The organism is Enterococcus devriesei (assembly GCF_001885905.1).
Lineage (GTDB): Bacteria > Bacillota > Bacilli > Lactobacillales > Enterococcaceae > Enterococcus_A > Enterococcus_A devriesei.
Window position 1 is genome coordinate 403,700 of the sequence record NZ_JXKM01000001.1, and the last position, 57,671, is coordinate 461,370.

The following is a 57,671-nucleotide window of genomic DNA, read 5'->3' on the forward strand; positions in this document are numbered from 1 at the left end:
CATGAGTCGTGGCTTTGCTTGGTTAGATACCGGCACCCATGAATCATTATTAGAAGCATCGACCTTTATCTCGACAATCGAAAAACGTCAAAACTTGAAAGTCGCTTGTTTAGAAGAAATTTCTTATCGGATGGGCTATATTACTAAAGAACAATTAGTTGAATTGGCGCAACCGTTGAAGAAAAATCAATACGGACAATACTTATTACGTTTAGCAGAAGAGGATTAGAATGGGAAAAATTAAAGTAACAGAAACCAAGCTTAAAGATGTAAAAATTATCGAACCCGCTGTATTTGGTGATCATCGTGGCTTCTTCACGGAAAGCTTTTCAGTAGAAGATTTTAAAGCAGCCGGCATTGATTTTGATTTTATTCAGGACAATCATTCACTTTCGACGCAACCAGGTGTACTTCGGGGCTTACATTTTCAAAAAGGCCAATCAGCCCAAACAAAATTGATTAGAGTAGTCACAGGCGCCGTACTTGATGTGATCGTGGATATTCGAAAAGGCAGCCCAACTTATGGTGAGTGGGAAGGCTATATCTTGTCAGAACACAATCATCGTCAATTACTTGTTCCTCGTGGTTATGCTCATGGTTTTGTGACCTTGACACCGGATGTGAACTTCATGTATAAATGCGACAATTATTATGACGCGGCAGCCGATGGAGGCATCTCATTTGCCGATCCAGATTTAGCGATTGATTGGCCGATTGACATTGAAAAAGCCATTACTTCAGAAAAAGACGCGAAACAACCAACCTTGAAAGAATTTGAAGCTGAAAATCCTTTCGTATATGGTGAGATTTAAGGAGAGAATTAGATGAAAAATATTATCGTAACTGGCGGGGCAGGCTTTATCGGGTCAAACTTCGTTCATTATGTTGTCAATAATCATCCAGAGATCCATGTGACAGTCTTAGACAAATTAACTTACGCTGGCAACAAAGAAAATCTTGCTGGATTACCTGAAGATCGAGTGGAATTAGTCGTCGGAGATATCGCTGATCCAGAGTTAGTCGAGCGTTTAGTCCAAAAGACGGATGCAGTTGTACACTACGCAGCAGAATCTCATAATGATAATTCATTGAAAGATCCATTCCCATTTGTGCAAACTAATATTATTGGAACCTATACATTGATTGAAGCGTGTCGTAAAAACAACGTCCGCTACCACCATGTATCGACCGATGAAGTTTATGGTGATCTTCCGCTACGAGAAGATTTGCCTGGACATGGCGAAGGTGAGGGTGAAAAATTCACAGCCGAAACACCTTATAACCCTTCAAGTCCCTATTCATCAACAAAGGCTGGTTCAGATTTGTTAGTCAAGGCGTGGGTCCGTTCATTCGGCTTACAAGCAACGATCTCAAACTGCTCCAACAATTACGGACCATATCAACATATCGAAAAATTTATTCCTCGCCAAATCACGAATATTCTAAGTGGTATTCGACCAAAACTTTATGGCGATGGCAAAAATGTACGTGACTGGATCCATACGAATGATCATTCTTCTGCCGTTTGGGCAATTTTGACTAAAGGCAGAATCGGCGAAACCTATTTAATCGGAGCCGATGGCGAAGAAGACAATAAGACCGTAATGGAGATCATCTTAGAAGAGATGGGCCAACCAAAAGACGCATACGATCACGTGAAGGATCGTGCCGGACACGATCTGCGTTACGCTATCGATTCAACCAAGCTTCGTGAAGAACTAGGCTGGACCCCAGAGTTCACCAACTTTCGCGCAGGTATGAAAGATACGATCAAATGGTATAGCGAACACGAAGATTGGTGGCGTGCAGAAAAAGAAGCAGTTGAAACCAATTACGCCAAAAACGGCCAATAATCCAAACTAAATCAGGCAGGTCTAACCTGCCTTTTTTGCCAGTTTTTCTTCGCGCTTTAGCGGGATTAGAAAAATGGTATGCGAAATGAGAATCAATCGAACTTTTTCGCCTTTTGAAAAAGTTCATTCTTATAAAGGAATGAGCTGTCAGTTTTGCTTCGCGCTTTAGCAGGATTAGAAAAATGGTATGCGAAATGAGAATCAATTGAACTTTTTCGCTTTTTGAAAAAGTTCATTCTTAAAAGGAATAAGCTGCCAGTTTTGCTTCATATCTACCGTCACTAGAAAAATAATACGCGAACTGAAGCTGAAAATAGGTTCATTTATTAGCGCAAGGATACAAACTTTATATAGAAGTAAGGAGTAGATTTAGATGATCTTAATTACAGGTGGTCACGGACAATTAGGTACAGAGCTGCGTCATTTGCTGGATGAAAAGAAAATCGAGTATGTTTCAACCGATGCGGATGAGTTAGATATTACCGACAAAGAAGGTACATATAAATTCATCACCGATATGAAGCCAGAAATCATTTATCATTGTGCAGCCTACACCGCCGTTGACAAAGCGGAGGATGAAGGCAAAGCGTTAGATGAAAAAATCAATGTCGATGGCACACGAAATGTGGCTGAAGCAGCCAAAGCAGCAGGTTCAACATTGATTTATATCAGTACGGACTATGTCTTTGACGGGACAAAAAAAGAGGGTATGTATCAGGTCGATGACGCTACCAACCCGCTAAGTGAGTATGGCCGGACCAAGCTTTTAGGCGAAAAAGCCGTACAAGAAATTATGGAGGATTATTATATCATCCGTACTTCCTGGGTCTTTGGTATTTATGGGCATAACTTCATTTATACCATGCAAAATTTGGCGAAGACGCACGATCGTTTAACCGTTGTGAATGATCAATTTGGTCGTCCAACTTGGACACGGACATTGGCAGAATTCATGACGTATGTGATCGAAGAAAAAGCACCATTCGGCGTTTATCATTTGTCCAATGAAAATAGTTGTTCTTGGTATGAGTTTGCCAAAGAAATTTTGAAAGATACAGATGTAGAGGTAGCGCCAGTAACTTCGGCAGAATATCCGCAAAAAGCTACTCGTCCTCAATATTCAATCATGGACTTAGAAAAAGCCAAAGCGCTAGGCTTTGAAATCCCAACCTGGCAAGAAGCTTTAGCAAGCTTTCTTGAACTAGAAGCGAAACAATAAGAAAGCTCGAGGTGAGAAGTATGTTTAAAATGGTCGTGGTACTTTACAATATAACATTCTCTGAATCGTCAACGATTATAAGCTTGAATAAACTTCTTGCCTCAGAAGCTTTTCCTGAGATACGAGAAGTTTTAATTTTTGACAATAGTCAAAAAGCAAGTGAGCCACAAGGTTTAGACCAACGCTTCGCGTATTATCACAGCAAAGAAAATGTTGGCTTGGCCAGAGCGTATAATCGAGCGCTGGAAGAAAGTAAGGAAGAGATAGCTTGGCTGGTTACCTTAGACCAAGATACCACGCTGACTGGTGACTATTTAAACGAACTAATCTCTTGCTCCGCCAAAGTTTCCGACTCGACCGTAGCGATTGCACCGATCATAAAAGATCAGGACCAGCAGATTTCACCGGTTCGCAGTGATACTCTGCGGCCGTTACATAGTGCATTACCTCAAGGCAACCAAACATATTCCAGTGATATTATGGTGATTAATTCAGCAACTGCTTTGCGTACCGGCTTCTTAAAAAAAATCGGCGGCTACAATTTAGAATTCTCACTGGACTATTTGGATCATTGGCTAAGCTGGCGGATTTTTGCAGAAGGAAAAGAGGTAAGGGTTTTAAAAGTAGAACTTCAGCATCAGCTATCAGTGCTTAATTATGCAGAACACATGAATTTTTTTCGCTATCAGACAATCTTGCAAGCAGAAAAATGTTATTATTCTTTATATGCAACAAATTTATTTTTCAAATATCGTCAGCAATTATTCCTTCGCGGGGCGAAACAATTAGTGACTGGAAAATTTAGATATGCACAACGCACATTTATTTTTTTATTTTTGGGAGGAAAAGATGGAAAGCAGAGCACAAAAGAGAACGGCTGATGATTACCAAAAAAATGAAAAAAAGAATCCGCTCCTTTATATTTTGGATGTAATAATAAAATTACGATTCGTACTTGCTGTTATTGCACTATTTCTAATAATCTTTTTTCGTTTGAATGGTAGCTCTATTACAAATTGGAATGGACAGCTACACGACCAAGATCATGGAAAAAAGAATACTGTACTGTTAGGAAAGAGTCGAATTATCAGAAGTGATGAATGGATGGTTCAAACACCATTTTATGGGTCGCAGACAGAAAAAGGGTTTCCTGTTCATAATGATTCCTTTTCTCCTAATGGTCAGAACATGATCATTGCTTATAATGCTCCAGTGAAAGACTTGACTGTTATCGGTAAACCATTTAATTGGGGATTTCTTTTTTTGAATAGGGATCAAGGATTTTCCTGGTATTGGGGATTTAAGCTCATCAGTATGATTTTACTTGCCTTTGAATTAATCATGATTTTAACGAAGAAAAATAAATATCTTGCTTTTGTTGGCGCTATTGCCATTTCTTTTTCATCAGGCGTTCAGTGGTGGTTTATGCAACATTTGGGAGATTTAGTTTTTTATTCATTAGGATTGATGGTCTTCTTCTATCAGTATTTTAAACATCAGGATTCAGTTCTGCTGAAATTTTTGAATGCTTTATCGTGTGCAATATTGGGTATCGGTTTCATCCTAGTTTTGTATCCAGCGCATCAAGTAACTTTTGGCTATTTACTATTGTTCTTCTGGCTCGCGACATTGATTCATTTCAAGGGTAGATCCCGTATGAATCGGTCCGACATTTTAATTATCGGCAGTGCAGTCGTCCTAGTAATAGTTTGTTTAGGCCATTTCTATTTAATATCTAAAGATGATTTGGCGACTACTTTAGGGACGCTATATCCAGGAAAACGGGTCAGTACGGGTGGTCATTTCGAGTTTGAGCAATTATTTTATTACTTCACGAACTGGAAACTTCCCTTTAAAGATAGTGATAGTTTGTTGAATATGAACGAATTAAGCTCATTTTACAATATTTTTCCGTTGGTCTTAGTGCTAAGTCCCTTCCTGTTAGGCAAGCAATCGAATAAGCGTGAGTGGCTTAAAGAAAATGCTATAGGTGTTAGCTTAATGCTGTTTTGTTTGATGATGTTGGCTTGGTTATTTATTGGTCTGCCGGTTCCCTTAGCCAAAATATCATTACTATCTTACGTTCCTAATTATCGTGCTGTACAGGTATTTAGTTACGCTGCAATGCTTCTTTCCTTTTGGTTCATTGGTCTTGTTTGGAGAAGTAGAAATCTTATTCCAATAGTAATCAAGATTACAGTTCCTGCGTTACTTTCAATTTTCTATTATATAATCATCAGAAATACTGAGTTAGTCAAATACCTAAGCAATACTGAAATTTTCTTGTCAGTTGCCGGTTTGCTACTTTTAATGTTACTAGCTCTGTTCAGGCAGAAGCTACTATTTAGTTTAGGTCTACTTGTATTGATTGGTTATACAGGTTTTACGGTCAATCCAATTAATCAAGGGACAAGTGCCTTATATGGTAAGGCTTTAGCGACTGAAATTAGAAAAATAGAAAAAAAAGATCCCAATCAACTTTGGGTATCTGAAGATAGTTTGTATAACTTTACTCCCGCGCTAGGTGTGAAAAGTTTCAATACAGTAATGTTTACTCCCGACATCAAAACTTGGAAAGAAATTTTTCCAGATGGGAAGGAAGAGGAAATTTATAATCGATACGCTCATGTAAAAGCCAAAGTAACGGGAGAACCTACGAGTCTTAAATTAGTGACTGCAGATAGCTTTGTAGCAAGTCTCAATCCTAAAATGTTGGAAAAACTTGGCGTGAAATATATTATTAGCCGAAGAGACCTATCAGTTTATAATATTGATAATATTTCCTTTACAATCGTAAGTGATCGATCTCCTGACAATTACAGTATATTCCAAGTACATTATAATTATTATGTAGATCCTAAATCGATCCCTCCAATCGATAATTCTCAAACGTACACTCAGGAGGGCTTTGATAGTAACCAAAATTATATTCCAAATTATGATGGATATAATCAACCAACTTATTAATTCTAAAGAGATTTGTAAGAAGCAAGGAGAAGCCAAGAGTTTTTGGTGCTTTCTTGCTTTTTTATTTTAGTTTATGTAAAATTGGAATGTTGATTTACGTATTGCAGAATAACATAATAGAAGGGTTTATATAATTATGAGAAGTTTACTATCTTTTACAAGAGAAATAATTCAAAATCGAAAATTAGTTTTTCAGTTTTCAATTAACGATTTTAAAGCACGTTATGCTGGCTCCTTTTTCGGAGTACTTTGGGCGTTTGTTAACCCACTTGTTACCGTGTTAACGTATTGGTTTGTTTTTGGCTTTGGATTGAAAGCAGGCTTGACGGATGGAAAATATCCATTTATTGTCTTTCTAATTACAGGGATGGTTCCTTGGTTTTTCTTTTCAGATACGATTATGACTTCAACCAATGTTTTTAGGGAATACTCTTATTTAGTCAAGAAGGTGGTATTTAATATTCGCATTTTACCAACTACTAAGGTATTAGCGAACTTATATACACACTTATTTTTTATTTTGATTACATTAATTGTATCAGCAGCTAATGGATTTTTTCCAACTGCTCACACGTTGCAACTATTTTATTATATTTTCTGTCTGTGTGCATTTCTTACTGGGCTGACTTGGATTACTTCTTCAGTGCAACCATTCTTTCCAGACGTCATGCAAATAATTAATATCTTTTTACAAACAGTTATGTGGACGCTGCCGATATTGTGGAGTCCCAGCGCTTTTTCACCTAGAATTGTTTCGGTGTTAAAATTGAATCCTTTATTTTATGTAGTTCAAGGATACCGCGAATCATTTCTAAGTGAGGGCTGGTTTTTTGAACATTGGAAAATGAGTATCTACTTTTGGGTATTTACTTTAGGAATGCTTTTAGTTGGAGCGATGATATTTAAACGTTTGAGACCACATTTCTCAGATGTACTATAAGGAGCAAACGATTATGTCAGATTATGCAATTCAGATGAGTCACATTACAAAGACGTATAATATGTATTCAAAGCCTTCTGATCGTTTCAAAGAAGCTTTGAGTCCTAAAAAAAAGAGTTATCATGATGTTTTTTATGCTTTGAATGATGTGAATATGGATATAAAAAAAGGTGAGATGATCGGTTTTATTGGGGAAAACGGTTCGGGAAAATCTACCATGTTGAAAATTATTACCGGAGTATTAACACCAACTAGTGGTGAAATGAATATCGAAGGCAAAATTTCGGCGTTATTAGAGTTAGGCTCAGGTTTTAATCCGGAATATTCGGGCTATGAAAACATTTTTTTAAATGGAATGGTTTTAGGGTTTACTAGAGAAGAGATTGGTGAGATGGTGGATGACATCATTGATTTTGCTGATATTGGAGACCATATCTATCAACCAGTTAAGACCTATTCAAGTGGGATGTTTGTCCGTTTGGCTTTTGCAGTAGCGATAAATGTTGATCCTGATATTTTGATTGTTGATGAGGCTTTAGCTGTAGGGGACCTTGAATTTCAATTGAAGTGTATGGAAAAATTTACCGAGATCAAAAATTCGGGTAAAACGATCCTATTTGTATCTCATGATATTAATTCGGTTCGACGCTTCTGTGATCGTGTTTATTGGTTAAAAAATGGTGCCGTTGTAGAAGAGGGAGACACAATGAGCGTCTCCACGAATTATGAAAACTTTTTAAAGAAAAAGTCTATTAAAACCGTTGACCGTGAAAAATCACGAGAAAAAGAACAATCCATTCCTGATATCGTTGAAGTGGATTCGGCGGTCTTATTAAATGAAAGTTTGGAAAAATTAGATATAGTAGAACAAGATCAAAAAGTAATAGTAAAGATCGATTATACTGTTATGGATGATTCGATTAAAAATCCTGTTTTAGGGGTAGCAATTCGAACGGTTGATAATCATTATGTCTGTGGCTTGAATACGTTACTTGATAATGTGGAAATTCCCTTTAAAAAAGGCAAAAATACTTTTTACATCGAATACGGGAAGATGTCTCTGTTGACTGGTGAATATTATTTTGATGTAGCTTTTTTTGAAGAGCACGCAACCGTACCATTGGTTTATAAAACGAAATATATCAACATGTTTATCAGTGGTCGATATAGTGGTGAAGGTATCGTAATCTTAGATCATGAATGGAAAGGGAAATTATGAAATACGATTTTGAAATGGACATAGACGAATCGACGAGTGTCGGTAAAATTGCTGCTCATATTAAAGAAGGAACGCATATTTTAGAATTTGGTCCTGGTAATGGTCGGATGACTAAGCATTTGATGGGAAAGAAAAAATGCGAGGTTTCGATTGTTGAGTTAGATAAAGAACTATATGACTATGTCAGCCAAATTGCTACCGATAGCTTTTATGGCAATATTGAAGAATATGAATGGACGAAACATTTCGAAGGGAAAAAGTTTGATTACATTCTTTTTGCTGATGTTTTGGAACATTTATTAGATCCCCAAAAAACGCTGGAAGTGGTTAAAAAATTTTTAAAAGATGACGGTGAGATTTTGGTCACATTTCCTAATATTGCCCATAACTCGGTTTTGATCAATTTGTTCAATAATAAATTGGAATGGACGAAGTATGGTCTTCTTGATGCAACCCATAAAACATTCTTTACCCAAGCCGGTTTCGAAAAGGTCTTTAATGAGGTGGGGTTGTTTATCCAACGAGAAGACTTTACTTTCAATGAGGTGGGTAATAATGAGCTTTCTGCTCATTACGAAGATCTACCACTAGAATTGCATTATGCCTTTAGAATGCGTCCTTACGGCGAAGTGTATCAATATTTCTTTGCGCTGAAGAAACATCCTGTAGAGAAACCTGAGATCGCTGTTTTGGAAAACCATAACTTTATTAAATCATTGAGAATTGTCTATCAGTTTACGGATCGTGTAGAGGAAGAAGTTAAAAAAATTAATTCTTATACGAATGAGAATAGTGTCTTTTCTTTAGAAATTCCAACAGACGTTGACAAAGTTCTATTTTACCCATTCCCAGAAAATTTGGGTGGTGTAATTTCCTTCTACGCCGAATCTAATGATCAAGAGCTAGAGACATTAACATCCAGTGCTGTTTTTTCTGATGATAATAAGTATTTGTTTACTAACATGGCTCCAGCCTACTTAACCGTTAGTGGAAAAGAGGTTGCCGGAAAAGAAGTATCGATTAACCTTACTTATGACTTCCAGGGACAATACTACTTAGAATTAAATAAACTTATGATGGCTTACCAATCATTCAATTCTGAAAAAGAAAATTTGGTTCAGCGTTACAACCAAGTGCTTACCAATCAAGTTGATTTTAATAAGACACCATTAAAGAAATTTGTACACGAGGTTTCTTTTAGTATAGATGAAGTAAAACACAAGAAGAAATCGCAGACTACGACAATCAAAGGTTGGGCATTTGATAACCAGGATCACCAACCCTTTACATTTGATGTTGCGGCTGATAATAGTCCGCTTGTCAGTAGTAGAGTGATTGACCGTCCAGATGTGGCTGAGCAATTTGATTTAGAGAATGAGCAGCTGGGATTTGAAATTGATATTTATGATCCAAGTAGACGGAAATCATTTGATTTAATTTTGACCTCTGCGACTCAAACAACCTATGGTGTAGTGATTGATGCTGAGAATGCTTCCTATTTGCCAATCAAAAAACAAAGTAAGGCAAGAAAATTTGCCAGCTCGATTAAGCATCGCGGCATTATGGGCACGGCGAATCATATTCTAAAACGCTCGCAGCAACAAAATGCCTACGAAAATTGGATCGCGAAAAATGAGGTATTTAATCAAGCAACGATTGAAGAAGAGATTGCCGGCTTTACTTTTCAACCCAAGATTTCCATCGTTGTGCCAGTGTATAATGTCGAAGAAAGATGGTTAGATGCTTGTATCTCCTCTTTAAAGAATCAATTTTATAGTAATTGGGAACTCTGTCTAGCGGATGACGCCTCCCCCAAAGAATACATCAAACCGTTATTAAAAAAATATGCAACTGAAGATGGTCGGATCAAGCTCGTTTTTCGTGAAAAAAATGGACATATTTCAGAAGCGACAAATTCAGCTTTAGAGATTGCTACGGGTGAATATATTGGTTTTATGGATAATGATGATGAGCTGGCTCCTAATGCCTTGTATGAAATCGTCAAAGCTTTGAACAAAGATCAATCAATCGATTTCTTTTATACCGATGAGGATAAAATGAATCAAGAGGGTAAACGGTATGATGCTTTCTTTAAACCTGATTGGAATCCGGTCTTGCTTATGCAACACAACTACATTACTCATTTTGTGGTGATAAAACGTGAATTACAGCGAAAAGTTGGCGGCTTGAAAACAGAATTTAATGGTAGTCAAGACTATGATTTTGTTTTACGGGCAACCGAAGCTGCTCATAAAATACATCATGTACGTAAAATTTTGTACCATTGGAGAGCCATTGATTCATCAACGGCATTGAATCCGGAGAGTAAAAATTATGCTTATGTTGCAGGTAAGCGAACGTTGGAAGCAGCGTTGGAAAGACGTGGGATGAAAGGATCGGTTAAAATTGCTGAATTTTTCGGTTGCTACCAAGTAAATTATGACTTTGATAATCAACCATTTGTTTCTGTGATCATTCCGGAAGAATCCAAACATGAACAAGAGAACATAAAAAAACTTTTGAGTCGTACCCATTATCAAAATTATGAAGTGCTTCATCATAATAAAAAAATGATTGATAGTAATATGCGCTTGAGATTTGTTGAAGGTGATTTGAATCAAACGATTGCTCAAGCAAAAGGGAAATACCTGATTGTTTTAGATAAAGAGTTGGTTCCTCAAAATGCGAAATGGATTGAAGAGCTGCTGAACTACGGTCAATTATCTTCAGTAGGACTAACTACTGGTAAGATCATTGACATGAATAATAAAATTGAAAATATTGGGATCTCACTTGATTTAGCTAAAAATCAGATTATTTCTCCTGAAGTTGGCGCGCCAGAAAAGAATCTAGGTTACTATTACCGTATTGCATTACCAAGGAATATTCAAGCGATATCAGGAGGATGCGCCTTATTCAGTAAAGCAGATTTTGACGCAGTTGATGGTTTTGATTTGACGCTGCCAACGGAAGTTTCTTGGATTGATTTTTCACTTAAAATTGCCCAATTAAACAAACAAGTAGTTTACACTTCTTATACAAAGGTAAGACGAACGATGAAGTTCGAGCAAGCTGGAATCAATCTAGATCAATTAAAGAAAAAATGGACGGAAGAAGAATTGCTGGATCCTTATGGACAACCGGTTAGTTTATTAGAGAATTAGCGGAGGAACTTTTGATGAGCAGCAATGATATAAAAATCACAGTCGATAGTGTTATCAAAAATGGAAAGACTGGCGCGATTACTATGACTGGCTGGACATTGAACCAGAAATTTAAGCAATCGCCAGAAATTATTGTAGATGATCAATATCAAAATGACGTTTCAATACAAAGACTTTATCGAATGGATGTTAATACATTATTTGAAGTTCCGAATGAAGAAAATTGCGGATTTGAAATTAAAGTAGCTGGGAAAATAAAAGGGACGTTACCGATCAATTTCTTATCAGGACAAGCAAAGAAAACTTATTCCTTAAAAATGAATAAAATGTATAAACTAGAAATTGGTACTGAAACGCCAACGCAACTAAAGGTTGCCAAAGTAAAAAAAGGATTGAACTATCTACGTAAAAATGGTATCAAAAGCACTTTGCAACGCTATCAATTAGAAAAAAGAATTGGTGGTGATGAATATCGTGCCTGGATATTAAAAAACGAGACAGATGATTTTTCAGCTTTCGAAAGCCGCGTCAACGAATTAAAGCAAAAGCCTTTGATTTCTGTGATCATGCCAGTTTATAACGTAGAAGTGCGTTGGCTTTCAGAAGCGATCGACTCATTGTTTAAGCAAGTTTACCCTAATTGGGAATTGTGTATCTGTGATGATGCCTCTACTTCAAGCGAGTTAAAAGAGTTTTTAGCAAAGATCGCTAAGAATGACGAACGGATTAAAGTCGTGTACAGTACAGAAAATGGTCATATTAGTAAAGCAAGTAACGTTGCCTTAGCCTTGGCAACAGGAAACTTTGTTGCATTAATGGACAATGATGATGTACTTTCACCTTTAGCTTTGTTCCGTGTTGCCGAAGCGTTAAATAAGAATCCTGATTTGAAATTGATTTATTCTGATGAAGATAAAATCGATGAAAATGGAAAAAGATTCGAGCCCGCCTTCAAACCTGATTGGGCACCTGACTTGTTAATGGGCACTAATTACATCTCTCATTTAGGTGTTTATGATCGAGATTTAGTAAACGAGCTTTCTGGTTTTAGAGTTGGTTTTGAGGGTGCGCAAGATTATGATTTAGTTTTACGTTTTGTCGAGAAAATTAACGAAAATCAGATTTGTCATATTCCTGAGATTTTGTATCATTGGCGTGCGCTCCCAGGTTCAACTGCGAAGAAACAGGGTGAAAAAGATTATGCTGGAGAGGCTGGATTAATGGCTTTAAGAGATACTTTAGTCAGAAGAAAACTCTCAGGGAAGGTTTCCAAAGGGATCGCCTCAGGTTTTTATGATATTCGTTACGATGTGCTAGAGGAAGAAAAAGTTAGCATTATTATTCCGACTAAAAATGGTTCAGACGTTTTAAAGGCTTGCGTGGACTCAATCATTGAAAAGACCACATACCCAAATTATGAGATCATTATTGCTGACAATGGCTCGGATGAAGAGGCAATCGAAACTTTATACCAAGAGTATCAAGCAAAGCTCGGAGACCGATTTATCGTTCAGCGCATCAATATTCCATTCAACTTTTCGCGGATCAACAATATCGCTGCTGAAAGTGCTAAAGGCAAATATTTGTTATTTTTAAATAATGATACTGAAGTGATCAATCCTGATTGGATGACGATTATGGTGTCTTATGCACAGTTCCAACGTGTTGGCTGTGTGGGTGCTAAATTATATTATCCTGATAATACGATCCAGCATGCGGGAATCGTGATGGGGCTCGGCGGTATCGCCGGACATGGACATCATTATTTTCCCAAAGGCGACTTGGGCTATTTTGGGCGCTTATATTTGGATAATGACTATATGGCTGTAACTGCAGCATGCGTCATGCTTAGAAAAGCTGATTTTGAGGTAGTGGGTGGCTTTGATGAAGAATTTGTAGTAGCCTTTAACGATGTGGATCTATGCTTGAAAGTATATGAACTTGGACGTGTAAATATCTGGGCACATCAGGCTACTTTGTATCATTTTGAGTCAAAGACTCGTGGTTATGAAAATACGGCAGAAAAAATTCAGCGTTTTGAGGGTGAAAAAAAATTACTTCAAAAAAAATGGCCTGAATATATCAAACATGATCCATTTTACAATCCCAACTTGACTCGGGGAACGGGGAATTTTACCGTTCGTGTTGAATAAAAAAGGTGAGGACTAAATTATGATGTACGTAATCAGTGGTTTGATTATTTTGGTCAATTTGATATTTAATCGTAATAAATACATGACGATTATTTCAGGTGTATTTTTATGGATTGGTATGTCTTTCAATAATACTATTGTTGATCGGGCTCAATATCAGAGGATGTATGCAAATCCTCTAAAGTATAACGAAGAGTGGGGATATACACACTTGCAGTTAGCGGCGGGAAAGCTTGGTTTGAGCTTCCAAGTTTTCTTTGCGATTTTAATCGGTGCTTGTTTGGCATTAGTAATATATACGATAATAAGAAATACGAGATATCCAGGAATAGTGATTTCTTTATATTTTATCTTCCCTTATTTAATGGATGCAGCTCAGGTAAGAAGTTTTTTATCTGCTTGTATTATCACGGCGCTTATACCATTATTACTAAAACGGAATGTGAAAAATATTCTACTCTATATAATCGGTATTTTTGTAGCTAGTCTGTTCCACTATTCAGCTTACTTTTTCTTTTTATTACTAATTACTTACTTGCTAAGCTGGAAGGTCATTATGCCGCTATTTATCGCATTTTCGTTGGCTTTGATGGGAAATATTTTTAATCTATTGAAATTTTTAGCTAGTATTCTGCCATTTTTAAGTAATAAGATCGATCGATATTTGAATCCAGAACTTCTCACAGATCATGCTGAATTACGAGCATATGCAATTTATTTGTTGATGCTGTTTGCTTTAACAATCGTGACCGGATTGATTCTGAATCATTATCAAGATAGCCAAGAAAAGGTAGTTTATCGGCGATCAATTAAGCAAGTTACACAATACAATGCTATGTCTGATCTTATGTTAAAGTTAGATAGCATCTTAATGATTGTTTTGCCGCTTATTTCTATCTCAGTTAGTTATGATCGTGTTATTCGAACGGTACTTATTATTCACTATATTTATTTTTCAAAAGTTTTTTCTACTAGCCTTCCTAGATTAGTAAAAGTGTTATATTTTGTTACATTACTGATGTTCGTTCTTTATTATTTTTGGTTCTTCATCTATTCAAGATTTCCAGCGGCAGTTTTCTGGCCTTTTTTCCAAGGAAATTTGATTTTTTAGAGAAGGTCAATTCAATACACGCCTTAAAATATATTTACAGACCTTCAAATGGAGAGGAAATCCCCCATTTGAAGGTCATTTTTGTTTATTGAGAAGCTTTTTCAACATTTTATGATAATATGTTTATAAATAGATTAAAATGTGTTGGGAGGGTAGTTAAATAGTCAAATTTGATTATTTAATGTTCGTTATGAAAAAAGGAAGAATGATTCGAGTTTTTTGTTTATTCGTACTCTTGGGTCTACCATTGTTAGGTTTTAAATATTCCGAAAGTAATACTACAGCTGATAGTGTTTCAACAGAAAGTGTTCAGTCGGTGGAATCTAGTAGTCTATTAAGTTCAAGTGGACTTATTTCCTCTAGTAATGAAAACGGTACAAGCGAATCAGTTGATTCAGCAGCTTCTGTGATGGAAGCTCCTAAAACAACTGTTAGTAGCGAAGAATTTTCTCAAGGTAAGAGGGAACCCAGTATAAAAGCAACTCCTGCTGTAGAAAAATTCTTTATTACAATTTCAAATGAAAATTATGTTTTGTTAGAGGAGATAGACGGCGAACAGATACAAGACAATAATGAGAAATATCAAAAAACATTTGCTGCTCACGAAACTGTAGCTGATGATGGGACGCAGTATTATCAACTTTTTAGCCCAGAAGAAACGATTGGCTATATCGACGCGACTAGTGCAGAAATAGTTGAAAGTCAAGCAGGTAAGCTGTATCCAGCAAAAGAGCAATACGCTAGCATTACTTCAAATGATGCGAAGCTGTTCTCTGAGGATTTCCATGAAATAGGAACAACAAAAGATTTAGTTAATCGTACATTCAAAATTGAAGGATATTATAATCATTATGATGGCAAAATATACTATGTTTTAAAGGATTCATCAGATCGATTGGTTGGAATTATTGAAGCATCTGCAATTGAAACAACAAATGATCCATCTGGGAAGAAACATTCAGTCAATGATTATTATTCCGTCGTAAAAGATGATCAGAAAATTTTTAAGAATATCGAATTAGAGGAACTGGGTACAACCACCTCAATTTTTGAGAAAACATTTAATGTTAAGGAATGGTATTATCATTTCAACGGAAAGAAGTATTATTCACTTTACGATAATACTGGAACATTTACGGGAATTGTGGAAGAAGAGTCGATAAGTAAAGCTGGAAATCAAGGAGGGATATGGCATCAAACAAATCAGTATATAACTATCACTAAAAATGATTGGACAATCTGGAATGGCTTTAATTTTAGCAAAGGAAGTTCAACTAAAAACTTGTATCAACGTACCTATCGAGTAACAGGTTATTATCATCACTTCAATGGTGCGAAATATCTGTCAGTATATGATAGTAAAGGCATTTGGCAAGGTTATTTGAATGAAGGCGGAGCGCAGGTTGTTTCTTCTCCTGGAGGCCTTTGGTACGGAACTAACCAATATGTAACCATTACAAAAAATAATTGGACAATCTGGAGTGATTTCAATTTTAGTAAAGGAAGTTCAACTAAAAATTTATATCAACGTACCTATCGAGTAACGGGGTATTATCATCATTTCAATGGTTCGAAATATTTTTCTGTTTATGATAGTAAAGGTAAATGGCTGGGATACTTGAATAAGGATGGCACTCAGGTAGTAAATAATCAAGGTGGAAANGCGGAGCGCAGGTTGTTTCTTCTCCTGGAGGCCTTTGGTACGGAACTAACCAATATGTAACCATTACAAAAAATAATTGGACAATCTGGAGTGATTTCAATTTTAGTAAAGGAAGTTCAACTAAAAATTTATATCAACGTACCTATCGAGTAACGGGGTATTATCATCATTTCAATGGTTCGAAATATTTTTCTGTTTATGATAGTAAAGGTAAATGGCTGGGATACTTGAATAAGGATGGCACTCAGGTAGTAAATAATCAAGGTGGAAAATGGAACGGAACCAATCAATACATTACAGTTACGAAGAACAATTGGACAATTTGGAAAGATTTCAATTTTAATAAAGGAAGTTCAACAAAGGGAATGTATCAACGCACCTATCGAGTAACCGGTTGGTATCGCCACTATAACGGATCAAAATATTTATCTGTTTATGACAATAAAGGTAAATGGCTGGGGTATTTGAATGAAGGCGCAGCTCAGATAGTAAATAATCAAGGTGGAAAATGGAACGGAACCAATCAATACATTACAGTTACGAAGAACAATTGGACAATTTGGAAAGATTTCAATTTTAATAAAGGAAGTTCAACAAAGGGAATGTATCAACGCACCTATCGAGTAACCGGTTGGTATCGCCACTATAACGGATCAAAATATTTATCTGTTTATGACAATAAAGGTAAATGGCTGGGGTATTTGAATGAAGGCGCAGCTCAGATAGTAAATAATCAAGGTGGAAAATGGAACGGAACCAATCAATACATTACAGTTACGAAGAACAATTGGACAATTTGGAAAGATTTCAATTTTAATAAAGGAAGTTCAACAAAGGGAATGTATCAACGCACCTATCGAGTAACCGGTTGGTATCGCCACTATAACGGATCAAAATATTTATCTGTTTATGACAATAAAGGTAAATGGCTGGGGTATTTGAATGAAGGCGCAGCTCAGATAGTAAATAATCAAGGTGGAAAATGGAACGGAACCAATCAATACATTACAGTTACGAAGAACAATTGGACAATTTGGAAAGATTTCAATTTTAATAAAGGAAGTTCGACAAAGGGGATGTACCAGCGCACCTATCGAGTAACCGGCTGGTATCGTCATTTTAATGGTGCTAAGTATTTGTCACTATATGATAATAATGGTAAATGGCAAGGATACTTGAACGAAGGAGGAGCTGCTAAAGCGAGTGGTGCACAAGGTACAGGCTTTTCAATGAATAAATCAGTACTTGTAATTAAAAATGGTTATTCGATTTGGAGTGGTTTCAATTGGAAAGAAAAAGCTCGTACAAATTCTTTGATTAATAAGACTTATCAAGTCAAATGGTATTACAAGCACATGAATGGTTCAACCTATTATTCACTCTATGAATCAAATGGCAAATGGTTTGGTTATGTTAACAGCGGAGCAGTTAGAGAACGAAGAGGAGTTGCACATTACTTAGGAACTAGTCGCCAGCGTGTCTTGAACGAGCTAAATGCTCATCAAAATGATCGTTTTTATTTGGGAACGCCATTCCGTTTAGCTGGCTTTAGTAATCCCGAAATGTTTTTAGTTCCTAACGGGGTATCGAGCCCTTATGGCCCAGGAATGAATTGTACAGGATTCGTAGCGACTGTGACACGACGTAGCGGTGGGAACTTAAATCGAATCTCGGGGATAACTAGTGGTGTTGGTGGATATGTCAATGCATATAATTGGCGAGATGCTTTGATGCGTAACACAGAATATTATTCTTTCAGTTCAATTGATGCATTGTTAAAAAGCGGCAAAGCACAAAAGGGTGATCTTATTTACCTTGAGGCAATGTTTACAGATCCTTTTTATGATTGTCATATTGGAATTTTCTGGGGCAATCGTTCAAATGAAAATCGATTTTGGCATCAAGTGATTGACGGAAATAAGATATCTCATATTTATTCAGGCACACGCTATTCGAAAGTTTATCTCTTCCCTCAGGATTAAAATAGCTGAGGATTTAATGTTTAAATTTTAGTTTAGGATTAATAGCAATCTCATCTTTAACTTAGAACAAAAAAGTGAGCAAATGGTTGATTTGCCCGCTTTTTTGTTCTTTTCTTTTTTATTACTTTTTTTACGAATGCTACTCTTTTTTAGGGCTGTATGGTAAGATGTGAAGTGGATTATTTTGTGGATTAGGAGTGTTTGTATGAATAAAAGTAGCGAATGGAGTGCTGCCCGTCGAGTGTTTATCATTTTGATGGACGTGATTGTTTATAATTTCTCTATTTACTTTAGTTTTTGGCTGAAATTTGGGGGAACCATTCCAGAAAGAAATTTTCAAACATTTGAAAGCTCAGCCTTACTTATTTCTATTTTCTTTGTACTATTGAACGTGCTTCTAGGAGTGTATGTTTTTTATAATCGAATCACTAGTGATATTGTCTTTGTGACCGTTATTGGTCAATTTTTAATGTCGTTAGGAATTATGATTATTACCTTCGCGGGTCGCTGGTTCGCTTTCCCAAGAATGGTGATTTTGATTTCATTTTTACTGGGTACGTTTTTGCTGATCGTCTATCGAACGATCATCTATAGGCTTTATCTAAAATTGAGTGCGGACAAGAAGGTAACAATCTTAGGCTATGAAAAAGATGTTGCCCCAGCAATTCAAAATTTTAGTTCACAAAAAAATAATAAGCATAAAGTCCAATCAATCATCTTAGATCATTTTCATGAGAACTTAGAAAAAATCATTGATGACGTGGATATTGTTTATCTAGCTTCAGAGATTGATGAAATGGAAAAAATCAGTATTTATCAATTAGTTACGAAGACAGAGAAAAAATTGTTTTTAAATACGACATTTGAAAATTTGGTAACCATCAATCCCAATATTATGAATTTTGAAGATGAAAGTATCATTGAGTCTTCAGGCTTCAAGATTCCTTCTGAGGATGCGATGTTGAAACGATTGTTTGATATTGTCATTTCATTAATCTTATTGGTGATTGCTTCTCCATTTATGTTGATCACGGCGATTTTAGTAAAAGTAACTTCTCCGGGACCAATTATTTATAAGCAAATTCGGATTACACAAGATCAAAAAGAATTTCCAATTTATAAATTCCGTTCAATGAGTGCTACTGCAGAATCAAAATCTGGGCCTGTTCTGGCTACAAGTAACGATGCCCGTGTGACTCCTGTTGGGAAATTTATTCGAGCTGTGCGTTTTGATGAGCTGCCTCAGTTGATCAATGTGTTGAAAGGTGATATGTCGATTATTGGCCCCCGACCAGAGCGCCCCTTCTTTGTTGAGCAGTTCAATGCAGAGAATCCTTATTATTATTTGCGACACAATGTTCGGGCTGGGATCACTGGCTACGCTCAGGTTTACGGCAAGTACGCGTCAGATTATAATAGTAAGCTAAAATTTGATTTGCTTTATATTAAAAAATATTCGTTTATGTTAGATATGAAAATTTTGCTCCAGACAATTAAAATTCTGTTTGATAAGGTTTCATCGCAAGGATTAGAAGAAGAGGAAGTTTCTACATCATTAGAAAAAATGGATTTTCCGAAAGAGAAGATTTATCAGTAATTTGAGGTGAAAATATGTCTACACCAAAGTTCAGTATTATTATTCCGATATACAACGCTGAAATGACCATAGCTAGGACAATCAGTGTTTTAAAAAAAATAGGAAATGAAAATTTTGAAGTCCTATTAGTTAATGATGGCTCTACTGATAGTACTGAAAAAGTTGTGAAGGACACTGTCGGAAGCGATTCTAGGTTTCAATTGTTGAGTAAAAAAAATGAGGGGCCTGGATTAGCAAGAAATTTTGGGATTGAACAAGCCCAAGGAGATTATCTACTTTTTTTTGATGCAGATGATTTCCCCCAAAAGACAATTTTGGATGATTATACAGCAATTATTACTGCAAATCCTCAGCTCGATTTGATTGTCAGCTCATTTACTTTTAAAACGCTTGACCAAGGGAAGCTTGCAGATGAGAAAAACTTTTTGGTTGATGAATATACATATGAGGAGAATGAAGAATTCTTATCGGATATATATGAATTAATGAATAAGCAGCTTATGTATGTAGTCTGGAACAAATGTTATCGCCGCGATATTATTCTCGATAACGTGATCCGTTTTAAAAATTATCGCAGTTGTGAAGATCGGCTATTTAACTTGGATTATTATAAACATTGTTCTAAAGTTGTAATGAATCCTAAAATAGAGTATGTCTATGAATTTGAAGGTGGTCAAGGAATCACCAATCAATATAACAAAGATAAATTCGCGACCTTCAAGGAGTTTTATTTACGGAGTAACATGATTACTAATCATGAGAATAAAGAAGGCATGGCTGCACTTCTGCTCAAGGGAACCACCTCAGTCATTTTCTCTATTTTAGAAACTAAGAAAATCAGTAAAAAGCAGAAAAAAAATGAAATTGCGACTATCCTAAGTGATGCCTCTATTGTTGAGGCTCGAAAGATTGCAACAAATGATACACCTGTAAAAAAGATTACTAAATTACTTTTCAACATGCCTAGACCTATGTTTATGTTAGTCTTAAATTCAGGAGCATTCGTCGAGACGAGAATGCCAGGATTAATGGCACTTTTGAAGAGAAAATATTAACGATTGAGGGATTTTATGTATAGTAAGGATACGCAACTACGTCAAGTACAGGAAACTAGCTTAGGACTGGCAAAGTATTTTTCTGATTTTTGTGATAAAAATGGCTTATTATGCTATTTATGTGGCGGTGGAGCCATTGGATCTATTCGTCATAAAGGCTTTGTTCCCTGGGATGACGATTTAGACTTTTTTATGCCTAGAAACGATTATGAAAAATTAATGGTGCTTTGGAAAACACAAGAGGATGAGGGTAAATATATCTTATTACGTGCTGACAAAGAGTATAATGATCGTAATTCATTCACTACCTTGAGGGATAAAAATACTACTTTTATTAAGACGTATCAGAAAGATTTGGATATTAGCCATGGTATTCAGATTGATATCTTTCCGTTAGATGTTGCACCAACAAAGAATTACCAAAGAAAAATCCAAAAATTTTGGGCATTAGTTTATGCAATATATTGCAGTCAACAGATTCCGCAAAATCACGGTCGTTTTTTTACTGAGTTAGGTAAAGCGTTATTAAATTTAGCTCCCACTAAACGAAATAAATATCATGTTTGGAAATTCGCTGAAAAACACATGATGAAATATAATTCCCAAAACACTGGCTTTGTTACTGAATTATGCGTCGGTCCACGCTATATGGGAAATGTTTATCCCCAAGAGGATTTCCTAGCTGCAGAAAAAGTACCTTTTGAAGATACTATGTTACCAATACCAATTGGTTACGATGATTATCTATCAAATGTTTTCGGTGATTATATGCAGTTGCCGCCAAAGGATCAGCAAGTAGCACATCATGATTCAGTATATATAGATCCAGATAATTCGTATAAAAAGTACAAAGGTATTTATTATTTGACTAACAAGGAGGATAAATAAGTGATTACAGCATTGATTATTGCCGGCGGTGTCGGAAAAAGAATGGGTCAGGATATTCCTAAGCAATTTATTACGATTGAGGGAAAGCCTATTATCATTTATACCTTGGAATCATTTGAGCATCATCCTTTAGTAGATCGAGTCTTAGTAGTTTGTAAATCTGGCTGGGAGGAAACTTTATGGGGTTATATTAGAGAATATGGATTAAAAAAAGTTCAATGGATTATACCTGGTGGATCAAAAGGCCAAGAATCAATCAACAATGGGGTTCAATTCTTAAAAGAATTCTCTGAAGATAGTGATACAATTATTATTCATGATGGCATCCGGCCTTTAGTAGATGAGATAGTTCTCTCCGATGTAATTGTTAAATGTCAAGAACATGGAAATGGTGTAACCTCACTTCCTTATAATGAACAGATTTTTTTGAAAGATACTGAAGAAACAACAAAACAATACATTGATCGCAATACCTTGCGTCGAGTATCCACTCCACAAGCTTATCAATTTGGAAAATTAATTTGGGCATATGATAAGGCAATTAAAGAGGATGTTGGTATGACGGATTCATCTTACACGAATACTATGATGGTAGAATTGGGTGAAACACTGTATTTCGCTGCTGGATCTGATAAAAATATCAAATTAACAACACAAGATGATTTAGAACTCTTCAAAGCATATTTGAAAATGAAGGACTAGGGGTGAAAGTGTGTTACTAGACAATGAAATATATCGGACTGAGTTAGAGAAAATTAATCGTGCAAAAAATGATTGGGGAAAAATTGATAACCATTCATTTTTGATCATTGGAGCGACAGGGATGATTGGTTCTTATATGATTGATTTGTTGATGAAAAGAAATAAGGATCATAATGCTAATATCCATATTTATGCAATGGGTCGTAGCATAGAACGTCTGACTAAAAGATTCCGAATGTATCTATCCGCTGATTTCTTTCATACGGTTGAAGCAGATGTTACTCAACCCATTGTACTTGATGAAGATATTGATTATATTTTTCATGGAGCTAGTAACACTCATCCAAGGGCCTACGCGACTGACCCAATAGGAACTATTATGACTAATTTAATGGGTACTCAACAAGTCTTAGATTTTGCAACGAATAAAAAAGTTAAACGTATTGCTTTTTTATCAACCGTTGAAATATATGGAGAAAACCGTGGAGACGTTGACAAATTCGAAGAAAATTATTGCGGCTATATTGACTGTAATACATTGAGAGCAGGCTATCCTGAAGGAAAACGTGCGAGCGAGAGCCTTTGCCAAGCTTATATTGCTAAACATGATTTAGATATTGTCATTCCTAGAATTTGTCGAACTTTTGGTCCGACAATGCTACTGAATGATACAAAAGCCTCTTCACAATTTATTTTAAATGCAGTAAACAATGACGATATTGTTCTGAAAAGTGAAGGGAATCAGTACTTCTCATATGCATATGTCGGTGATGTGGTCTATGCTTTATTGTATCTCTTAGTTAATGGTAAAAATGGGGAAGCATATAATATTGCCGTACCAGAATTTGACTTACATTTGAAAGATTTAGCGCAAGGTTTAGCAGCCGTAAATCAAAAAGAAGTCATTTTTGAGTTGCCTGATGAAGAAGAAAAAAAAGGTTTCTCAACAGCGAGCCAAGCAATCTTAGCCCCAGAAAAAATGGAGACGCTCGGTTGGCAATCACTGTTTGGATTAGAAGAAGCATTGCAAAATACAGTAAAGTTAATCAGAAATGAGCGAATTTAATGTGTGAGATAAGTATTATAGTGCCAGTATATAATGTAGAGAAATATTTAAATAAATGTGTGGACTCTATTTTGAATCAAACCTTTAAAGACTTTGAAGTGATTTTAGTTGACGATGGTTCACCAGATAATTCTGGAGCTATTTGTGATCAATACGCCCAAAAGGATTCGCGCGTGAAAGTCATTCATAAAAAAAACGGCGGTTTAAGTGACGCGAGAAATGCCGGAATTGAGGCGGCTCAAGGGAAGTATTTGGGTTTTATCGATAGCGATGATTATATTGCTGATGATATGTATGAACTTCTGTATAACAATATTGTTCACGAAGACGCAGACATGTCGATTTGTGGGATATATCATGTTTATGAGGGAAAAGAGCCCGAGGAAAAGCCGGGAAAATATATGGTTCTCAATCGTAACGAAGCCACAGTCTTGATTTTTCATGGGAATCAGATCTCAGATCATGCAGTTAATAAATTGTACAAAAAGCAAATTTTTAGTGAATTACGCTACCCTATCGGGAAGTATCATGAAGATTCTTTTACAATTGTTGGTATATTAGACCAATGCAATATAGTTGTTATCGATACAAAACAGAAATATTATTATTATCATCGGGATGATAGTATAACTAGCCAGACTTTTTCTAAAAAACACCTTGAATACATTACGGCCTGGGAACAAAATGAGAAAAAAGTATCTGGTAGAACCAAAGAAATTGATGAAGCGGCACATCAACGAGTTTGCTTTGCTAATTTTTTAGTATTAGACAAAATTGTTAATGCTAATATGGAGAGATTAGTTCCTGAAACTAAATCTATAGTTCACTATTTGAAAAATAATTATTCTTTTATTATGAAAAATTCTATTTTTACAAGAAATAGAAAAATTTCAATGACGTTATTAATGATTAGTTTGAATCTTTATAAGATTCCTTCTATAATTCAAAATAGGTTAATTAATAAGAAAAACGGGTAGATAGAGGTTTCTATGCAAAAATCACGATTATATTATTCAATGATGAATTCTTCAATATCAACAATTGTATTTTTTTTAAAACTAGTGATGCAGTTTGTTGTACGAACATATTTTATACGAGTCTTAGGAGTTACATATCTAGGGATAAACGGATTGTTTTCTAATGTACTCAGTTTGCTATCGTTAGCTGAACTTGGGGTTGGTACATCAATTGTCTACTCAATGTATAAGCCAATTGCAAATAACGATCAAAATGAAATTCAAGCGCTAATGATATTGTATAAAAAAGCATATCATTATATTGGAGCGGCAGTAGCTGTCATCGGTCTGGCATTAGTGCCCTTTTTGCATTTTTTTTCAAGTGATTTAAGTTCACAAGAAGGTTTTATTTGGTACTATCTATTGTTTTTGGGTAATTCCGTATTAAGTTACTTCTTTACATATAAGAGATCACTTCTAATTGCGAATCAAAGGTCATATTTAGTTAATATTAATGACTTCATATTTCTTTTTATCAGCAACATTTTTCAGATTTTTTTACTACTACATTATGGAAGCTTTACACTTTATCTAATAGTTCAGTTAATATTTACTTTATTAGGAAATTTTTCTATCTCATATAAGGTGGATAAAGACTATTACTTTTTAAAAAAATCAGAGCCTAAAAAATTAGGTAAAGAAAAAGTAAGAGAGATAAAAAAAAATGTAGTTGGAAATATGAGTTCTAAAATTGGTGGGGTAATTGTTATGGGAACAGACAGCATCCTCATTTCAAGTTTTGTAGGACTTGCTGCTGTTGGTTACTATTCTAATTACACTATGATTATCAATAACGTACAGAATTTATGTAAACAAGTTACCAATTCTATAACAGCTAGTATTGGAAATTATATTGTTACGGCAAATAAAAAGCAAGCGCTAGAATTATTTAAACGACATTTATTTGTGAATTATACGATGATTTATTTTTCTACTTTGATTCTTGTTTCAGTTCTTAATCCATTTATTAGATGGTGGATTGGAGAAAAATATATACTCCCTCCTTTGACGGTTAGCCTGATTGTAATTAATTTAGTAATTCAAATGTTTAGAAATACAAATTTTGTATTTATTGACTCATTTGGATTGTATTGGATTCAAAGATGGAAATCTATTTTTGAAGCAGCAATCAATCTAATAGCATCATTAATTCTATTAGCTGTTTTCAACCTTGGAATAAATGGAGTACTGTTAGGAACAATCACTTCATCATTTGGGTATGTAATGTGGATTGAGGCTTACTATATATTCAAATATGGATTAAAAGAAAAATTATCTGTGTATATTGTTCAGATTATAAAATATGTAATTCCATTAGGGATATCTGTAGGAATCGTTTTTTATGCTCAAACACTCTTTCAATTTAGTGGTTTTATAGGTATCATCGCAAAAATATTTTTCGCTTGTGCCATGGGTATGGTTTTATATACTATCACATTTTATAAAACACAAGAATTCGTTTATGTTAGAAATTTATTAATAAGGATTGTAAAGAGGTAATATTTATGAAAATTTGTATTGTTGGACCATCATTTGGTTATGGTGGAGCCAATATTGTTGCTTCAACTATTGGAAAAGAATTATCAAAAGAAAATGAGGTGTTTTACTATTCATATAAATTTAGAGAAAACTATTCTAAATTGCCGGAAGATAAATTGTTTTTTAGTTCTAAAAAGGAAAAGAGAATGCTTAGTAAATTTGGTAAAGGATTAGAATTGGCTTTTAAAAAAGAATTTACACCATCAAAATATAAAAAAAATGAAATAAATGATTTATTTGAAATTATTGAGAAAAATAGTGTTGATGTGGTCATTCTCAACTCCTTTATAGCTGTTACGATTTTTGCGGAAGAATTAAAAAATAAATTTTCTAATATCAAGGTTATAGCATGGATGCATGAAGATCCTGACTATGCTTTCAATGAGTTGGCGAAAAATTATTTGACTTCATTCTCTAAGTCACTCAAAATAGTAGATTCAATTGTATGTCTCTCTGAAAAGGCATATGATATTTACAGGGAAATTAACAATAATACACAAGTTATTTATAATCCTATGGTTCTTGAAAGTGGGAGAATCTCTGATTTGAATGATAAAGTTGTTTCGTTTACTGCTAGACTAAATGTTAAGGTCAAAGGGTTGGATTTTCTTTGTGAAATAGCTAGAGAAATTCCTGATGACTGGAAAATTAGGATTGCTGGCAATGGCCGTCCAGAAGAAGTACAGGAATTTTTAAATTTAATATCTGAAAGAAATGTTTCTGATAAGATTGAATATGTGGGACCTTTGAAAGGGAAAGCACTTGAAGAACACTATTTAAAAAGCTCAATTTTTTTGTCGACATCTAGGACTGAAGCTTTGCCTTTAGTTATAATTGAAGCATTATCATATGGTCTACCTATAATTAGTTTTGATCATTCTGGGGCAAAAGAGTTATTGGATAATGGCGAAATAGGTATTTTAGTGAGTGATTTCGATACTCAATTAATGGTAAAGAAAATAAACTTATTGATCATGAATAAGAGCTTACGAAAAAAATATCAAGATAAGTCCTTATTGAAAGCTAAATTATTTGATATAAATGTTATTATGAGTGAATGGAAGAATGTATTAAACGATTAGAAAGAAGTGTTAATTGTGTCCGAAGGTAAGTTGAATAAGGTAAAACAGATATATGTGATAGTTCTACTAATAAGTCTCCTGCTGCGTTCCATCAATGTTTATAGTTTGATTCCTTCAATTTATGATGGAGCACTGTTTGCTTTTCTTGCAACTATGGGAGCTATTTTTCTCCTGAATGATTTCTTTACAAGTTTAAAAGCTAGAAAATTTACTTATGATAAATTCTTAGTTTTTTTTATCATTGTTCTAGTTATTTCAATAGTAGTAAATCGTCAGTTTGGTGTAGTATCAAATTTAAAATTGATGGTTTGGAACAGTATATACTTTTTTTTAGTATATGAATCTGGTAAAACATTTTATAAAGAAGATAGTTTCTTTATAAAAATTAATTTCTCTTTGATTATTGCATGGTTTGTAGTTTCATTTCTTTCATTAATTATGTTTTTATTAAAGTTTGGTTATGAAAAATATACATCTCCACAAGAAAGAATAAGAATAGGCTTTCTGGAATCACGATTATTTGGATTATTTGGTGATCCTAATTATGGAGCAATTGTTTGTATAGTTGTAAGCATTCTATCAATCTTTTATTTAATAAATGGATGGAATAAAAAAGGGGTATTATTAAAGTTATTCCTAATTATAAATATCGCCATTCAATTTTCGGTGCTTCTTCTATCTGGCTCAAGAAGTGCTCTATTAATAAGTTTTGTTATTGTAGGTATCTCTACTTTTATTTATAGTTTTATTTTTTCTAGTAAAAGATCTAGTAGGAATTTTGTAGTTAGAATGATTATTTCATTAATCGTAACATTAGCTGTGACAGGTTTTTATTTTCTTCTGCAAAAAGAAACAAAAGACATTTTGCAAACAATCCCTGAGCATGTTAAATATGAACTGAAATTTGAAAATACAAAAAACAAAGTAGAATTGGGTACGGAAAAGGATAATAAAAAAAATAATGAAGTTTCTCTTGTAAGAAAAGATGTTGCTCAAAATAAAGATATTTCAAATATGCGATTTTCTATTTGGAAAAGTGCAATCGAAATCTTCAAAACAACTCCTTGGGTAGGGACATCGCCTAGAAATCTTATTCCTTATGCACAAAAATATTTACCTAATACTTTTATTGCCCAGAGATTATTTGTAGCCCATAATACATTTATCAATGTTCTAGTATCGACTGGAATTTTTGGTTTTCTATTATTCGTATTTTTCTTAATTTGGAATGCAATTTCAATTATTATTTTCTATTTTAAAAATAGAAATAAATTATCTTCTTCTTATTATATATATCTTGCGGCGGTCACAACATTAGTTTTATCAGGATTTTTTGTAAATGAACTAATTTTGGTAAATACAGTTGGTGCGCTTGTTTTTTGGCTGTATTTAGGTAAGCTCAACGGTCATAAGGAAGGAAAAATACTAGATGAAAAATCAAAAAATGAATCTTGATGAAATAAAAAAATCAGCATTAAATATGCTGATTTATGTTGATAAAATTTGTAAATCAAATGATTTAAGATATTCAATATACTATGGGACCTTACTAGGAGCTGTTCGTCACAAAGGTTTTATCCCATGGGATGATGATATAGATATTGTGCTTCCTAGACCAGATTACGAGAAATTATTATATATACTGGAAAAGGATCTCAATTATAAATTATCCACACCAATGAATGAGAATCCATACAGGTATACATTTTCTAAACTTTTTGACCCTAAAACAAAACTCGTCTCAAAGCAGATTTTTGATTATGAAGATAAAAATGCGGGCGTATTTATTGATATATTTCCTCTGGATGGACTTCCAGATCTGAAGGAAGAACAATATAGTTTTGCTTTGCAAATGGATATGTACAAAGCCGGATTTATGAATACTCTAGGATGTCTTTATGCAAGATCTTATTCTCACTTTAGAAGTGCAATTAAGCTTTTAGTGAAGTTTCCAACATATATTAAGTATAGAAATCAGGGAAACTATAATTATTGGAGAGATATGTATGAGAGCTATTCACAAAAGTATCCTTTTGAAAGTAGTAATCTGTGCGGCCATCTAGAATATGTAAAATATCAGAAAGCTATTTATCCTACTAGTTGGTTTAAAAAAGAAAATCTTCAATCGATAGAATTTGAAGGACAAAAAATAAGTGCCATAAAAAATGCTGATTTATTTTTAGAACAGTACTTTGGGGACTACATGACTTTACCGCCAGAGGATGAAAGAGTATCAAATCATTTATATGATTTTTATTGGAAGTGAGAAGACTTAAAGGAGGTTCTCGGATGAAAAAAGTAATAACATATGGAACTTTTGATTTATTACATTATGGACATATTAACTTGTTGCGTAGGGCCAAGGAACAAGGCGATTATTTAATTGTTGCCTTATCGACTGATGAATTCAATTGGAATGAGAAAAAAAAGAAATGTTACTTCGAATACGATAAGAGAAAACAACTTCTGGAAGCTATCCGCTATGTGGATCTTGTAATCCCTGAGAATGGTTGGGAACAAAAAGTCAAGGATGTCAAGGAGTTCAAGGTTGATAAGTTTGTTATGGGAGATGACTGGGCTGGAAAATTTGATTTTGTTGAAGAACAGACCGAAGCCGAAGTAATTTATCTTCCACGTACTCCAGAAATTTCTACTACGCAGATAAAAAAAGATCTGGAGGCAAAAAAAAATGAATAACTATCTAATCACAGGTGGAGCCGGCTTTATAGGCTCGACCTTAGCCAATCATTTATCTAAAGAAAATTTAGTGACCATAATTGATGATCTTTCAATGGGGAAAGAAGAAAATCTTATAGAAAGTTTAAATCTTAAATTTATCAATGGATCTGTGACTGATAAAAACCTGATGGAAGAGGTACTTTCCCAAAATAAATTCGATTATATTTTCCACTTAGCTGCAGTTGCTAGTGTAGCAGATTCTGTTGCACGTCCGGTTGAAACACATCAAATCAATTTCGAGAGTGTTTTATCATTGTTAGAACTAGTTAGAAAATACCAAAAAGATTTAAAACGGTTAGTGTTTAGCTCTTCAGCAGCAGTCTACGGGGATGAGCCAACACTACCTAAGAAAGAGGAATCAGTCATTCGTCCATTGACGCCTTACGCTGTTGACAAGTTTGCTGCTGAACAATATGTTTTGGATTACAATCACTTATACGGAGTCCCTACGAGCGCCGTTCGGTTCTTTAATGTTTATGGACCAAATCAAAATCCAGAATCCCCTTACAGTGGCGTTATTTCTATTTTGGTTGATCGCTATAAGAAACTGCAGTCTGAAGTAGATACACAATTTACCTTGTTTGGTGATGGTTCTCAATCACGTGACTTTGTTTTCATTGAAGACGTTATTCAAGCACTTTTGCTAGTAGCTGATAAGCCAGAATCTTTGGGAAAGCAATTTAATGTTGGCACAGGTAACGCAATTACATTGACTAAGTTAATTGAAGTCATTGATGAAATATTGGATATTAAATTGCCTATCGAGTATGAGAGTGAGCGAGAAGGTGATATCAAAGACTCAGTGGCAAATATTTCGAGATTGAATAGTTTAGGATATGAAGCTAATTTTAGTATTAATGAAGGCATGAAAAGATACTTAGATTCGGAAAATTTGATTTGATAGATGTTTTTCTCCTGAAAATGATGAAAAATTTGTATGAAAGTATACTTTATTTCAGATTTCAGGAGTTTTTTTGATGTATAAAATTTATTAGTTTTCTAAGGTAGTTTTATTTTACTGATAGGTTCGAAAGTAAATATATTTGAAAATTATATTTTTTATGGAAAAATCGTGTATTATTGATAGTACGATAGCCGAAAGTTAAATATTTATAGGTTTAAAATTCAAAATTTGATTGGGAGTACTTTTGATGAGGAAAAGCGTTGTGCTTAGAAATTTATTAGTGGCAGTGGTTCTTTTTGGAATCTTTTACATGGTTCCATACAACCATGACGAGTGGGCATGGGGAACAAATGAAGGAATTGAAAATTTGAGGAACTTCTTCCAAGGCTATAATGGTAGATACTTCGGGGATATAATATCTATTTTAATTACGCGAAGCAATCTTTTCAAAGCACTTGTGATGACGAGTTCGACAATTGGTGTTTTTCTGTCAATAAAGAGATTCTATCGAACGCAAGTTAGTAATAATCAAAGCAGAAAGATAATTTCCTTAGCAACACTATTATTACTATTGCTTGTTCCTACTGTGCTTTTCCGACAAATATATGGTTGGCCAGCAGCTTTTGTAAATTTTGTTCCACCAGTTATTTTTGTCGTATTGTATTTTACAGCCATGCATGAGACTTTAATAAATGAAGATGGAAAAGAGCTCTCTTTGCTTTCAGGTTTTTTTATTGTTTTAGGAACACAATTTTTTAGTGAGAACATTACCATATTTATGCTGATTTTGACATTTTCAGTTTTAATCGTTGAAAGGATCATGAATAAAAAAAATTCAAATTTTTTTATTGGCTCATTTATTACTGCATTAATAGGATCAATAATAATGTTCGCAAATCCAGCATATTTAAATGCAGCTCAAAATACTGATGGGTATAAAAAAATTGAACTTTCTATTGGGTTTATTTGGAACAAGATTGGTTCACAAATGTTGCCCAACATGATTCTCAATTATAAGTTTTTACTTATTGTTTTTAACTTAGCATTGTTGATCCTTTTCTTCAAGAAAGTCAATAATTTAAGTATCATAAATAAGATAGTAACGGCTTTTGTGATGATGTATACAATTTATGGCGTGTTTTTCTATGGCCAGATGAATTTCACTTTTCGGTATGATAACAGTATAATAAATTTATTTTCTATAGCATATTTTATTTGTTTGCTATGGATTATCTCAAGTGTATTTTCAAAGAAAGAATTATTATTTAATATAGTCTTGTTTCTTTCTGTTCCATTATCTGCTGCACCGTTAATTATAGCTGAACCAATTGGAGCGAGATCATTTTATTTGACCTATTGTTTATGGTTGTTATATACAGGAACACTCTATTTCAGACTCTTTGAAAATATAAAGTTTGAAAATAGAGTTTACAAATTATTGAAGTATCTTTTACGAATAGCGATTGGATCAATCTTAGTATTTTATTTTTTCATTTTCGCATATATGTATAGAGTTCAGATTCAACGAGAAAAGATAATAAGTGACTCTGTTAAGAGTGGCAATACTGAGATCGTTTTACCTCTACTACCAAATGAAAATTATACTTGGAAGACCAGTACAGGACCTGATAACTGGTTGAATCGCTTTAAGAAATTTTATGATATACCAGAGGATAAACATGTTACTTTTAAATAGAGAGGTATAAAGATGAAAAAAATTCTTATTTCAATTCCAGCATACAATGAAGAGGAAAATATTAGGCCTTTATATGAAAAATTGAAAGATACTTTGCTACCATTATCGCAAGAATATCTGTTTGAATATCTTTTCATAAATGATGGAAGTAGCGATGCAACTGTCAGTATTGTTTCTTCGTTAATTGATAAGACAAATGATGTTAGTCTGATAGATTTGTCGAGAAATTATGGAAAGGAGATTGCCATGGCTGCAGGATTTGATTATTCGACTCATGATGCAGTCATCACGATTGATGCTGATCTCCAACATCCACCTTCCTTGATTCCTGAGATGTTAAAATTGTGGGATCTTGGCTATGAGGATGTTTATGCAAAGAGAAAACAGAGAAAGGGAGAATCGTACTTAAAAAAATCGACGTCAAAAGTGTTCTATAAATTACTCGAGACAATGTCTAATTCTCCAGTCAATCCAGACGCGGGAGACTTTCGTTTGCTCGACAGAAAAGCTGTTGATGCTCTAAAACAATTACGAGAAACGCAGAGATATACTAAAGGACTGTATAACTGGATTGGTTTCAAGAAAATTTCAATTGAGTTTGATGCTGAGGAAAGATTATATGGGGACTCTAAATGGAGTTATAAATCCTTAATAAAGTTGGCAGTGGAAGGAATAACATCTTATACCACGGCTCCGTTAAGAATCTCAATGTATTTTGGATTCATTGTTTCAGCAATAACATTTATTTATATGATATATGTTTTAATAAAAACACTGATTTTCGGATCAGATACCTCTGGTTTTCCTTCGCTGATGATTGTTATGCTTTTTTTGGGAGGTTGTCAGTTGATTTCAATTGGTATTGTTGGTGAGTACCTCTCCAGAATTTTTATTGAATCAAAACGCAGACCACTGTATTTTATTGAAGAAATAAAAAAAGCAAAAATAGAAAATAAGTACAGGGAATAATTTCAAGTAAATTGTAATACTTTCTTTTTCATCTTGTATTTGTGTTAATTGATTTGATTTAAAAAAGTCGGAACATATCCGACTTTTTTTGGTATTATTATAGTTAGTTGTGAAGTTAGGAGAGTAAGTATGAACAATGAAAAAATAGCTATCCTCATTCCGTGTTATAACGAATCACTTACAATCAAGAAAGTAATCAATGATTTCCAAAAGGAGTTGCCGGAGGCTGATATCTATGTTTACGATAATAATTCAACAGATAATACTTATGAGATTGCACAAAGCGCTGGTGCAATCGTAAAAAAAGAACCGCGACAAGGCAAGGGAAATGTGATTCGTCAAATGTTTTTCGATATTGAGGCTGATTATTATTTAATGGTAGATGGCGATGACACTTATCCTGCTGAAAATGCTCAAGAAATGATTCAATCATTAAGAGAGGGAAGAGCAGATATGGTGATTGGTGATCGCTTATCTAACGGAACCTATTTTAGTGAAAACAAGCGGGCGTTTCATGATTTTGGTAATAATTTGGTTAAAAATTCGATTAATCGTTTGTATCAAGCAAACATAAAAGATGTGATGACAGGATATCGTGGATTTAACCGGATGTTTGTTAAAAGTTTTCCTGTGATGAGCTCGGGATTTCAGATTGAAACGGAGTTTACGATTCATGCATTAGATAAGCGGTTTAAATTAATTGAAATACCAATTGACTATCGCGATCGTCCAGAGGGCAGTGAATCGAAGTTAGACACGTATTCTGATGGGATAAAAGTTTTGCTGACTATCTTAAAAATGTTTAAGGATTATAAGCCGTTACTATTTTTTTCAATACTTAGTTTCATTTTCTTTGTGTTTGGCTTAATTTTTGGCATACCAGTGATTAATGAATTTATCCATACTGATTTTATTACAAAAATTCCTTCATCTATTCTTGCATCTGGACTGATGGTTTTTTCGTTATTATTATTAGTTACAGGGCTAATTTTAGATACAGTCGTAACAAATACTAAAAAAGAATATGAATTGAATTTATATCGGTTATATGAAAAATATAATCAAATAAGAAATCTATAAATTCATTAACTAAATAAATTTTACATTTCCCTCCTCTTTACTTTCATGTATAATGGTTAAAGTTATGACATGAAGTAAGGAGGAGTTGTTTTTGTCTGAGGATCAAAACCAACACTCAGAAGAGGGATCTTTTAAAGAACAGATTATGCGGGCTTTAGAAGAGGGTCGCAACAATCGTGATGTTGATGCAACAAAAAAAACGCGAACTACGAATAGAACGTCTAAAAAAGAAGCGAAGAATAATGACGAAAATGATCTAGCATCGTCTTATGAGCGCTTATTTGGTAATAAGAAAAAGATGGATGAGAAAGCGGTAGCTAAGCAGTCTGAAATCACTGCTAAAGATACTCCTACAAAAGAGAGGGTTCCTTTAGTGGATAAAAGTGTTCCTTCAGCAACCGAATCTATTCCTAAATCCAGTGGACATTCTAAACGTGAGCTAAAGCAAGAAGAAAAAATTAAAAAAAATACGACTGCTGCGAAAGAACAGCAACGTGAGCCTTCCATAGAAGCAAGTAGGAAAGCTGGAGCAGTTTCTGCGGATTCAAAAAAGATGATGAATAGTAATCTATCAGCAGAAAACAAAGAAGGCAAAGCTAAAGAAACCTCAAAAACGAGTCAAATGAATGAAGAAGAACCATCGATCTTCCATCGAATTAGCGAAAAATTTGAGGAATTGCATCATATGGAAGATGACTATGAAGGTGATTTAAGTGAGGAGAGCAACTTGAAACGAGCAGAACGTCGCAAAGAAGATCGAGTCGTGCGAAAGATCGTTTATATTTTAACGATTGGTATTTTAATTGTTGCCGGAGTTTTAGCGATTTCTGGTTATAATTATGTGAGTGCCGGATTGAAGCCGCTTGATAGAAATGATAAAAAATTGGTACAAGTAGAGGTTCCTAGTGGATCGTCAAATCGTCAAATTGGTGATATCTTAGAAGATGGCGATGTCATTCGTGACGGCATGGTTTTCAACTTCTATACAAAATTTAAAAACCTAACGAATTTTCAGGCGGGCTATTATCAATTTTCGCCTAATATGACGTTGGATCAAATTAGTAAAGAATTGCAGCAAGGCGGCAGCGCCGAGCCACTGGATGACGCGTCTAAGTTAACGATTCCGGAAGGCTACGATGTCGATCAAATTGCGAGTCTTGTAGCGAAGAAAACGGACTTTAAGAAGGAAGATTTCATCAAGGTTATCAAAGATGATAAATTCTTTGATCAATTAAAAGCTCAGTATCCTGATTTATTAACCGATGCTGGCAATGCTAAAGATGTTCGTTATCGTTTAGAGGGTTATCTATTCCCAGCGACATATAATGTTCATAAGAGTAAGAGTCTTGAAGATCTAGTGACTCAGATGGTTGATACAACCAATCAAGTATTGACACCTTATTATAGTCAAATCAAGGAAAAAGGCATGACAGTTCAAGAGGTTATGACCTTAGCATCACTTGTGGAAAAAGAAGGGGTCACTCAATCAGACCGTAAGAATATCGCGCAAGTCTTCTTTAATCGGATCGCGACAGGGATGCCGTTGCAATCAGATATTTCGATTCTTTATGCGTTAGGTGAACACAAAGAGTTTGTTTACAACAAAGATTTGGAAGTTGATTCTCCATACAACTTATATAAGAATACCGGTTATGGACCTGGTCCGTTCGATAATCCAAGTCAGGAAGCTATTTTAGCGGTTCTTGATCCGACTGATAATGATTATGTTTACTTTGTTGCAGATATTTCGACTGGAAAAGTTTATTATGCGAAGACGTATGAAGAACATATGGAATTAGTTGAAAAATATGTCAATAAAGATAAATAAACAATTTACAATACAGTAATTACGTGGTAATCTTTTGTGGATTAAATCTATAAAGGATTACCTTTCGTAATTTTGTTGATTGAAGGAGAAGAAAAATGGTAGAAAAAGCATATCCAATGACTCTAGAAGGGAAAGAAAAGCTAGAGCAGGAATTAGAAGAATTGAAAACAGTAAAACGTGGTGAGATCATCGAGAGAATTAAAATTGCTCGCAGTTTTGGCGACTTATCAGAGAACTCTGAATATGAATCGGCTAAAGATGAACAAGCCTTTGTTGAAGGACGTATTGTAACTTTAGAAAATATGATCCGTTTTGCAGAAATTATTGATAACGAAAACGTCGATTCAGATGAAATCTCGATCGGTAAAACAGTTACGTTTGTTGAGTTACCGGATGACGAAGAAGAAGAATATACAATCGTCGGTAAAGCGGAAGCAGATCCGTTGACTGGTAAAATCTCAAATGATTCACCAATCGCGCAAGCATTGATTGGCAAGAGTGTTGGCGATGTCGTAACGATCGCAACACCAGGTGGAAACATGGATGTCAAGATCGTCAAGGTCGAACAAAACTAAGACTATTAGAGAGACGCTAGCCGTCTCTTTTATTTTGCGAGTTTTTCTCCTTGCTTTAGCAAGTTAGAAAAATCGTATGCGTACGAAACTAAACAGTTTTCCATTTCTTGAAAAAGTATTTAATAAAATGTGCTAGTTGTCAGTGTTTTTTTCAATTATAAAATGCAAACGATTTATTTGGCTCTACTGAAAGATAGAGCTTCAAGCGTTTAGTCGGAATCGCTTAGGTTGCGACTTAAGACCGATAGTATTCTTCGAAGAAAGAAAGTAGAATAAATGTAAATAAAAAGGTTGGGAGGGGATAATAGAATGAAAAATCCATGGCGCTTTTTCATTGTGATTGAAGCCCTGCTTGCAATTTTCTTACTATGGCAGTTATCTGCAAACCCAGCGATGCTGATTATGCTGATTTTTGGTGCATTGAACATTTATTGGGCATTAAGAAAAGATCGACGTAAAAAATTTCAATTAATTTTAGGTTCGGTTATTTTGATCATCTGCTTAGTCAATAGTCCGGCGACTTGGCTAATGTTGATTTTTGCGGTTCTCTTTTTAGGACTGAAAGGTTTTGAAGTCGCAGGAATTTCCATGCCGAATCACTCTTTCAAAAATAAAAAAAGTATTGTAATGGTAGAAACGACAGAACCTGTCGGTCATAACGGTGAGCGAAAAAAACAAAGTTGGATCGGCAATGATCGGATTGGCACGCAAGTTTTTGAATGGGACGATATCAATGTCGCGATTTTAGCCGGTGATACAATCGTTGACTTGGGGAATACTTTATTACCAAAGGAAGATAGTATTGTGATCGTTCGTAAAGGCTTTGGTCGGACACGGATTTTGGTTCCATATGGTGTCGGGGTTCTTTTTGAACATGCCACTTTGTATGGTAAGGTGGACTTTGAGGATGACCAACAGGTTCTACGCAATGAAACATTGAAAATGTATAGCGAGGATTATGATGAAAGTGCGCGGCGTTTGAAGATCGTCACGAATACACTCGTTGGAGATGTCGAGGTGATTCGTGTATGATGGGGAAGTATTCCCGTTTACAAATCTCACTCTATTCTGGATTGGTCTCTTTCTTACTGATCTTGACGACGCTATTCTTGTACATGTATGCCATCGGTAAGAAGCAGATGATTGCACAGCTTTTTGCGGCGCGAGTGTTCTATATTCCGTTATTCATTCATATTATCGTGATTGCTTTGACGGTTAGTGGCGTAGTTTATTTTTTAGTGACTTTTTTAGAAAAAAGACAGCTAGGAAAAATCGAAGAGAAACTTCAAAGTTTAGCTTCTGGAAACTATGAGCAGCCCTTCTTAGATGTAAAAATTTCGCAAAATCAAGAAATGCTTTTAGTCGATCACGATATCAAGCGAATCAAAGAAAAATTGGTTAGTATGTCGCGGGAGTTGCAGCAATTAAGCAGCTTGCCTCAAATGGTGGACGGGACGACACGGGAAAAGATTCTTGAAGAAGAACGGCATCGATTGGCGCGGGAGCTCCACGACTCCGTTTCTCAGCAGCTGTTTGCGGCCATGATGATGATGTCTGCGTTAAATGAGCAATCTCAGCAATCTGAAGAGTTGGAGCCCTACAAAAAGCAGTTGGCAATGGTAGCGGATATTATCAATGCAGCTCAGTCTGAAATGCGTGCATTATTGCTACATTTGCGGCCAATCAGTTTAGAAGGCAAGAGTCTAAGACAAGGGATCGAGCAATTATTAAAGGAATTACAAACGAAAATTCAAATCCAATTGAAATGGGATGTACAGGATATTCAGGTTTCTGCTAGCATTGAGGATCAATTATTCCGCGTTGTCCAGGAGCTATTATCCAACACCTTGCGTCATGCTAAGGCGAATGAATTGGAAGTCTATTTGAAGATCGTTGGTCAAAATATTTTGTTGCGAGTCATTGATGACGGGGTCGGCTTTGAAGAAAAAGATGAACATGCAGGTAGCTACGGTTTACGAAATATTCGTGAACGAATCGCCGGTGTAGGTGGTTCAACGAAGATAATCAGCTTTAAAGGTCAAGGAACCAGCATCGAGATCAAAGTTCCGGTAGTGAAGGATGCTGCCGCTTTTTTAGAAAAGGGTGTTCCCGCAGGATCACCTGACTAGTTGGCTTAGTTAGGTGTCCGAGATCAGCAAATTATGTGTTAAAAGAATACGAACAAGGAGGCAGAGGATGATACGAGTGTTACTAGTGGATGATCACGAGATGGTTCGTTTAGGCGTTTCTTCTTATTTATCCATCCAGAATGATATAGAAGTTGTTGGGGAAGCGGAGAATGGTGAAGAAGGCTATGAGAAAGCGCTGGCTCTTCGACCGGATGTGATCCTGATGGATTTAGTCATGGAAGTCATGGACGGTATCGAGTCCACCAAAAAAATCTTAAAGGATTGGTCAGACGCCAAAATTCTGATCGTAACTAGCTTCATTGATGATGAAAAGGTCTATCCAGCAATTGAGGCGGGGGCCTCAGGCTATCTATTGAAAACCTCAACGGCCCATGAGATCGCGAATGCAATTCGAGCGACCTTCAAAGGGGAGCGGGTTTTAGAACCAGAAGTGACGACTAAGATGATGGAACAGCTTTCCAATCGTAATCGCCATGTCCTTCATGAAGAACTAACCAATCGGGAGCAAGAAATTTTACTCTTGATTGCCCAAGGAATGAGCAATCAAGAAATTGCTGATGAATTGTTTATTACTTTGAAAACCGTAAAAACACATGTTTCTAATATTTTGGCTAAGCTAGAAGTTGAGGATCGCACACAAGCCGCAATCTATGCCTTTAAACACGGGTTGATAAAATAGAGGGTTCATCTCTGTTTTATTAACCCGCTCTTTGTTATACTTAAAAAGACATCGTGAACAGAGAGTGCTGAATTCACGAAAAAGAATAATAGGAGAGAGCGCATGAAACAAAGTTTTGCAATTATTGGATTGGGAAGATTTGGTGGTAGTATTTGTCGGACTTTGATCGAATCAGGGCAAGAAGTTTTGGCCATTGATAGTAGTGAGGATCGAGTAAACGAATATATGAATATCGCGACCCATACGGTTGTGGCGAACGCACAAGACGAAATGACATTGCGTTCTTTAGGAATTCGAAATTTTGATCATGTCATCGTAGCGATTGGTGAAGATATTCAAGCCAGTATCTTAGTCACGTTAATGGTCAAGGAGATGGGTGTGCCCAATATTTTGGCAAAGGCCCAAAACGAGTACCATGCGCGTGTACTGGAAAAGATTGGCGCGGATCGCGTCGTTCATCCGGAGCGAGATATGGGGCAGCGGATTGCTCATAATTTAGTTTCTAAAAATATTTTAGACTATTTAGAGTTGTCCGACGAATTTTCTTTGGCGGAAATTAATGTAACCAATCGAAAATTCTATGGCAAAACGTTAGACGAGCTAGATTTTCGTCAGCGTTTTGGCTTAAATATTGTCGCCATTCGTCGGGACAAACAAGATCCGATTGTCGCACCTGCGGCGGACGAAGTCGTTCAAAAGGACGATCATTTGGTGGTAATCGGCCGCGATGAAGATGTCGATTATTTAGACGAGAAAATGAATGGATAGGTGAGTAGTGATGAAATTAACGATAACCTCGAAAGCACAAGCTTGGTTTAAACAAGAGCTTGAACTAGCTGAAGGTCAAGGTATTAAATTTTATGGAAAAGTTTATGGCAAGACACAGGTTCATGATGGCTTTTCTGTTGGTATGGCGGTGGACACACCGGAAAGCCCATTAATTGAAGAAAATGTTAATGGTATGCTGTTTTTTATTGAAGAAGCAGATGAGTGGTTTTTTAAAGGCTATGATCTAGTGGTTGATTACGATGAAGAATTAGATGAGCCGAAGTATGAGTTTAACCAAGCTTAGGAGTGACCTGAATGCTATCAATAATAGTCCCTTGCTTCAATGAAGAGGAAGCCATTCCGCTTTTTTTCGTCGAGATGGAACGAGTAAATCAATCTGTAATTCATGACTTTGAGTATATTTTTATTAATGATGGCTCTAGCGATCGAACGTTAGAAAAGTTACGCGAGTTAGCACGAATGCATCCCAATGTCCGATACATTTCTTTTTCCAGAAATTTTGGCAAAGAAGCTGCTCTATATGCTGGTTTGCAAGCATCAAAAGGCGAACTAGTTACTGTGATGGATGTTGACTTGCAGGATCCTCCTGAACTTCTGCCGCGTATGATCGAAATGATCGAAACCTCTGATATCGACTGTGTAGGAACACGTCGAGCCGATCGAATAGGTGAACCGTCGATAAGGAGTTTCTTTGCCAAAAAATTCTATCAGTTAATTAATCGGATCAGCGATACGGAAATGGTGGATGGTGCGCGGGATTATCGTTTGATGACTCGTCAAATGGTGGATGCAGTGTTGGAGTTGACGGAACACAATCGTTTTTCGAAGGGCTTATTTAGTTGGGTAGGCTTTAAGACAGAATACATCTCTTTCGAAAATCGTGAACGAACGGTTGGTGAAACGTCATGGTCTTTTTGGAAATTATTCAACTATTCGATTGACGGAATCGTTAATTTTTCTGATGCTCCATTAAACATCGCTTCTTTTGTCGGTGCCTTTTCTTGCGTCGCTTCAGGCATTGCAATGCTGTTTATCATTATTCGCGCCTTGGTCTTTGGTGATCCTACCGCAGGCTGGCCATCGCTCGTGACGATCATTCTTTTTATCGGTGGCGTACAGCTCTTGTGTATTGGCATCATCGGGAAATACATTGGAAAGATTTTCATGGAGACTAAGAAGCGTCCTGTCTATATTGTGAAGGAAACCGAAAAAAAGTTGGACGACTAGTCCAACTTTTTTTAATACCCACGTTTTAGCTCTACTTGGTTTTCAGACAGTGAACCATCGGCTACATAGCTTTTCAGATTGGCTAAAAAGATTTTCATAAATTTATTTTGAAAATCAACGGTTAATCCGGAAATATGAGGTGTAACTAGCACATTCTCTAATTGCCATAGGGGACTTTCTTTAGGTAGTGGCTCTTCTTCAAAGACGTCTAATGCTGCAAAGGCAAATTGCTTCACTTCAAGTGCGGTGATCAATTCTTTTGTATGGAGAGTCTCGCCCCGACCAACGTTGACAAAGATGGCGGACTCTTTCATATTTTCGAAAATGTGGCTGTTGAAAATGTGATAGGTTTCCTGGGTACCCGGCAGGATTCCTACGACGATATCCATTTCAGGGACAATTTTAGCCATATTTTTAATTGAGTAGGTTTCTACGAATCCGTCGGCTGGATGTCCTGTGGTATTGATTCCATAAACGTGAACACCTAAGCTGCGAATGGATTTGGAGAGCTGTTGTCCAATATGGCCAGTTCCAACGACTAGTAAATTTTTGCCGGCCAGTTGATCATAATGAATATTTTCCGGCTGCCAGCTATTTACAACTTGATTTTTAACAGCTTGATTTAATCCGCGATAATAGCCCAACAATGTTCCAATGATATGCTCGCTGATCGAAAGGGCATGGATCCCACTGCTATTAGATAATAAAATAGCTTGCTGAGCAAAGGTGTCTAGAGGTAAATAATCTACTCCTGCTGAGATGGATTGGACCCATTTTAAGTTTTTACTGTCTAAGAGTTGTTGGCTGAATTGTTTTTGCCAGCCAACGGCGATTTCAACTTTAGCGAACTCGCTATCATTTAACTCTGTTTTGATTTGATAATCGGGAGCAATGTCTCGGATCTGTTGAATAAATTCTGTTCGAAAGTTTTTTTGTAAAAAAATAATTGGTTTTTCCATAGTCCGCTCCTCATTTCTTTTTTTGCTGCAAATCTTTGATTCATTCTAACAAAAAATACGAAAAAAAACTGCTTACGGAATCGTAAGCAGTTATTTGTTCGGTAATTGAATTTGTGGGAAATATTTAATGATTCGCAAAAAGATGAATAGGCTAATGAAGGTAACTAGGATACTTGAGTCAAAATTCGGCTGAAATAGTAAAATAATGGTTGCTAAAATCGTTGGGATCGTAGCGCAGAAAATAATTGTTTTGAAGCATTCGAAAAAGGTGATTCGTCTTAAGCGTAGCTTAGCGACGATCATGCCGGCAATGCCTGCAAAAACTAATGTGACAAATAGGTTAATGAAGGAAGGATAAAGTCCTGCTAGCAACATAACAATTGGTGTCCATACCGGTATTTTTAAATCTTTAAGTCCAGCTTTTAATTTTTCACCGGTCATATTTTTCAAAGGCTCTTGCTTGTATGAAAATTTCAGTACATTATCACCAAACAAAGCGGAGCTAACACCGCCGTAGTCGGGTAGAACTAACAAGGCTTCGTTTTTTAAGAGACCGACACTGAAATAATTTCCGACTAAATCTTTTTCGACATCCTGTTGACTGCGTTTACCAGCGGGATCAAAGGTAAGAATGACCGAATTGGTCTGATAAATAAAGCCTTTTTCAGGTTTTGCAGTTTTGATTTCACCATTTTCGATTTCAAAATCGGGAATTTTTTGTACGATCTTTAAGCTGTCTGATTTGATTTGATCCATTACTTGGAGTGCTTGGTAGACGGTAGGAATCGCCAGCAGCAGACTCAAGCCTAAGAGATAGATAATAGATTTCCAAAAAGGGGTATTTCTCGCATTCTTTAGTTCTTCGAAACGAAAAAGGGATCCCTTGATTAATTGACGAAAAGTCATGTGATCGCTCCAATCTGTATACAAAAGCCATTGTATCGAAGTAAGCTTGAAATAACAAGCTGATCCGTAAAAATGTAAAAAGAATCCAAGAAAGAATTGACTATTTTTTCTAGCTCCGCTATCTTACTTTAAGAAGAGAAGAATAGGAAAGTGAGTAATTATGAAAATCTATCATCAATTTAAAAATTATCTCAAAGCAAAAAGATTATGGGAAGTCTTTATCTATTTGTTTTTTGGGGGGCTGACTACAGTTGTTAACATTGTAGTTTTTGCTCTTTCTTACCAAGTGTTTCAGCTGGACTGGCCGATCTCAAATACGATCTCGTGGGTTTTTTCAGTGCTCTTTGCCTTTGTTACGAATAAAGTTTGGGTTTTTCAATCGAAAACGGAAAGCTTAGGAGCCCTTGCGTGGGAGTTTGGTAAATTCATCGTTGCTCGTGTGGTTTCTTTTGGTATGGATATGGCCTGTATGTATTTATTCATCGATATGCTCCACACAGGGAATCTAGTCGCTAAGCTCATCACTCAAGTAGTCGTCGTAGTAGCCAATTATATTTTCAGTAAGGTCTTTATTTTCAAGAAGGTAGAGGTTATCGAGGAGGAGAAAACGAATTCTTCACCACGCTAAGCATATGTTTTGAAGATAGTTGCGTTGTTTGATACAGTTAAAATGTAAGATATTTTAAGGAGGAATTGAACAATGGCTTATACTTTACCAGATTTACCTTATGGATACGACGCTTTAGAGCCTTATATCGATGTTGAAACGATGCATTTGCATCATGATAAACACCACAACACGTATGTAACTAACTTAAACGCTGCGATTGAAAAATATCCAGAATTGGCAGAACAAACAGTAGAAGAACTAGTAACGAACTTAAGTGAAGTTCCTGAAGATATTCGGACAGCTGTCCGTAATAACGGGGGCGGTCATGCAAACCACAGCTTCTTCTGGAAAATTATGGCGCCAAACGCTGGCGGTGAACCAACAGGTGAGATCAAAGCAGCCATTGATGAAGCGTTCGGCGGTTTTGAAAAAATGAAAGAAGAATTCAAAACAGCTGCAACCGGTCGTTTTGGTTCTGGCTGGGCTTGGCTAGTAATCAATAATGGCAAACTAGAAATCACTTCGACTGCCAACCAAGATAGTCCATTAACAGATGGCAAAACACCGATTATTGGTTTAGATGTTTGGGAACATGCCTATTACTTGAAATATAAAAATGTTCGTCCAGATTACATCGCCGCTTTTTGGGATGTTGTTAACTGGGATCAAGCGAATAAAAATTTGGCAGCGGCTAAATAGTTGATTATAAAGATGCTTTCGAGCATCTTTTTTTGTTTTGCTCAGTGTATTCATAAGGATGGTAATCAAGCTATTCATTTTTAATAAAAGTTTAAATTCTATATTGAAAAAATACTTTCGACGATAATTAAGAAAGGATAGCTTGTAAATTCTAGGAATCTTCATAATTTTATGGTATAAATCGGTTTCATAGAGTAGATTTTTAGTTATTACTTTTTTAAATTTCTGTTATATAAAATTAATTTTTTTGGTGTTGGTTGAACCAAAAGTCGTTCTATGAGAAAATAAACCGTAAAAAATGTTGATTGAGGTGCGCGATGAGTCGTTGGAAAAAAGTGATTGTTGGATTATTAGTCCTCCTAAATTTATTTGTCGGGGGCATTACCTATTATGCTGTCCAAGTAACAAATGATGCGAGTAAAATGGTTGATAGCATTCGTCAAACTGTTAAACGAACCAGTTTGAAGCGTGAGAGCGGAGAAAAACCGAATATCGATAATGCAGAACCATTTTCCATCTTGCTTGCGGGGATTGACACGGGCGACCTAGGTCGTTCAGATCAGGGCCGTTCAGATAGTATGATGGTAGTGACGATCAATCCTAAACAGAAAAAATCCACAATCGTCAGTCTTGACCGTGACATTTTAACGAAGATCGTTGGTTATGGTACCAATGACAAGTTGAATCACGCCTATGCCTTTGGCGGTGTCAAAATGTCGATGGACACGATTGAAACGCTATTAGATATTCCGTTAGACCATTATGTCTCAATCAATATGCGAGGTTTGAAGGATTTGATCGATGCCGTTGGTGGGATCGAAGTAAATAATAAGATTGACTTCACTTTAGATGGGATTCATGTGGCAAAAGGAAAGCAGAAGCTTGATGGGGAAAAAGGCTTGGCCTACGCCCGGATGCGTTACGAAGATCCTGAAGGAGACGTTGGACGCCAACGTCGCCAACGTGAGGTTGTAACCAAAATTTTACGTAAGGCTATGTCAATTAATGGTGTAGGGAATTACAAGAAGATTTTAAAAGCCGTCGAAAAAAATATGCGGACGGATTTATCATGGGACGATATGATGGATATCGGTACAAACTATCTACCAGCCTTTGATACGATCAAACAGAAACAATTGGTTGGCAAGAGTCAAATGATCGATGAAATCTATTATCAAATTTTAGGTACGAATGAATTGTTAGATATTCAAAATACCTTGAAAAAACAATTAGATAAACCGACAGCCAGCACGCTGCCAAATCTAAATGAGGAAGATGCCGACAGCTTGTTTTACGATGATTCAGATGGCAAAGCCAGCGAAGATACGAGCCAATTTGCTCCTGGCTATGACAATCCGAACAATTATGATACAAGTGGTAATGGCTACCAACAAGGTAGTGATACTACTCAAAATGGCGATCAAACGCAGTACGATCAAGGTTATACTGATCCAAATCAAGGTTATGGTGGTGCTACCGATCCAAACGCAGGTCAACAAAGTGATCCTTATGGTCAACCAGCTGTAAATTATTAAAATAAGCAAAAGGAGCTAAGATAATTTAATCTCAGCTCCTTTTGCTTATTTTCTAGTTAATTTCACGACCACTTCGCAACGGGCGGTTTGTGGGAACATATCAACCGATTGTAAATAGTCTACCTGATAAATGTTTGCGAGACTGACGAGGTCACGTGCCAGAGTAGAAACATTACAGGAAATGTAGACCATCTGGGGACTCGGCGATTCTTGGATCGCTTTTAACAACTGATTGTCTAAACCGGTCCGAGGCGGATCTACGACGATGGCATCTGGCGCAAATCCTTCCTTTAACCATTTTGGTAACAAACTTTCAGCGGTTCCAACTTCATAATGAGTGTTTGTCAGGTTCATTGCTTCCGCATTCTTCTTAGCATCATCGATCGCTTGGGGAATGATATCCATGCCCCGAACTTCTTTCGCTTGTTTGGCTAATGAAAGCCCAATCGTTCCAACACCGCAATAAGCATCGACAATTGTTTTAGGCGTCGCCAAATCTAAAGCATCGATCGCTTCTTGATAAAGCACCTTTGTCTGTTGCGGGTTCAATTGGAAGAAGGCACGAGGCGAAAGTTCAAAACTCACTTCGTTGATTTTTTCATTAATGACTTCTTTGCCCCAAAGATGGAGCGTCTCATCTCCCATGATGACAGACGTTTTTTTGTCTTGCACATTTTGCATGATCGAAACGATCTCTGGCAACCGATTGGTGATCTCGCGGATCAAGGCGTTTGCTTGCGGCAATTTTTTTGTTTTGGTAATCAGGACTAGCTGGACTTCGCCAGTCTCAATACCGATCCGCACCATCAATGTCCGGAGAATTCCTGAGTTCGTGCGTTCGTCGTAAATTGGCAAATCATATTTTGTCAAAAGCTTTACGACGGTATTGATGACTTTTTGAGTCGTCGGTTCTTGTACGAGACAATCTTTAATTGGAACTAGCTGATGGGATTCCGCTTGATAAAGACCAGCTTCAACTTGCTTAGTCTTCTTATTTTGGCGTAATTGAAACTGAGCCTTGTTCCGATAGTGCCACGGATCGTCCATTCCTAAAGTGTCACGTAATTGGAAAGCTTGATAACCGGCTGGCTTGAATTTTTCCAGTGCCTGGCGCAGTAAGTCTTTTTTAAAGTCTAACTGCTTGGAATAAGCTAAATGTTGCAATTGGCAGCCACCGCATTCTTCGTAAACTGGACATGGAGGTGTGACGCGATCAGGACTTTTTTTGGTGATCTTTACTAAGGAGGCTTCCCCAAAGCGCGGGGTCGCTTTAGTGATCCGGGCAACCACCGTTTCGTTTGGTAAGGCGCCGGTTACAAAAATGATTAGGCGTTTGTAATAAGCGATGCCTTCACCGTTAATGCCAAGGCGTTTGATTTTTAAGGTCAATGTTTGGTTCGGTTTTAATTGAACAGCCATGAGGCAGCTCCTTTCTATTTATACAAGTTGCTAGTGATAATTGGACAAGCTAATGAATCGCTTTTATCAAGCGCAATTTTTTTATGTTTTCAAATGGATTCAATCTATTGGACTGGCATTATTTTAGCATATTTTTAGTGATTGGTTGGGTTTCTATGATAGAATTAATTTTTGCGAGGGGGAGTCAGCATGTTGACGGTAGTAAAAATCAGCCAAGGGCGTGGCCCTTTTTATAAAGTAGAATTTTCTAACGGCGAAACGCTGCGTTTATCGGAAGATACTGTGGTTCGCCATCGATTACTGAAAGGTCAAGAATTAGATGAGAAACTTCTGGCTGAGATTAAGCGAGAAGGTAAAGAAGATATGGGCTATCAAATGGCACTAAACTATTTGAGCTATCAACTACGAACGGAAAAAGAAATCCGAACGTATTTAAAGGATAATGAAATTGAAAGTGATGACCGCAATAAAATCGTCATTCGCTTGAAGGAAGTCAAGCTAGTCGATGATCTGGTCTACGGGGAGAGTTATATTCGTACCCAAATGCGGCTTGGCGATAAAGGGCCACGAGTCTTACAACAAAAATTAAAGCAAAAGGGCCTGAAGGAAAATGATATTCAGCAAGCTTTGTATTTGTATGAAACTGATGAACAATTTCAGGTGGCGCTTCACACGGCCCAAAAGTCCTTGAAAAAATTTCATCACCATAGTCAACGAGAAGTTCGCCAAAAAATCCAACAGCTGTTAATGACCAAAGGCTTCAACAGTGATACGAGTAAAAATGTTTTGGCTGAACTGGATTTTTCCGAGGTGGATGAACAGGAAAGTGACGCTCTTGAAGTGCAAGGGGAGAAATTATGGCGCAAGAATCAACGCTTTGAACCCGCCAAGCGACGCCAAAAGGTCAAACAAAGCTTATATCAAAAAGGTTTCCAACTAGATCAAATTGACGCGTTTATTCGTGGAAAAGAGGAAGCTGATGAGTAAGGGCTGGGAAAATTGGACAACGGAAGAGATTGTTGAATTTCAAGCTGACTTCTTGGCGTGGTATCAACAGGAAAAACGGAATCTGCCATGGCGCTATAATCATGATCCTTACCGGATTTGGATTTCGGAGATTATGCTGCAACAGACTAGAGTCGATACCGTGATTGATTATTTTTATCGTTTTATGGAAGAATTTCCGACAATCAAAGCGTTAGCGGTAGCGCCAGAGGATAAATTGCTGAAAGTTTGGGAAGGTCTAGGCTACTATTCTAGGGCGCGTAATTTACAGGCAGCGGCGAAGCAAATCATGGAAGAGTTTGACGGTGATTTTCCAACCACAGTCGAAGCAATTCGTTCGTTAAAAGGCGTCGGACCCTATACGGCAGGGGCAATCAGCAGTATTGCTTTTGAGATCCCTGAGCCGGCAATTGATGGTAATGTCATGCGAGTGGTCAGCCGCTTATTTTGTGTTGAAGAAGATATTGCCAAAGCCAGCAGCCGTGGTGTTTTTGATGAGGCGATGCGGACAATCATCAGTCCGACTGAACCGGGCGATTTCAATCAAGCCATGATGGATCTAGGGTCAAGTATTTGTACTCCTAAGAGCCCCCAATGTGAAAGCTGTCCAATCCAAAACTATTGTCAAGCCTACAAGGAAAATCGCCAAACCGATTTTCCCATCAAATCAAAAAAACAAAAGCCTAAAGATGTGTATTACATCGCTGGTATTATTGAAAATAACCAGCAGGAATTTCTTTTACAGCAGCGACCAGCATCAGGCTTGTTAGCCAATCTGTGGCTCTTCCCATTAGAAGAACTATCGGAAACTCGCTTTAAAGAATTGCAAAGTCAATATGCTCCCGAAGCTTGGGATTTATTTTCTAGCTCGCAAGTGGCTGAAGACAGTCCGGAATTTTTCTCAGGGCAAGCAGTTATTTGGCAGAAAAAAATCATTGGTGAAGTCAAACATGTCTTTAGTCATCTGCGCTGGCATATCCTCGTTTTTTATGGACGCAGCAGCACACCATTGACTTTACAAGGCACTTGGGTAAAGCCAAATGATTTTCCTAAGTATGTTTTTCCAAAGCCCCAACAAAAAATGTTGGAAGTTTTTGAAAATAATCGCACCGACGACAAAGATTAGTAGGCAATCTCAGATTTTATTGCTATAATAATTCTGATGTCGGTGTGATAACACCCAAACAAATGCGGAATTTTTCCGCTGAGGGAAGGGTAGCTATGGGAGTTCCAAAAGAAGGAGAGTTTGTGACCATCAAAAGTTACAAACACGACGGCAGTTTGCATCGAACGTGGCGGGATACCATGGTATTAAAAACAAGTGAGTGTTCACTGATCGGCCTGAATGACCACACTCTGGTCACAGAATCAGACGGCAGAAGATGGGTCACTCGCGAACCAGCGATTGTTTATTTTCATCAAAAATACTGGTTCAACATAATAGCGATGATACGAGAGAAGGGAGTTTCTTATTATTGTAATCTGGCTTCACCCTATGTATTAGATGACGAAGCGTTAAAGTACATTGACTACGATTTAGATGTCAAGGTTTTTCCTGATGGGGAAAAACGATTGCTCGACGTTGATGAATATGAAGCGCATAGCCAACAGATGCATTATTCTAAAGAAATTGATTATGTTCTAAAAGAAAACGTCAAGATCTTAGTGGACTGGATCAACAATGAAAAGGGGCCTTTTTCCCAAGGCTATATTGATATTTGGTATGATCGCTACAAGCAATTGTCGCGGAAGTAGAAAGAAACTGCTGATGAGAGTCAGCAGTTTTTTATAGTTCCTATTTATACTTCCTTTTTCATATGCACATGATCAATCCCAGCATCTTGAAAGACTTCACCATAAGGAACATAGCCCAATTTTTGATAAAAGTCCTGAGCGGTCAATTGTGCGCCAAGCTCAATGACTTTGAAATGTTGTTGCTGCGCAAAGGTTTCGGCTTCAGCGATGATTTCTCGGCCATAATTTTTCCCACGAAAGTCTTTTAGCACAGCCATTCGTTGTAACTTGAATGTTTGCTCGTCAAGCGGCAACAAACGAACGGTAGCTGCTGGTTTTTCTTCATCCGTATAAAGGACAAAGTGGACCGAATAGGCTTCGTTGCCATCAATTTCTAAATTGGCCGGTACGCCTTGTTCCTGGACGAAGACTTTTTGGCGAATTCGAACAGCATCTAAATAAATCTCGCTCATCGTATCCTTAGTAATTAAAATTTTCATAATGACACCTTCCTCAAGGGGATTTTTCTCCACATGATGTATACTATAAACCAAATCTAAAAAAAGGAGTAGATGGATGTTTGAGAAAATTAGAAATTCAAAATTAATGTTTTGGTCTGTGGAGATTTTGATTATCGCCACCTTTATTTTGGTCTCATCAAAAATCGATTTTATTTTTCAACCGATCGGAACATTTTTTACGACGCTATTTGCGCCGATCTTGATTGCCGGCTTTTTGTATTACTTATTGAATCCGCTGGTTAATTTATTAATGAAATTAGGTGTGAAGCGGCTGCCGGCGATCGCACTGATCTTCATTTTATTGATTGCTATCATTGTATTAGTTTTTATGAGTGTTATTCCAAATTTAGTTGATCAGTTGGTTTCTTTGGCGAAGAATATTCCTGGTTTTGTCAATAATATGCAAACGTGGCTGCAGGAAGCGGCAAATAACGCCACTCGGTTTCCACTTTTTAAAGAGTTAGATGTCGATAAGTATATTAGTAATTTTGATGTATCAGCAGGAAATCTGTTGCAACAATTTCTAGGCGGGCTAACCAATAGTTTAGGCTCTTTGATTGGGAAAATCACGACAGTCGTTTTACTATTGATCACGGTTCCGTTTATTCTTTTTTACATGCTGAAAGACGGTGAGAAACTAGTACCGAATGTCGAGAAAGTGTTCCCTGAAAAGCAGCGGGAAAACATCAAAGGCTTATTGAAGCAGTTGAATAAGACCTTATCCGATTACATTAGTGGGCAAGCAATTGAGTGCTTATTCGTTGGAACCTTTACTTTTTTAGGATACTTATTAATTGGTGTTGATTATGCCTTTTTATTCGGTGTGATTGCCGGTTTAACGAACTTGATTCCTTATTTAGGTCCTTATCTTGGATTAGCGCCAGCTTTGATCTATACCTTCTTTGATTCACCTTATAAAGCATTATTATGTGTGATAGTGGTTATCATTGTTCAACAGATCGACGGCAACGTGATTTATCCTAATGTCATTGGCAAGTCTTTAAATATTCATCCTTTGACGATTATTTTGATCTTGTTAGTTGCTGGAAATTTGGCGGGCATTCTAGGTGTCTTTCTAGGCGTTCCGGTATATGCGATTTTACGGACGATCATCGTCTTTATCGCAAAAATCTTTAGACAAACGAAACAAGAAGAACGGGAACAGGAATTTCTAAGTTAAGGATCGATCGCGCTTGATAAAGATTGCATAAAAACAATCGATGTGATACGATTTTATCGTGGCCTTTGTGCCACTTTTTTTACACTTTAAATTAAGGAGCGAATGCAATTATGAATGCTGACCCCGATAGTCAGTCGTTAATTTTACAACTAAGTTTATTAGTCGTATTAACGTTAATCAACGGATTTCTAGCTGCGGCTGAAATCGCGGTGGTGTCGGTCAATAAAAACCGGGTAGAACAAAAAGCGGATGAGGGAAATCCCAAATCGAAGAAATTATTACAGATTATCCATGATCCAAATAATTTTTTATCAACGATCCAAGTTGGGATTACTTTAGTAAATATCTTGTCAGGGGCATCTTTGGCAGATGGATTGTCTGCTCGTTTGGCACCAGTTTTAGGCGGTAGTGCGGTAGCCAAGACTCTAGCTACTGTAATCGTCATGATATTATTGACCTATGTTTCAATTGTATTTGGAGAATTGTACCCCAAGCGGATTGCCATGACTAAAACAGAGGAAGTTGCTCAGTTTACTTCCGGTGTTGTGCGCATGCTAGGAATAATTACAAAACCATTTGTTTGGTTATTGACGGCTTCAACCAATCTTTTGGCGAAAATCACGCCAATGACCTTTGATGATGAAGACACGAAAATGACTCGTGATGAAATGCGATATATGTTAGAGACAGAAGGCGTATTGGATAATGACGAAATCGAAATGCTTCAAGGCGTTTTTTCACTAGACACCAAAGTTGCTCGCGAAGTTATGGTTCCACGGACAGATTCGTTTATGATCGATATCAATGATCCTGTATTGGAAAATATCGATGAGATCTTGAACGAAAGTTATTCAAGAATTCCCGTTTACGATGAGGATAAAGATAAGGTAGTCGGAATTTTACATACGAAGACCTTGTTAAAATCAGCGCGTCAATTCGGCTTTGAAAACGTACAATTGCAAAAAATCTTGCAAGAACCGTTATTTGTGCCAGAAACGATCTTCATTGACGACTTGCTTTATGAATTAAAGAAAACTCAAAACCAAATGTCGATTCTCTTAGACGAGTATGGCGGTATGGTAGGGTTAGTAACCCTTGAAGATTTATTGGAAGAAATCGTTGGCGAAATCGACGACGAATCTGATGAAGTCGAAAAACTTTATGAAAAAGTTGGCGACAACGAATACTTGATTAACGGCAAAATGCTGATTGACGAGTTTAACGAAGAATTTGGGTTAAACTTGCATATGAGTGATGTCGACACGATGGCGGGCTACTTGATCACCGCCTTAGGAACGATTCCTGACGAAGGTGAGAAGTTGTCCTTTGATGTGGATGATTTAACTTTAATCTCAGAAGAAATGGAAGGCTCCCGCGTCTTGACCTTGCGAGCGATTTTCCATCCTGAAGAACATGAAAATGCCGAGCCTGAAGAGGAACGTCGTTTATTTACGAAAGACTTCGATGACGACGAACCAAGACGCTAACAAGGACGAAGAAAACATTCTGCATAGCAGAGTGTTTTCTTTTTGTAATAGATCACAACAAAAAACGATTCAACTTTTCAAGCAAGTAAAATCCATGCTATACTGATTGGGTTGAAATTTTAAAGAAACTAGCTAGATGAATGGAGCAATAATATGAACAATCCTAATTTAAAACAACAAGTGGACAGTCGTCGCACGTTTGCCATTATTTCCCACCCGGATGCTGGTAAAACGACGATTACTGAACAATTATTATTATTCGGCGGCGCGATCCGTCAAGCCGGAACCGTTAAAGGTAAAAAAACGGGAAATTTTGCGAAATCCGACTGGATGGACATCGAAAAGCAACGTGGGATCTCAGTGACCAGTTCGGTGATGCAGTTTGATTTTGACGGCAAACGAGTCAATATTTTGGATACCCCGGGACACGAAGATTTTTCAGAAGATACCTATCGTACTTTAATGGCGGTCGATAGTGCCGTCATGGTAATTGATAGCGCCAAAGGGATTGAGGCCCAAACGAAAAAACTTTTCCAAGTCGTTAAACGTCGTGGCATTCCGATTTTTACCTTCATTAATAAATTAGACCGTGACGGTCGTGAACCTTTGGAATTATTGGAAGAGCTAGAAGAATTATTAGACATCGAATCCTATCCAATGAATTGGCCAATCGGCATGGGAAAAGGGTTGGAAGGTTTATATGATATTTACAATGAACGAATCGAATTTTATCGCCCAGAACAATACGAAGGCGAACGTTTTGTTAAGCTGACTGATGGCAAAATCGCTGGAGCCCATCCGTTAAAAGAAAAGTCGATTTATGAAGATGTTTTAGGGGAAGTTGAGCTCGTTCGAGAAGCAGGTGATCAATTTGATCTTGAAAAAATTGGCCGTGGCGATCAAACCCCTGTCTTCTTCGGATCAGCTTTAACGAATTTTGGGGTTGAAACCTTTTTAGAATCTTTTGTAGACTTAGCCCCAAAACCACATGCCCATAAAACTGAAGAGGGTGAAGCTGTTTCACCTTATGAAGAAGAATTTTCCGGCTTTGTCTTTAAGATCCAAGCTAATATGAATCCAAACCATCGTGATCGAATCGCTTTCGTTCGTGTTTGCTCAGGAACTTTTGAGCGGGGGATGGATGTCTTTTTAGGCCGGACAGCGAAGAAAATGAAATTAAGTAATGTCACGCAATTTATGGCGGATGCCAGAGAAAATGTAGAAGAAGCCGTGGCAGGAGATATTATCGGGGTCTATGATACCGGGAACTATCAGATTGGTGATACGATATATGAAGGAAAATTAAAGGTCGCTTATGAAGAATTGCCTTCATTTACACCGGAGCTATTCATGAAAGTCACTGCTAAAAATGTGATGAAGCAAAAATCCTTCCATAAAGGAATTTATCAACTCGTTCAAGAAGGCGCGATCCAATTATACAAGACCTATTTGACGGATGAATATATTATCGGTGCAGTGGGTCAATTGCAGTTTGAAGTCTTTCAATATCGGATGCTGAACGAATACAACGCCGAAGTTGTCATGACGCCAATGGGAAATAAAATCGCTCGCTGGATTGATCCAGAACAATTAGATGAACGCATGAGTTCTAGTCGGAATATTTTAGCGAAGGACCGCTTCGATCAACCACTATTCTTATTCGAAAATCAATTTGCGATGCGTTGGTTTGCGGATAAGTACCCAGATGTAGAATTGAAGAGCTTGATGTAGTCAAAAGGAGATAGACAGATGCAACAAGTAATGGTTCGCGGTAAAAAATTTAGACAAAAAATTTTAAAGCAGCCAAGTAAGTATCTTTTGATTCTCGGATTGCTCGGGCTAACCTTGCTTCGATTAGTTTTAAGTGTCAAAGCTGCCTACTACGTTAATTTATTTGCTGGCTATGATGATCAATTATTTATTAATCAAGGAAATGAATTATTGCGGGGACACTGGTTAGGTGATTATACAACAAGAACCTTATCAAAAGGAATTTCATATCCACTTTTTATGGCACTTGGAAACAAGTTTCATTTGTCCTATGGTATATTTTTAGGATTGTTTAATATATTGGCAAGTAGTGTATCGGCATTAGCTTTACGCCCACTAATCAAGAATCGGTGGCTGATAGCCTCTATTTATAGTTTCTTTTTGTATTCACCAGTCACTTTTACCGGTGAATACAGCACCCGCATTTATCGAAATACGATTGTTGTACCAGCAGTTTTTTTAGTGCTTGGCTGTTTAGTCGGTTTGTATTTTAGAAGAAAAGAGAAACTGAAAATATTTGCTCCTTGGAGTATTGGGTTATCGTTAATTTTTCCTTTTTATTGGTATATTCGGGAAGATTCACTTTGGTTATTACCTTTACTAGTTGTGGGACTGTTAATTATTGCTAGCGCAGTACTTTTTGAAAATACTCGCGAGTTGAAATTGAATAAGCCACTATTAGTAGTATTAAAAAGAATAAAAATTCGTCAGTCACAGCTAATAAAACTACTTTTGTGTATTCTCCCATTTATTTTGTTACTTACTACTCATTCGGTTTTAAAAAGTTTGAACGAGGATCATTACGGCATTCCCGTGGTCAATGACCGTACGGGTGGAGCCTTCGGTCAGGTTTCTAAGCAATTAATCCGAATGGATGACGGTACCGATTTAAACGAAACGAATAGCAAAATCTGGGTATCTCGTAAGGCATTGGATAAAGCTGAGGCGGTGTCCCCTACTCTGAAAACAATTAGCAAAAAAATTGATTGGATTTATCATGGCAGTACCTGGAGTAAGGGCGAAGATATCGCTGGTGATATTATTTTTTGGGCATTGAGAGAAGCCGCCGCACAAGCTGGTTACTATAGGGATGGAAAAAAAACGGAAGCTTTTTGGCAAAAGGTCAATACAGAATTAGCCAATGCCTACAAGAAAAAACAGTTGACGAAGAAGAAGGAAATTTATCTGACAGCTACTGGGGATGGTAAGCACCTAAAGGATTTTCCGTTAGTCGGGGAATTTATGAAATCAGGTTGGGACTATAACGTCTTTTATAAAGGGTACCGGCAAGCAAATGATACCACTGTAGGACCGGAAGAAGAGGTCCTACTTGCTGAACAATTGTTGCATCATTCATTTTCTAATAATTGGAGAGATAGTAATAAGTCGAATCCTAAGCCTATCGAACTGACTAAAGCAGCTAAAATATCTAACATCGTTATCAGAATCTATCAAAAAATAGTACCCCTTTGGTTAATCGTTTTTTCTATTGGATTTCTCTTGATTCTGTTTGGTAGTTTTTTTTCTAAATCTAACTCTAGTACTTTTAGAGGCCTGTTACTATTAATAACTGGTCTAAGTTTATCTTATGTCATTTTCTTGATTGGCGTTTCATGGTTTTGTTCGTGGGCACCAGAAAGGCGTGATCTGTTTATGATGGTTTATACAGGTGGCGGAGTACCAGTTATTCAATGGATTGAAGTACTTGCTTTAGTGGGTATCTTCCAACTGCCACGAATCGCTAGTAAAGTAAACAAAAAGAGTTGAAGCTATTAGCTTCAACTCTTTTTTATCGACATCTCAATTAATCCTGGTGATTCTAAGTACGAAATGTTTTCAAAATCATAGGTACCGTCGTTTAATTTACGCTTAAAGTATTTATGTACAAATTCAACTTCGGTGGGTAATATGTTTCGATTCTTATTTTTGAGAACTATCTCAGCATGTTTATAGGCATCTGTATAGATCACGGTTGTGTTACCAATCGTGTAGAC

At 36.5% G+C, this 57,671-nt stretch carries 49 protein-coding genes (2 of these 49 running past the window's edge); 44 read left to right on the plus strand and 5 right to left on the minus strand.

The window, feature by feature from the left end:
- The 34 genes from rfbA to RV00_RS02025 all read left to right on the plus strand — a co-directional run.
- Positions 1–229, plus strand: partial view of a glucose-1-phosphate thymidylyltransferase RfbA gene (gene rfbA / locus RV00_RS01850; protein ID WP_071860897.1) — the 3' portion only. It extends 641 nt beyond the left edge of the window; only the last 229 of its 870 coding nucleotides appear in the window; the start codon falls outside the window, past its left edge; it ends in the stop codon at positions 227–229.
- A gap of 10 nt (positions 230–239) precedes the next feature.
- A complete protein-coding gene (rfbC, locus tag RV00_RS01855) occupies positions 240–812 on the plus strand; it encodes a dTDP-4-dehydrorhamnose 3,5-epimerase (RefSeq protein WP_211272361.1) in 573 nt (190 codons plus the stop codon).
- A 12-nt stretch (positions 813–824) separates the two neighbouring features.
- On the plus strand, positions 825–1,853 hold the full coding sequence (gene rfbB, locus RV00_RS01860; RefSeq protein ID WP_071860899.1) for a dTDP-glucose 4,6-dehydratase: 1,029 nt from the start codon (positions 825–827) through the stop codon (positions 1,851–1,853).
- Between the two features lie 373 nt (positions 1,854–2,226).
- Positions 2,227–3,072, plus strand: a complete 846-nt coding sequence (rfbD, locus tag RV00_RS01865) for a dTDP-4-dehydrorhamnose reductase (RefSeq protein WP_071860900.1) — start codon at positions 2,227–2,229, stop codon at positions 3,070–3,072.
- 20 nt (positions 3,073–3,092) lie between these two features.
- Positions 3,093–3,953 carry a glycosyltransferase gene (locus RV00_RS01870; RefSeq protein WP_071860901.1) on the plus strand — a complete coding sequence of 287 codons (861 nt, stop codon included), beginning with the start codon at positions 3,093–3,095 and terminating at the stop codon, positions 3,951–3,953.
- A complete protein-coding gene (locus tag RV00_RS01875; RefSeq protein WP_071860902.1) occupies positions 3,922–6,039 on the plus strand; it encodes a DUF7657 domain-containing protein in 2,118 nt (705 codons plus the stop codon). The genes RV00_RS01870 and RV00_RS01875 overlap by 32 nt, the downstream gene beginning before the upstream one ends.
- 133 nt (positions 6,040–6,172) lie before the next feature.
- Entirely contained in the window at positions 6,173–6,979 is an 807-nt protein-coding gene (locus RV00_RS01880; RefSeq protein WP_071860903.1) for an ABC transporter permease, read from the plus strand.
- 13 nt (positions 6,980–6,992) lie between these two features.
- Positions 6,993–8,198, plus strand: a complete 1,206-nt coding sequence (locus RV00_RS01885; protein WP_071860904.1) for an ABC transporter ATP-binding protein — start codon at positions 6,993–6,995, stop codon at positions 8,196–8,198.
- The gene (locus tag RV00_RS01890; protein ID WP_071860905.1) at positions 8,195–11,362 is read left to right on the plus strand and encodes a glycosyltransferase; all 3,168 of its coding nucleotides are present in this window, start codon (positions 8,195–8,197) and stop codon (positions 11,360–11,362) included. Before RV00_RS01885 ends, RV00_RS01890 begins: the two co-directional genes overlap by 4 nt.
- 14 nt (positions 11,363–11,376) lie before the next feature.
- A complete protein-coding gene (locus tag RV00_RS01895) occupies positions 11,377–13,515 on the plus strand; it encodes a glycosyltransferase family 2 protein (protein ID WP_071860906.1) in 2,139 nt (712 codons plus the stop codon).
- 19 nt (positions 13,516–13,534) lie between these two features.
- A complete protein-coding gene (locus RV00_RS01900) occupies positions 13,535–14,626 on the plus strand; it encodes an EpsG family protein (protein ID WP_071860907.1) in 1,092 nt (363 codons plus the stop codon).
- Positions 14,627–18,476: 3,850 nt separating this feature from the next.
- Positions 18,477–19,868 (plus strand): sugar transferase, encoded by a 1,392-nt coding sequence (locus tag RV00_RS01915; protein WP_071860910.1) that lies wholly within the window; start codon positions 18,477–18,479, stop codon positions 19,866–19,868.
- Positions 19,869–19,882: 14 nt separating this feature from the next.
- Positions 19,883–20,923, plus strand: a complete 1,041-nt coding sequence (locus RV00_RS01920; protein WP_071860911.1) for a glycosyltransferase family 2 protein — start codon at positions 19,883–19,885, stop codon at positions 20,921–20,923.
- 15 nt (positions 20,924–20,938) lie between these two features.
- The gene (locus tag RV00_RS01925; RefSeq protein ID WP_071860912.1) at positions 20,939–21,811 is read left to right on the plus strand and encodes a LicD family protein; all 873 of its coding nucleotides are present in this window, start codon (positions 20,939–20,941) and stop codon (positions 21,809–21,811) included.
- Positions 21,812–22,513, plus strand: coding sequence for an IspD/TarI family cytidylyltransferase (locus tag RV00_RS01930; RefSeq protein ID WP_071860913.1), 702 nt, complete (start codon positions 21,812–21,814; stop codon positions 22,511–22,513).
- Positions 22,514–22,523: 10 nt separating this feature from the next.
- On the plus strand, positions 22,524–23,579 hold the full coding sequence (locus tag RV00_RS01935) for an NAD-dependent epimerase/dehydratase family protein (RefSeq protein WP_071860914.1): 1,056 nt from the start codon (positions 22,524–22,526) through the stop codon (positions 23,577–23,579).
- Complete coding sequence (locus RV00_RS01940) at positions 23,579–24,556, plus strand: glycosyltransferase family 2 protein (RefSeq protein ID WP_071860915.1); 978 nt, start codon at positions 23,579–23,581, stop codon at positions 24,554–24,556. Before RV00_RS01935 ends, RV00_RS01940 begins: the two co-directional genes overlap by 1 nt.
- Positions 24,557–24,568: 12 nt before the next feature.
- Positions 24,569–26,095 carry a lipopolysaccharide biosynthesis protein gene (locus RV00_RS01945; RefSeq protein ID WP_071860916.1) on the plus strand — a complete coding sequence of 509 codons (1,527 nt, stop codon included), beginning with the start codon at positions 24,569–24,571 and terminating at the stop codon, positions 26,093–26,095.
- Positions 26,096–26,100: 5 nt separating this feature from the next.
- Positions 26,101–27,216, plus strand: a complete 1,116-nt coding sequence (locus tag RV00_RS01950; RefSeq protein ID WP_071860917.1) for a glycosyltransferase — start codon at positions 26,101–26,103, stop codon at positions 27,214–27,216.
- A gap of 15 nt (positions 27,217–27,231) precedes the next feature.
- A complete protein-coding gene (locus tag RV00_RS01955) occupies positions 27,232–28,671 on the plus strand; it encodes an O-antigen ligase family protein (protein ID WP_084133203.1) in 1,440 nt (479 codons plus the stop codon).
- Positions 28,646–29,482: a LicD family protein gene (locus RV00_RS01960; protein ID WP_071860918.1), complete on the plus strand. Its 837-nt coding sequence runs from the start codon at positions 28,646–28,648 to the stop codon at positions 29,480–29,482. The genes RV00_RS01955 and RV00_RS01960 overlap by 26 nt, the downstream gene beginning before the upstream one ends.
- 23 nt (positions 29,483–29,505) lie before the next feature.
- Entirely contained in the window at positions 29,506–29,913 is a 408-nt protein-coding gene (tagD, locus tag RV00_RS01965; protein WP_071860919.1) for a glycerol-3-phosphate cytidylyltransferase, read from the plus strand.
- A complete protein-coding gene (locus tag RV00_RS01970) occupies positions 29,906–30,856 on the plus strand; it encodes an NAD-dependent epimerase/dehydratase family protein (RefSeq protein ID WP_071860920.1) in 951 nt (316 codons plus the stop codon). Before tagD ends, RV00_RS01970 begins: the two co-directional genes overlap by 8 nt.
- Positions 30,857–31,106: 250 nt before the next feature.
- A complete protein-coding gene (locus RV00_RS01975; protein WP_071860921.1) occupies positions 31,107–32,555 on the plus strand; it encodes a DUF6056 family protein in 1,449 nt (482 codons plus the stop codon).
- 12 nt (positions 32,556–32,567) lie between these two features.
- Entirely contained in the window at positions 32,568–33,524 is a 957-nt protein-coding gene (locus RV00_RS01980) for a glycosyltransferase family 2 protein (RefSeq protein ID WP_071860922.1), read from the plus strand.
- A 129-nt stretch (positions 33,525–33,653) separates the two neighbouring features.
- Positions 33,654–34,604 (plus strand): glycosyltransferase family 2 protein, encoded by a 951-nt coding sequence (locus RV00_RS01985; protein ID WP_071860923.1) that lies wholly within the window; start codon positions 33,654–33,656, stop codon positions 34,602–34,604.
- Positions 34,605–35,226: 622 nt separating this feature from the next.
- Positions 35,227–36,432, plus strand: coding sequence for an endolytic transglycosylase MltG (gene mltG, locus RV00_RS01990; protein ID WP_371851565.1), 1,206 nt, complete (start codon positions 35,227–35,229; stop codon positions 36,430–36,432).
- A 95-nt stretch (positions 36,433–36,527) separates the two neighbouring features.
- Positions 36,528–37,007 carry a transcription elongation factor GreA gene (gene greA, locus RV00_RS01995; protein ID WP_071860924.1) on the plus strand — a complete coding sequence of 160 codons (480 nt, stop codon included), beginning with the start codon at positions 36,528–36,530 and terminating at the stop codon, positions 37,005–37,007.
- 309 nt (positions 37,008–37,316) lie between these two features.
- The gene (liaF, locus tag RV00_RS02000) at positions 37,317–38,039 is read left to right on the plus strand and encodes a cell wall-active antibiotics response protein LiaF (protein ID WP_071860925.1); all 723 of its coding nucleotides are present in this window, start codon (positions 37,317–37,319) and stop codon (positions 38,037–38,039) included.
- Positions 38,036–39,136: a sensor histidine kinase gene (locus RV00_RS02005; RefSeq protein ID WP_071860926.1), complete on the plus strand. Its 1,101-nt coding sequence runs from the start codon at positions 38,036–38,038 to the stop codon at positions 39,134–39,136. The genes liaF and RV00_RS02005 overlap by 4 nt, the downstream gene beginning before the upstream one ends.
- Before the next feature lie 67 nt (positions 39,137–39,203).
- Complete coding sequence (locus RV00_RS02010) at positions 39,204–39,836, plus strand: response regulator transcription factor (RefSeq protein WP_071860927.1); 633 nt, start codon at positions 39,204–39,206, stop codon at positions 39,834–39,836.
- Positions 39,837–39,938: 102 nt separating this feature from the next.
- The gene (locus tag RV00_RS02015; RefSeq protein ID WP_071860928.1) at positions 39,939–40,604 is read left to right on the plus strand and encodes a potassium channel family protein; all 666 of its coding nucleotides are present in this window, start codon (positions 39,939–39,941) and stop codon (positions 40,602–40,604) included.
- Positions 40,605–40,614: 10 nt separating this feature from the next.
- A complete protein-coding gene (locus tag RV00_RS02020) occupies positions 40,615–40,908 on the plus strand; it encodes a HesB/YadR/YfhF family protein (RefSeq protein WP_071860929.1) in 294 nt (97 codons plus the stop codon).
- Positions 40,909–40,919: 11 nt separating this feature from the next.
- On the plus strand, positions 40,920–41,852 hold the full coding sequence (locus tag RV00_RS02025) for a glycosyltransferase family 2 protein (protein WP_071860930.1): 933 nt from the start codon (positions 40,920–40,922) through the stop codon (positions 41,850–41,852).
- Positions 41,853–41,863: 11 nt separating this feature from the next.
- Here RV00_RS02025 and RV00_RS02030 read toward each other — a convergent pair whose 3' ends face one another.
- Complete coding sequence (locus RV00_RS02030) at positions 41,864–42,811, minus strand: phosphoglycerate dehydrogenase (protein ID WP_071860931.1); 948 nt, start codon at positions 42,809–42,811, stop codon at positions 41,864–41,866.
- Between the two features lie 90 nt (positions 42,812–42,901).
- On the minus strand, positions 42,902–43,717 hold the full coding sequence (locus tag RV00_RS02035) for a DUF1189 domain-containing protein (RefSeq protein WP_071860932.1): 816 nt from the start codon (positions 43,715–43,717) through the stop codon (positions 42,902–42,904).
- A gap of 160 nt (positions 43,718–43,877) precedes the next feature.
- Here RV00_RS02035 and RV00_RS02040 point away from each other — a divergent pair, with 160 nt between their 5' ends.
- The 3 genes from RV00_RS02040 (at position 43,878) to RV00_RS02050 (ending at position 46,561) form a co-directional block, all read left to right on the plus strand.
- The gene (locus RV00_RS02040) at positions 43,878–44,345 is read left to right on the plus strand and encodes a GtrA family protein (RefSeq protein ID WP_071860933.1); all 468 of its coding nucleotides are present in this window, start codon (positions 43,878–43,880) and stop codon (positions 44,343–44,345) included.
- A gap of 72 nt (positions 44,346–44,417) precedes the next feature.
- On the plus strand, positions 44,418–45,026 hold the full coding sequence (locus RV00_RS02045) for a superoxide dismutase (protein WP_071860934.1): 609 nt from the start codon (positions 44,418–44,420) through the stop codon (positions 45,024–45,026).
- A 317-nt stretch (positions 45,027–45,343) separates the two neighbouring features.
- Entirely contained in the window at positions 45,344–46,561 is a 1,218-nt protein-coding gene (locus RV00_RS02050) for an LCP family glycopolymer transferase (protein WP_071860935.1), read from the plus strand.
- Positions 46,562–46,606: 45 nt separating this feature from the next.
- Here RV00_RS02050 and rlmD read toward each other — a convergent pair whose 3' ends face one another.
- On the minus strand, positions 46,607–47,980 hold the full coding sequence (gene rlmD, locus RV00_RS02055) for a 23S rRNA (uracil(1939)-C(5))-methyltransferase RlmD (RefSeq protein WP_071860936.1): 1,374 nt from the start codon (positions 47,978–47,980) through the stop codon (positions 46,607–46,609).
- A gap of 189 nt (positions 47,981–48,169) precedes the next feature.
- Between rlmD and recX the strand changes: the two genes are divergently transcribed.
- The 3 genes from recX (at position 48,170) to ntdP (ending at position 50,740) form a co-directional block, all read left to right on the plus strand.
- Complete coding sequence (recX, locus tag RV00_RS02060) at positions 48,170–48,967, plus strand: recombination regulator RecX (protein ID WP_071860937.1); 798 nt, start codon at positions 48,170–48,172, stop codon at positions 48,965–48,967.
- Positions 48,960–50,111 carry an A/G-specific adenine glycosylase gene (gene mutY, locus RV00_RS02065; protein ID WP_071860938.1) on the plus strand — a complete coding sequence of 384 codons (1,152 nt, stop codon included), beginning with the start codon at positions 48,960–48,962 and terminating at the stop codon, positions 50,109–50,111. Before recX ends, mutY begins: the two co-directional genes overlap by 8 nt.
- A 95-nt stretch (positions 50,112–50,206) precedes the next feature.
- Complete coding sequence (ntdP, locus tag RV00_RS02070) at positions 50,207–50,740, plus strand: nucleoside tri-diphosphate phosphatase (protein WP_071860939.1); 534 nt, start codon at positions 50,207–50,209, stop codon at positions 50,738–50,740.
- A 44-nt stretch (positions 50,741–50,784) separates the two neighbouring features.
- Here the strand turns inward: ntdP and RV00_RS02075 are convergent, their stop codons facing one another.
- Positions 50,785–51,219, minus strand: coding sequence for a GNAT family N-acetyltransferase (locus RV00_RS02075; RefSeq protein WP_071860940.1), 435 nt, complete (start codon positions 51,217–51,219; stop codon positions 50,785–50,787).
- A gap of 76 nt (positions 51,220–51,295) precedes the next feature.
- Here RV00_RS02075 and RV00_RS02080 point away from each other — a divergent pair, with 76 nt between their 5' ends.
- The 4 genes from RV00_RS02080 (at position 51,296) to RV00_RS02095 (ending at position 57,444) form a co-directional block, all read left to right on the plus strand.
- Complete coding sequence (locus tag RV00_RS02080; RefSeq protein ID WP_071860941.1) at positions 51,296–52,420, plus strand: AI-2E family transporter; 1,125 nt, start codon at positions 51,296–51,298, stop codon at positions 52,418–52,420.
- Between the two features lie 110 nt (positions 52,421–52,530).
- Positions 52,531–53,907, plus strand: a complete 1,377-nt coding sequence (locus tag RV00_RS02085) for a hemolysin family protein (protein ID WP_071860942.1) — start codon at positions 52,531–52,533, stop codon at positions 53,905–53,907.
- 153 nt (positions 53,908–54,060) lie between these two features.
- Entirely contained in the window at positions 54,061–55,638 is a 1,578-nt protein-coding gene (locus tag RV00_RS02090; RefSeq protein WP_071860943.1) for a peptide chain release factor 3, read from the plus strand.
- A gap of 18 nt (positions 55,639–55,656) precedes the next feature.
- Positions 55,657–57,444 (plus strand): hypothetical protein, encoded by a 1,788-nt coding sequence (locus tag RV00_RS02095; RefSeq protein WP_084133204.1) that lies wholly within the window; start codon positions 55,657–55,659, stop codon positions 57,442–57,444.
- Positions 57,445–57,455: 11 nt separating this feature from the next.
- Here the strand turns inward: RV00_RS02095 and RV00_RS02100 are convergent, their stop codons facing one another.
- Positions 57,456–57,671, minus strand: partial view of a DUF1827 family protein gene (locus RV00_RS02100; RefSeq protein WP_071860944.1) — the 3' portion only. Its footprint extends 81 nt past the window's final position; 216 of the gene's 297 nt are visible here — the last part of the coding sequence; its start codon lies beyond the right edge, outside the window; its stop codon occupies positions 57,456–57,458.

Coding starts and splice junctions, on each gene's coding strand:
- RV00_RS01890 (WP_071860905.1), top strand. CDS start 8,195: ATGAAATACGATTTTGAAATGGACATAGACGAATCGACGAGTGTCGGT.
- rlmD (WP_071860936.1), bottom strand. CDS start 47,980: ATGGCTGTTCAATTAAAACCGAACCAAACATTGACCTTAAAAATCAAA.
- mltG (WP_371851565.1), top strand. CDS start 35,227: ATGAATGAAGAAGAACCATCGATCTTCCATCGAATTAGCGAAAAATTT.
- RV00_RS02080 (WP_071860941.1), top strand. CDS start 51,296: ATGTTTGAGAAAATTAGAAATTCAAAATTAATGTTTTGGTCTGTGGAG.
- ntdP (WP_071860939.1), top strand. CDS start 50,207: ATGGGAGTTCCAAAAGAAGGAGAGTTTGTGACCATCAAAAGTTACAAA.
- RV00_RS02005 (WP_071860926.1), top strand. CDS start 38,036: ATGATGGGGAAGTATTCCCGTTTACAAATCTCACTCTATTCTGGATTG.
- RV00_RS02085 (WP_071860942.1), top strand. CDS start 52,531: ATGAATGCTGACCCCGATAGTCAGTCGTTAATTTTACAACTAAGTTTA.
- RV00_RS01920 (WP_071860911.1), top strand. CDS start 19,883: ATGTCTACACCAAAGTTCAGTATTATTATTCCGATATACAACGCTGAA.
- RV00_RS02040 (WP_071860933.1), top strand. CDS start 43,878: ATGAAAATCTATCATCAATTTAAAAATTATCTCAAAGCAAAAAGATTA.
- RV00_RS01895 (WP_071860906.1), top strand. CDS start 11,377: ATGAGCAGCAATGATATAAAAATCACAGTCGATAGTGTTATCAAAAAT.
- RV00_RS01885 (WP_071860904.1), top strand. CDS start 6,993: ATGTCAGATTATGCAATTCAGATGAGTCACATTACAAAGACGTATAAT.
- mutY (WP_071860938.1), top strand. CDS start 48,960: ATGAGTAAGGGCTGGGAAAATTGGACAACGGAAGAGATTGTTGAATTT.
- RV00_RS01975 (WP_071860921.1), top strand. CDS start 31,107: ATGAGGAAAAGCGTTGTGCTTAGAAATTTATTAGTGGCAGTGGTTCTT.
- greA (WP_071860924.1), top strand. CDS start 36,528: ATGGTAGAAAAAGCATATCCAATGACTCTAGAAGGGAAAGAAAAGCTA.
- RV00_RS01900 (WP_071860907.1), top strand. CDS start 13,535: ATGATGTACGTAATCAGTGGTTTGATTATTTTGGTCAATTTGATATTT.
- RV00_RS01985 (WP_071860923.1), top strand. CDS start 33,654: ATGAACAATGAAAAAATAGCTATCCTCATTCCGTGTTATAACGAATCA.
- RV00_RS02050 (WP_071860935.1), top strand. CDS start 45,344: ATGAGTCGTTGGAAAAAAGTGATTGTTGGATTATTAGTCCTCCTAAAT.
- RV00_RS02075 (WP_071860940.1), bottom strand. CDS start 51,219: ATGAAAATTTTAATTACTAAGGATACGATGAGCGAGATTTATTTAGAT.
- RV00_RS01925 (WP_071860912.1), top strand. CDS start 20,939: ATGTATAGTAAGGATACGCAACTACGTCAAGTACAGGAAACTAGCTTA.
- RV00_RS02090 (WP_071860943.1), top strand. CDS start 54,061: ATGAACAATCCTAATTTAAAACAACAAGTGGACAGTCGTCGCACGTTT.
- RV00_RS02015 (WP_071860928.1), top strand. CDS start 39,939: ATGAAACAAAGTTTTGCAATTATTGGATTGGGAAGATTTGGTGGTAGT.
- recX (WP_071860937.1), top strand. CDS start 48,170: ATGTTGACGGTAGTAAAAATCAGCCAAGGGCGTGGCCCTTTTTATAAA.
- rfbB (WP_071860899.1), top strand. CDS start 825: ATGAAAAATATTATCGTAACTGGCGGGGCAGGCTTTATCGGGTCAAAC.
- RV00_RS02035 (WP_071860932.1), bottom strand. CDS start 43,717: ATGACTTTTCGTCAATTAATCAAGGGATCCCTTTTTCGTTTCGAAGAA.
- RV00_RS02045 (WP_071860934.1), top strand. CDS start 44,418: ATGGCTTATACTTTACCAGATTTACCTTATGGATACGACGCTTTAGAG.
- RV00_RS01945 (WP_071860916.1), top strand. CDS start 24,569: ATGCAAAAATCACGATTATATTATTCAATGATGAATTCTTCAATATCA.
- RV00_RS01980 (WP_071860922.1), top strand. CDS start 32,568: ATGAAAAAAATTCTTATTTCAATTCCAGCATACAATGAAGAGGAAAAT.
- RV00_RS01970 (WP_071860920.1), top strand. CDS start 29,906: ATGAATAACTATCTAATCACAGGTGGAGCCGGCTTTATAGGCTCGACC.
- RV00_RS02010 (WP_071860927.1), top strand. CDS start 39,204: ATGATACGAGTGTTACTAGTGGATGATCACGAGATGGTTCGTTTAGGC.
- RV00_RS01915 (WP_071860910.1), top strand. CDS start 18,477: ATGAATAAAAGTAGCGAATGGAGTGCTGCCCGTCGAGTGTTTATCATT.
- RV00_RS01870 (WP_071860901.1), top strand. CDS start 3,093: ATGTTTAAAATGGTCGTGGTACTTTACAATATAACATTCTCTGAATCG.
- RV00_RS01950 (WP_071860917.1), top strand. CDS start 26,101: ATGAAAATTTGTATTGTTGGACCATCATTTGGTTATGGTGGAGCCAAT.
- RV00_RS01960 (WP_071860918.1), top strand. CDS start 28,646: ATGAAAAATCAAAAAATGAATCTTGATGAAATAAAAAAATCAGCATTA.
- rfbD (WP_071860900.1), top strand. CDS start 2,227: ATGATCTTAATTACAGGTGGTCACGGACAATTAGGTACAGAGCTGCGT.
- RV00_RS01875 (WP_071860902.1), top strand. CDS start 3,922: ATGGAAAGCAGAGCACAAAAGAGAACGGCTGATGATTACCAAAAAAAT.
- liaF (WP_071860925.1), top strand. CDS start 37,317: ATGAAAAATCCATGGCGCTTTTTCATTGTGATTGAAGCCCTGCTTGCA.
- RV00_RS02025 (WP_071860930.1), top strand. CDS start 40,920: ATGCTATCAATAATAGTCCCTTGCTTCAATGAAGAGGAAGCCATTCCG.
- RV00_RS02095 (WP_084133204.1), top strand. CDS start 55,657: ATGCAACAAGTAATGGTTCGCGGTAAAAAATTTAGACAAAAAATTTTA.
- tagD (WP_071860919.1), top strand. CDS start 29,506: ATGAAAAAAGTAATAACATATGGAACTTTTGATTTATTACATTATGGA.
- RV00_RS02030 (WP_071860931.1), bottom strand. CDS start 42,811: ATGGAAAAACCAATTATTTTTTTACAAAAAAACTTTCGAACAGAATTT.
- RV00_RS02020 (WP_071860929.1), top strand. CDS start 40,615: ATGAAATTAACGATAACCTCGAAAGCACAAGCTTGGTTTAAACAAGAG.
- RV00_RS01940 (WP_071860915.1), top strand. CDS start 23,579: ATGTGTGAGATAAGTATTATAGTGCCAGTATATAATGTAGAGAAATAT.